At 60.2% G+C, this 48,310-nt stretch carries 37 protein-coding genes, 2 pseudogenes and 1 riboswitch; of the genes and pseudogenes, 27 read left to right on the forward strand and 12 right to left on the reverse strand.

Annotated elements, in window-relative coordinates:
- Positions 1 to 206: 206 nt before the first annotated feature.
- Both C6W55_RS12410 and C6W55_RS12415 read left to right on the forward strand, forming a co-directional pair.
- On the forward strand, positions 207 to 1,400 hold the full coding sequence (locus C6W55_RS12410; protein WP_286892852.1) for an NAD(P)/FAD-dependent oxidoreductase: 1,194 nt from the start codon (positions 207 to 209) through the stop codon (positions 1,398 to 1,400).
- On the forward strand, positions 1,400 to 1,693 hold the full coding sequence (locus C6W55_RS12415; RefSeq protein ID WP_286892854.1) for a hypothetical protein: 294 nt from the start codon (positions 1,400 to 1,402) through the stop codon (positions 1,691 to 1,693). Before C6W55_RS12410 ends, C6W55_RS12415 begins: the two co-directional genes overlap by 1 nt.
- Before the next feature lie 81 nt (positions 1,694 to 1,774).
- Here the strand turns inward: C6W55_RS12415 and hemQ are convergent, their stop codons facing one another.
- Positions 1,775 to 2,521 (reverse strand): hydrogen peroxide-dependent heme synthase, encoded by a 747-nt coding sequence (gene hemQ / locus C6W55_RS12420; RefSeq protein ID WP_286892856.1) that lies wholly within the window; start codon positions 2,519 to 2,521, stop codon positions 1,775 to 1,777.
- 187 nt (positions 2,522 to 2,708) lie between these two features.
- Here hemQ and C6W55_RS12425 point away from each other — a divergent pair, with 187 nt between their 5' ends.
- From C6W55_RS12425 to C6W55_RS12470, 10 genes are all read left to right on the forward strand, one after another.
- The gene (locus C6W55_RS12425; protein ID WP_015255570.1) at positions 2,709 to 2,996 is read left to right on the forward strand and encodes a YuiB family protein; all 288 of its coding nucleotides are present in this window, start codon (positions 2,709 to 2,711) and stop codon (positions 2,994 to 2,996) included.
- A 62-nt stretch (positions 2,997 to 3,058) separates the two neighbouring features.
- The gene (locus C6W55_RS12430; protein WP_286892859.1) at positions 3,059 to 3,925 is read left to right on the forward strand and encodes an alpha/beta fold hydrolase; all 867 of its coding nucleotides are present in this window, start codon (positions 3,059 to 3,061) and stop codon (positions 3,923 to 3,925) included.
- 224 nt (positions 3,926 to 4,149) lie between these two features.
- Entirely contained in the window at positions 4,150 to 5,700 is a 1,551-nt protein-coding gene (locus tag C6W55_RS12435) for a DnaD domain protein (protein ID WP_286892861.1), read from the forward strand.
- A gap of 18 nt (positions 5,701 to 5,718) precedes the next feature.
- Complete coding sequence (gene dnaI, locus C6W55_RS12440; RefSeq protein WP_286892863.1) at positions 5,719 to 6,675, forward strand: primosomal protein DnaI; 957 nt, start codon at positions 5,719 to 5,721, stop codon at positions 6,673 to 6,675.
- 120 nt (positions 6,676 to 6,795) lie between these two features.
- Entirely contained in the window at positions 6,796 to 7,821 is a 1,026-nt protein-coding gene (locus tag C6W55_RS12445; RefSeq protein WP_286892865.1) for a Gfo/Idh/MocA family protein, read from the forward strand.
- Between the two features lie 286 nt (positions 7,822 to 8,107).
- Positions 8,108 to 9,193, forward strand: coding sequence for a sulfate ABC transporter substrate-binding protein (locus C6W55_RS12450; RefSeq protein ID WP_286892866.1), 1,086 nt, complete (start codon positions 8,108 to 8,110; stop codon positions 9,191 to 9,193).
- A 40-nt stretch (positions 9,194 to 9,233) separates the two neighbouring features.
- Positions 9,234 to 10,067, forward strand: coding sequence for a sulfate ABC transporter permease subunit CysT (gene cysT, locus C6W55_RS12455; protein WP_286892868.1), 834 nt, complete (start codon positions 9,234 to 9,236; stop codon positions 10,065 to 10,067).
- A 12-nt stretch (positions 10,068 to 10,079) separates the two neighbouring features.
- Positions 10,080 to 10,970, forward strand: coding sequence for a sulfate ABC transporter permease subunit CysW (gene cysW / locus C6W55_RS12460; RefSeq protein ID WP_286892869.1), 891 nt, complete (start codon positions 10,080 to 10,082; stop codon positions 10,968 to 10,970).
- A gap of 1 nt (position 10,971) precedes the next feature.
- Entirely contained in the window at positions 10,972 to 12,036 is a 1,065-nt protein-coding gene (locus C6W55_RS12465; RefSeq protein WP_286892870.1) for an ABC transporter ATP-binding protein, read from the forward strand.
- A 29-nt stretch (positions 12,037 to 12,065) separates the two neighbouring features.
- Positions 12,066 to 12,284 (forward strand): YezD family protein, encoded by a 219-nt coding sequence (locus tag C6W55_RS12470; protein WP_015255561.1) that lies wholly within the window; start codon positions 12,066 to 12,068, stop codon positions 12,282 to 12,284.
- A gap of 98 nt (positions 12,285 to 12,382) precedes the next feature.
- Here the strand turns inward: C6W55_RS12470 and C6W55_RS12475 are convergent, their stop codons facing one another.
- A complete protein-coding gene (locus C6W55_RS12475; RefSeq protein ID WP_086010531.1) occupies positions 12,383 to 12,529 on the reverse strand; it encodes a YqzM family protein in 147 nt (48 codons plus the stop codon).
- A 206-nt stretch (positions 12,530 to 12,735) separates the two neighbouring features.
- Here C6W55_RS12475 and uvrC point away from each other — a divergent pair, with 206 nt between their 5' ends.
- Entirely contained in the window at positions 12,736 to 14,709 is a 1,974-nt protein-coding gene (gene uvrC / locus C6W55_RS12480) for an excinuclease ABC subunit UvrC (RefSeq protein WP_286892872.1), read from the forward strand.
- A gap of 107 nt (positions 14,710 to 14,816) precedes the next feature.
- Here the strand turns inward: uvrC and C6W55_RS12485 are convergent, their stop codons facing one another.
- Positions 14,817 to 16,484, reverse strand: a complete 1,668-nt coding sequence (locus C6W55_RS12485) for a CPBP family intramembrane glutamic endopeptidase (protein ID WP_286892874.1) — start codon at positions 16,482 to 16,484, stop codon at positions 14,817 to 14,819.
- Positions 16,485 to 16,668: 184 nt separating this feature from the next.
- Between C6W55_RS12485 and C6W55_RS12490 the strand changes: the two genes are divergently transcribed.
- Positions 16,669 to 18,003, forward strand: coding sequence for a TrkH family potassium uptake protein (locus C6W55_RS12490; protein WP_015255557.1), 1,335 nt, complete (start codon positions 16,669 to 16,671; stop codon positions 18,001 to 18,003).
- On the opposite strand, the gene C6W55_RS12495 is transcribed toward C6W55_RS12490, so the two are convergent.
- Complete coding sequence (locus C6W55_RS12495) at positions 17,993 to 18,904, reverse strand: LysR family transcriptional regulator (protein ID WP_015255556.1); 912 nt, start codon at positions 18,902 to 18,904, stop codon at positions 17,993 to 17,995. The two genes, C6W55_RS12490 and C6W55_RS12495, sit on opposite strands and share 11 nt — an antisense overlap.
- Before the next feature lie 326 nt (positions 18,905 to 19,230).
- Here C6W55_RS12495 and C6W55_RS12500 point away from each other — a divergent pair, with 326 nt between their 5' ends.
- The 3 genes from C6W55_RS12500 to sdhB are packed head-to-tail and all read left to right on the forward strand — an operon-like array spanning position 19,231 to position 22,452.
- Positions 19,231 to 19,899 (forward strand): succinate dehydrogenase cytochrome b558 subunit, encoded by a 669-nt coding sequence (locus C6W55_RS12500; protein WP_015255555.1) that lies wholly within the window; start codon positions 19,231 to 19,233, stop codon positions 19,897 to 19,899.
- Between the two features lie 24 nt (positions 19,900 to 19,923).
- Complete coding sequence (sdhA, locus tag C6W55_RS12505; protein WP_015255554.1) at positions 19,924 to 21,681, forward strand: succinate dehydrogenase flavoprotein subunit; 1,758 nt, start codon at positions 19,924 to 19,926, stop codon at positions 21,679 to 21,681.
- Between the two features lie 6 nt (positions 21,682 to 21,687).
- Entirely contained in the window at positions 21,688 to 22,452 is a 765-nt protein-coding gene (gene sdhB, locus C6W55_RS12510) for a succinate dehydrogenase iron-sulfur subunit (protein ID WP_286892879.1), read from the forward strand.
- 65 nt (positions 22,453 to 22,517) lie between these two features.
- On the opposite strand, the gene C6W55_RS12515 is transcribed toward sdhB, so the two are convergent.
- From C6W55_RS12515 to C6W55_RS12530, 4 genes are all read right to left on the reverse strand, one after another.
- Positions 22,518 to 22,826, reverse strand: coding sequence for a winged helix-turn-helix transcriptional regulator (locus tag C6W55_RS12515; protein WP_286892880.1), 309 nt, complete (start codon positions 22,824 to 22,826; stop codon positions 22,518 to 22,520).
- A gap of 76 nt (positions 22,827 to 22,902) precedes the next feature.
- On the reverse strand, positions 22,903 to 23,514 hold the full coding sequence (locus C6W55_RS12520) for a C40 family peptidase (protein WP_286892882.1): 612 nt from the start codon (positions 23,512 to 23,514) through the stop codon (positions 22,903 to 22,905).
- A gap of 281 nt (positions 23,515 to 23,795) precedes the next feature.
- Positions 23,796 to 24,605, reverse strand: coding sequence for a histidinol-phosphatase (locus C6W55_RS12525; RefSeq protein ID WP_286892884.1), 810 nt, complete (start codon positions 24,603 to 24,605; stop codon positions 23,796 to 23,798).
- Between the two features lie 33 nt (positions 24,606 to 24,638).
- Entirely contained in the window at positions 24,639 to 25,541 is a 903-nt protein-coding gene (locus C6W55_RS12530) for a LysR family transcriptional regulator (protein WP_286892886.1), read from the reverse strand.
- 209 nt (positions 25,542 to 25,750) lie between these two features.
- Here C6W55_RS12530 and C6W55_RS12535 point away from each other — a divergent pair, with 209 nt between their 5' ends.
- A complete protein-coding gene (locus C6W55_RS12535; RefSeq protein WP_286892887.1) occupies positions 25,751 to 27,049 on the forward strand; it encodes an MFS transporter in 1,299 nt (432 codons plus the stop codon).
- A gap of 106 nt (positions 27,050 to 27,155) precedes the next feature.
- Here C6W55_RS12535 and corA read toward each other — a convergent pair whose 3' ends face one another.
- Positions 27,156 to 28,091: a magnesium/cobalt transporter CorA gene (gene corA / locus C6W55_RS12540; protein WP_286892890.1), complete on the reverse strand. Its 936-nt coding sequence runs from the start codon at positions 28,089 to 28,091 to the stop codon at positions 27,156 to 27,158.
- A 440-nt stretch (positions 28,092 to 28,531) separates the two neighbouring features.
- A riboswitch (SAM riboswitch) is annotated at positions 28,532 to 28,638 on the forward strand.
- 111 nt (positions 28,639 to 28,749) lie between these two features.
- Here corA and metA point away from each other — a divergent pair.
- The 4 genes from metA (at position 28,750) to C6W55_RS12560 (ending at position 32,993) form a co-directional block, all read left to right on the forward strand.
- A complete protein-coding gene (gene metA, locus C6W55_RS12545) occupies positions 28,750 to 29,667 on the forward strand; it encodes a homoserine O-acetyltransferase MetA (protein ID WP_015255545.1) in 918 nt (305 codons plus the stop codon).
- A 99-nt stretch (positions 29,668 to 29,766) separates the two neighbouring features.
- Positions 29,767 to 30,927 (forward strand): PLP-dependent transferase, encoded by a 1,161-nt coding sequence (locus C6W55_RS12550; protein ID WP_286892891.1) that lies wholly within the window; start codon positions 29,767 to 29,769, stop codon positions 30,925 to 30,927.
- Positions 30,928 to 30,933: 6 nt separating this feature from the next.
- Positions 30,934 to 32,142 (forward strand): MalY/PatB family protein, encoded by a 1,209-nt coding sequence (locus C6W55_RS12555; RefSeq protein ID WP_286892893.1) that lies wholly within the window; start codon positions 30,934 to 30,936, stop codon positions 32,140 to 32,142.
- Between the two features lie 326 nt (positions 32,143 to 32,468).
- Positions 32,469 to 32,993, forward strand: a complete 525-nt coding sequence (locus tag C6W55_RS12560; protein ID WP_286892895.1) for a hypothetical protein — start codon at positions 32,469 to 32,471, stop codon at positions 32,991 to 32,993.
- 47 nt (positions 32,994 to 33,040) lie between these two features.
- Here C6W55_RS12560 and C6W55_RS12565 read toward each other — a convergent pair whose 3' ends face one another.
- Entirely contained in the window at positions 33,041 to 34,645 is a 1,605-nt protein-coding gene (locus C6W55_RS12565; protein WP_286892907.1) for a response regulator, read from the reverse strand.
- A gap of 2 nt (positions 34,646 to 34,647) precedes the next feature.
- The gene (locus C6W55_RS12570) at positions 34,648 to 36,444 is read right to left on the reverse strand and encodes a sensor histidine kinase (protein WP_286892896.1); all 1,797 of its coding nucleotides are present in this window, start codon (positions 36,442 to 36,444) and stop codon (positions 34,648 to 34,650) included.
- Between the two features lie 235 nt (positions 36,445 to 36,679).
- Between C6W55_RS12570 and C6W55_RS12575 the strand changes: the two genes are divergently transcribed.
- The 4 genes from C6W55_RS12575 (at position 36,680) to C6W55_RS12590 (ending at position 47,525) form a co-directional block, all read left to right on the forward strand.
- Entirely contained in the window at positions 36,680 to 38,044 is a 1,365-nt protein-coding gene (locus tag C6W55_RS12575) for an ABC transporter substrate-binding protein (RefSeq protein WP_286892898.1), read from the forward strand.
- Between the two features lie 71 nt (positions 38,045 to 38,115).
- Positions 38,116 to 38,997: a carbohydrate ABC transporter permease gene (locus C6W55_RS12580; protein WP_286892901.1), complete on the forward strand. Its 882-nt coding sequence runs from the start codon at positions 38,116 to 38,118 to the stop codon at positions 38,995 to 38,997.
- Positions 38,998 to 39,240: 243 nt separating this feature from the next.
- Positions 39,241 to 39,849, forward strand: coding sequence for a carbohydrate ABC transporter permease (locus tag C6W55_RS12585; protein WP_286892902.1), 609 nt, complete (start codon positions 39,241 to 39,243; stop codon positions 39,847 to 39,849).
- Positions 39,850 to 39,884: 35 nt separating this feature from the next.
- A complete protein-coding gene (locus tag C6W55_RS12590) occupies positions 39,885 to 47,525 on the forward strand; it encodes a carbohydrate-binding protein (protein WP_286892904.1) in 7,641 nt (2,546 codons plus the stop codon).
- Between the two features lie 171 nt (positions 47,526 to 47,696).
- Here the strand turns inward: C6W55_RS12590 and C6W55_RS12595 are convergent.
- Positions 47,697 to 47,966, reverse strand: a pseudogene (locus C6W55_RS12595) (rhodanese-like domain-containing protein); the annotation flags it as partial.
- 85 nt (positions 47,967 to 48,051) lie between these two features.
- On the opposite strand from C6W55_RS12595, the pseudogene C6W55_RS18150 reads away from it, so the two are divergent.
- Positions 48,052 to 48,186, forward strand: a pseudogene (locus C6W55_RS18150) (group II intron maturase-specific domain-containing protein); the annotation flags it as partial.
- Positions 48,187 to 48,310 lie beyond the last annotated feature (124 nt).

Genomic DNA, 48,310 nt, shown 5'->3' on the forward strand with positions numbered 1-48,310 from the left:
GTTTTGCTCTTGAACTTTTTCTGAAAACTGCTATCATTTTCAATGTATGTTACGGGTATTGTGTCCGATATCTGTTCGAGCGCATACATGAGGGCGTTTGAATTGACGCAAGCTAGGCATGAAACCCTTGATGGCCGGTCTTGTTTGTGTAATTTTTCACAATATCCCGGTAATGATCAACGACCAAGAATGGAAGGGAGCCCAACATGAGCAGCATTCCGAAGATCGTCATTCTCGGCGCCGGGTACGGGGGCGTCATGACGGCGCTTCGTCTGCAGAAGCAACTCAATTACAACGAAGCGGACGTGACGCTCGTCAACAAGCATGACTACCATTATATTACCACCCACCTGCACATGCCGGCCGCAGGAACGGACAGTCCGGAGAATGCACGCGTCAGCATTTCGAAACTGATCGACGAGTTCAAGATCGATTTCGTGAAGTCGACGGTCGTGCAGATCCGGCCGCAGGACCGCAAGGTCATCCTGGAGGACGGCACGTTGTCTTACGACTACCTCGTGATCGGCGTCGGCGGGGAGCCGGAGACGTTCGGCATTCCGGGTCTGAAGGAGTACGCGCTGAACATCCGGAGCATCAACTCCGTCCGCCTGATCCGCGAACATATCGAGTATCAGTTCGCGAAGTACAAACGCGAGCCGCACCGCACCGACTATCTGACGTTCATCGTCGGCGGCGCGGGCTTCACCGGCATCGAGTTCGTCGGCGAGCTGGCCGACCGCATCCCGCAGCTCTGCCGTGAATTCGACGTTGATCCGCAGCTCGTGAAGCTGATCAACATCGAAGCGGCGCCGACCGCGCTGCCGGGCTTCGATCCGGAACTTGTCGAATACGCGGTGGACGTGCTGCGGAAGAAAGGCGTCACGTTCCGCATCGGAACGCCGATCAAGGAATGCAAGCCGGACGGTGTCATCGTCGGCGAAGGCGAGGAGATCAAGGCGCAGACGGTCATCTGGACCGGCGGCATCCGCGGCAACCGGCTGATCGAGGAAGCCGGCTTCGAGACGATGCGAGGCCGCGTGAAGGTCGACGAATATCTGCGTGCGCCGGGGCATGACAATGTTTACGTCGTCGGCGACAACTCGCTGGTGTTCAACGAAGAAGGCCGCCCGTACCCGCCGACGGCGCAGATCGCCATGCAGCAAGGCGTGGCCGTGGCGCACAACCTGGTCGCTTCCATCCGCAACCAGGCGCTGAAGAAGTTCGAGTACAAGCACAAGGGCACGGTCGCTTCGCTGGGCAAAGGTGAAGCCATCGGCATCGCCTTCGGCAAGAAGTACAAAGGCTGGACGGCAGCCCAGCTCAAGAAGCTCATCGACCTGCGCTATCTGTTCATCATCGGCGGCATTCCGCTCGTGCTGCGCAAAGGGAAATTCTTCTGATGCGGCACTGCAGCGTACAAGTGCGGGGACTGCTGACGCGGGACGAGCTCGACCGCTACAACGCGCTCATGGAAGTCGGCTCTTACCTGGAATCGCAGGGACGATACGACCTGGCTTATACGGTGCAACGAGAAGTGGATCTGCTGATTCAGCCCGCGATCGAGCGGTTGAAGGCGAAAAGCCGCGAGCGCGACCGGATGACGGCAGAATATCTGGCGGCGAAAAAAGCCGAAGCGGAAGGCGCGGCAGCCAACGGGACGGCGGACGCCGGAACGAAAGAAGACGACGAGTGATGCTATCGGAATGCTGCGCCATCGGGAACGAAACAAGGCCGGTCAGGATGCGAATCCTGTCCGGCCTTTTGCTGCGTCCATTTACACGTTCAACAGTTCGCCGAGCTTGTCCGACGTCAACAGATTGCCGACGTAGAAGTCGCCGAATTCGCCGAACCGCGCGCTTACCTCGTCGAAACGCATTTCGTAGACCAGCTTCTTGAACTGGATCGGGTCGTCGGCGAACAGCGTGACGCCCCACTCCCACAAGTCGAAGCCGACCGAACCGGTGATGATCTGCCGGACCTTGCCGGCGTATTTGCGGCCGGTCATGCCATGGGAGCGCATCATTTCGCGCCGCTCGTCGATCGGGAGCATGTACCAGTTGTCGCTGCCCTGCCGGCGTTTGTTCATCGGGTAGAAGCAGATGTGCCGGGTTTTCGGCAGAATCGGTTTGAGCCGGGCGACGATCTCCGGGTTCTGCATCGGATCGGATCCCGGCTGCGCCATATAGTTGCTCAGCTCGACGACGCTGACATAGGAGTACGCGGGAAGCGTATAGTCGGCGAATGCCGATTTGTTGAACGCCGTCTCCAATTCCTGCAGTTCGTCCAGCGTCTCGCGCAGATGCATGAACAGAATGTCGGCTTTCTGGCCGACGATCGCGTAGACGGCCGTGCTGCCGGTTTTCGCGGCTTCGACCGATGCCCATTCTTCCATCATGCGGCGCAGTTCGCCTGCTGCCTGTTCCCGCTCGGCCGCGTCGGCCTGCTTCCATGCCGACCAGTCGATGGTGCGGAAATCGTGCAGCGCGAACCAGCCTTCAAGCGTTTGAGCCGCTTCGCTCATGGAAACCCTCCTTCAGGTTCTGTCGTTCGTGGAACCTGCACTTGTCGCCCTCATTGTACCCGAACGGCGGGACGCGGGGCAAATGACGGTCTTGTGACAAAGCCGCTCCGAAATTGACTCGTGCGGGCACTTCCACTAAACTACTCTAGAGAAACGGAATGCGCCAAGGAAGGAGCTTGCTTCCGACATGCTGCAAATGATCGTGCTGTTGCTTCTGTTCTTCGTGATGATCTTCGGCATCGGCTTCATCCTGAACATGCTGATCAAGACGACCTGGTTTCCGATCTGGCTGTTCCTGATCGTCGGCGTGCCGCTGGGCATGTACTTCACCTGGGATGAGTCGAAGTCGTTCACGGCCAATCTGACCGGGTATTCCTACGTTGACATCTCGGTGGCGCTCGCGGGTCTCGCCGGCGCGTATGTCAGCGGCTGGACGATCCGCAAGCTGCGCCAGGGCGGATACAAAATGTTCTAATCGGCACCGGAGACGGCAGAGCCATACTAAGACGGAATACCGATTCCGTCGAGGTGAGGGCGATGCCGTTTATTCATGTGAACGGGACGGACATCCATTGTCACGCGCTTGGCCGGGGGCCGGCCGTCGTCATGGTGCACCCGCCGTTTATTGCGAGTTCCATTTTCAATTATCTGAAGCATGATCTGTCCCGGGATCACCGCGTCGTCGTGTTCGACATCCGCGGGCATGGGCACAGCCCGGCGGGCGATGCTTCGCTCACGATCCCGCTCATCGCGGAGGACATCCGCCAGCTGCTGGACCGGCTGGACATCGAGTCCGCCTATGTCTGCGGCTATTCCTGCGGCGCGATGCCGGTGCTCGAAGCGCTGCTGAGCGCGCCCGGCCGGTTCCGGGGCGCCGTGCTGCTGTCCGGCATGAGCGAGCTGACCGACAGCCGCAGCCGGATGCAGATGCGGGCCGGCGCCATGCTTCGCGGCCTGACCCCGGAGGCGGTCGTCGTGCCGGTCGCGCTCGGCAACGCGGACAGCCGGACAACATTCGGCGTGCTCCATGCGGAGGGCAAGATCGGCGATGCGCGCCGCTGCCGGGAATATGCGGATAGCTGCCTGCGTTACAGCTGCACCGGGCGGCTGAACCGCATCGATCATCCCGTGCTGCTGCTCAGCGGCGCGGAGGACGGGGCGGGCTGCGCCTATGCACGCGACTTGCACGAGCGGCTTCGGGAGTCGGAGTGGTACAGGATCCGGAAAGCGGGCCATCACCTGCCGACGAAGGCGCCGGATCAGACGAGCGATGTCATCCGCGCCTGGATCGCGAAGCTGGAAGGCCGGGACGCGGCGCCCGAATTCGCCGGGCTGGAAGGTCTGGCGGAGGTGCTCATGGCGGACGAGGCGGATGCTGCGGCGCAGGAAGCGGAGCGGAGCTGACCGCGGGTCGGCGGCCGCTCTTTTTGTGCGTAAATGGGGTGAATGGCGCAAGCTGGTGCAGAAATGCACCAGAATGGCCCAATGGCCTTCGAGACCGATCCATCTGGTGCATTTTTGCACTACATCCCGCATCCCGCGGCCGTCCGAACGAGACCGCTGCCGACTTAAATCTGCGATCGGTGTCGTTTTGTGCTAGAATAGGATCACGAGATTTCCCATGACGGATGGAGCTGGATGACAGCATGCGGATCGAACACGGGCATCAATTCACCGAACATCATCGGTATATCGTCTATCGCGATTTCTCGATGAGCCCGCTGGACTTGAAGACGCTCAGCCTGATCTACCAGCCGATGATCGGCGCGCCGGCCGTCTCGTTGTATCTCTTGCTCTATCACCAGATCGACGAGACGCGAACCGGATACTCGCGGCCCGATGTGCAGCGCAGGCTGCTGCTCGGCCTCGGCGTCGGCCTCGGCGAGACCGGCCGGCGTCATCTGGTCGACCAGACCTCCCGGCTCGAAGCCGTCGGGCTGCTGCAGACGCACCGGATCGCGCTGCCGGGCGGGGACGACATCCTGTACGAATACACGCTCGTCAGGCCGCTCGAGCCGGCCGAATTTTTCACGAATCCCCATTTCACCCTGCTGCTGCGGGACAAGATCGGCAAATACGCCGTCATCGCGCTGCGCGAGCAGTTCGAGTCGCCGGCTCCGGAAGAGCTGGATCGCGCCGGGGTGGCACGGGAAGACCTGTCGGTCCCGTTCTTCGATATCTTCCGCGTGCAGCCGCACAGCGCGGACGCCGAGCTGGAGCAGGCGCTGGCGGAGCTGGCCACCACCCGCGAACCGGCGCCGGCTCTGCCGCCCGAGCCGTCCGCGGGCATCGCGTACGCCGAGCTGATTCTCGGGTTCCCGCGCAGTTCCGCGAACCGGCCGTTCGTCGAGCGGCTCAGAACGGACAAGGAAGGCATGGCGATCGTGAACTACGTCGCCTACAAATATGACCTTGACGCCGTGGACATGCGGCGGCTGCTCGATGAGCCCGGCGTCTTCTCGCCGGATGGCGCGCTCCTGTTCGACGAGCTGCAGCAGCGGGCGAGCCAATTCTACCGGCAGAACCGCAAGCTGGAAGAGGAGCGGAACCGGATCGCGGTGCGGAGCACGTCAAACGCCGGCGCTCCGGAAGACGCGGCCCCGGACGATCCGCCGGAAGTGCCGGTGTCGGAAGAAGATTATTTGCCGGTTCCCGAATCGATGGCGGGACGGTGCGACATTGCGCAATACAACTTCCTGATGCGGAACGAGCCGCACACCCGCTTCCTTAAACGTTTCTTCCCGGGAGCCGTGCCCGCCTGGCTGGACCGGGCCTTCGAGCGCATCGACCTCCATTACAAGATGCCGCGCGAAGTGATCAATGTTCTCATCCATTACATACTCGGCATGAGCGGAACGCAGCGGCTGTCGGGCGACTTCATCGACAAGGTAGCCTCGAACATGCTCGCCAGAGGGGTCGATACATACGAGAAGGCGATCCGGTACGTGCGCGAGCAGGAGAAGCTCGAGCAGCGGATGAAGGAAGCGGAGCGCCGGCCGCAAGGCGCGCAGGGGACGCAGGGCGGGGCGCAGGGCCGCGTCTGGCGCGGCGGCCGGAGCGGCGGAACGCGCAAGCCGGCGATTCCGATCGTCGAGCAGCGGACGGGCGGCCGGCAGCTGACGCCGGAGGAGCTGGCGGAGGCGCTCCGGCTGGCAAGCGAGCTGGAACGCGAGTCGTAACAAGGGAGGGGCAGACCGATGGAATCGCTTGGGGAACTCATCAAGCGGTGGCCGCTCGGCGCCGGGATGCAGGCCGAAGCGGAGCGGCATTTGGACGCGCTGCTGGAGGAACCGGCCGTCCGCGAGCTTCGGGCGCGCCATCCGGAACTGACGCGGCGCGACCTGCGCCTCAATCTGAACCGGATTTATCAATATGTGAAAGAGCAGCGCCATTGCGCCGCGTGTCCCGGTCTTGACCGGTGCCCGAACGACATCGAAGGGTACTACACGGTGCTGGAGTGCGAGGTACAAAGCGACAAGGCGCAGCTGTACGACCGGAAAGCTCCCTGCAGCCTGCTCAAGGCGCGTCAGGCCGAACAGCAGCTGCGCAGCCGGGTGCGGAGCTTCTACATCGACGAATCGGCGCTCGGCGGTTCGTTCTCGCCGACCGAGATGGTCACCCTCGAGCCCGAGCGTTCGGCTGCCGTCAACCATCTGTTCAAATACATCAAGACGACGCGGGAGAACGGCTTGCAGAAGCGCGGACTTTATCTCGTCGGCCCGTTCGGCACGGGCAAGACGTATCTCATGTGCTACATGCTGCACGAGCTGGCGAAGAGCGGGCTGTCCGGCGTCATCGTCTACGTGCCGGAGTTCGTCGAGGACGTGAAATCGATGCTGGATGAACCGGCCCGGCTACGCGAGACGATTGAACTGATGAAGCAGACCGATCTGCTCGTTTTTGACGACATCGGCGCCGAGAATCTCAGCCCCTGGGTGCGCGACCATGTGATGGGCACGATTCTGAACTACCGCATGAACCGGAAGCCGACGTTTTACACGTCCAATCATGACCTGGACGCGCTGGAGCGGCATTTCAGCTTCACGAACAAGGACGGCGAGGAAGCGCACAAGGGACAGCGGCTGATGGACCGGATCCGCCCGTTCGTCGACCGGCTCTGGATCGGCGGCGGGAACAAGCGCGGCCTCACGTGACCGCCATCTTAAGAATGTACGCTTGTTCCGGCTTCTCCGGAGATGGTAAGATGCGGGAAGATGACAAAAAAGGATGCGTGCGGATCCGCACCGTGTCCGGAGAGGAAGGAACTGGTCACCATGCGCAAACATCGTGTCGTTGCGGCCGGCTGCGGAGGCATGTCCCGGCTGTGGCTGGATTACGCGCAATCCCGTGAGAATGTCGAGATCGCCGCGCTCGTCGACCTGTACGAAGAGACGGCGCGCCGGAGGGCCGCCGAGCTCGGACTGGACGTCCCGATCTTCACCGATCTTGCGGAAGCGCTGTCGAAGGTGGAGGCGGACCTCGTGTTCGACGTGACGATACCGGCCAGCCACAAGACGATCGTGACGACGGCGCTCACCGTCGGCTGCCACGTGTTCGGCGAGAAGCCGATGGCCGAGTCGCTGGAGGATGCCAAGGAGATCGTGCGCGTCGCGGGACAGACGGGAAAGCGGTACGCGGTCATGCAGAACCGCCGGTACAACCGGCAGATCCGCGCGCTGCGGGATCTGATCGCTGGCGGGACGATCGGCAAGGTCGGATCGATTCACGCCGATTTCTTTCTCGGGCCGCATTTCGGCGGCTTCCGCGACGCGATGGAGAGTCCGCTCATCGTCGACATGGCGATCCACACGTTCGATCAGGCCCGCTTCATCAGCGGGGCGGATCCGGTCTCGGTGTATTGCCACGAGTACAATCCGCCGGGTTCGTGGTATCAGGGCAACGCTTCGGCGGTATGCATTTTCGAGATGAGCGACGGTTCGGTGTTCACGTACCGCGGGTCGTGGTGCGCGGAAGGGTTCCCGACGTCCTGGGAAGCGGACTGGCGCATCATCGGCAGCCGCGGCACGGCGCGCTGGGACGGCAGCGCGATGCCGGAGGCGGAGGTCGTGGACGAGTCGGCGGAACCCGGCTTCATCCGGACCGTCCGCCGGGTGGAAGCGAAGGCCGCCTGGAACGGGCGGGAAGGCCATGACGGCTGCCTCGACGAGATGTTCGCCGCGCTGGAGGAGGGGCGTCCGGCGGAGACGGACTGCACCGACAACATCAAAAGCATGGCCATGGTGTTCGGCGCGCTCGAGAGCGCGAAGACCGGCCGCAAAGTGATGCTCGACCATCTGTGATCCGACAGCCAGGGTCCGCCCGCAGGTTTCACCGCCTGCCGGGCGGGCCGTTTGTTTTATCAGCGCAGTTTATAAGATCAATAAAAACTAACAAAAAATAGGTTGACGCCCCGGCTGGCAACCTGATATGATGCTTCTATAACCCGACTAAACATGTAGGAATAATCATTTAGTGACCGGTCAACCGGAGCAAATGAAGCCTCATCCTCATCGCGCTGCGCCATCAGTCGGTACAGATTGAGAAGGGACGGCCGTCGGGCCGCCCGATTTTGGGGGAGTGTCGAGAATGAAATCCAAGATTTATCGGACGCTGATTTTGATTGCCATCATTGCCCTGTTGACCGCCTGCGGATCGGGCGGCGGCAACGGCTCGGGCAACGGACCGTCGACCGGTTCCGGGGGAGCGTCTTCCGATGCGAAACAAGAATCGCTGCCGCCGTTGGAACTGCTGAACGTTTCCTACGACCCGACCCGCGAGCTTTACGAAGCGTACAACGAGCTGTTCGCCGAGTATTGGCTGAACGAGAAGGGCCAGAAAGTGACGATCAAGCAGTCGCACGGCGGTTCCGGCAAGCAGGCCCGCTCCGTCATCGACGGGCTGGAAGCGGACGTCGTGACGCTGGCGCTCGGCTACGACATCGACGCCATCGCCGATGCGGGGCTGATCTCGCCGGACTGGCAGTCGCAGTTTGACCTGAACAGCTCGCCTTATACGTCGACGATCGTTTTCCTCGTCCGGGAAGGCAATCCGAAGGGGATCAAGGACTGGGACGACCTGATCAAGGAGGGCGTCGAAGTCATTACGCCGAACCCGAAGACGTCCGGCGGCGCGCGCTGGAACTACCTCGCCGCATGGGGCTACGCGCTGAAGAAAAGCGGCGGCGACGAAGCGTATGCGCAGGAGTTCGTGAAGAAACTGTTCAAGCACGTGCCGGTGCTCGACTCGGGCGCGCGCGGAGCGACGACGACGTTCGTGGAACGGAAGATCGGCGACGTGCTGCTCGCATGGGAGAACGAGGCGTTCCTGTCGCTCAAGGAATTCGGCGAAGACCAGTTTGATATCGTCACGCCTTCGCTCAGCATTCTGGCCGAACCGCCGGTCGCCATCGTCGACAAGGTGGTCGACAAGCGGGGAACGCGGGAAGTCGCCGAAGCGTACCTGAACTATCTGTACACCGAGGAAGCGCAGAAAGTGATCGGCGAGAATTTCTACCGGCCGACGCTGCCATCCGTGGCCGAGCAGTTCAAAGACGTGTTCGTCGACGTGGAGCTGCTGACGATCGACGACGATTTCGGCGGCTGGCGCGCGGCGCAGGAGAAGCATTTCGCCGACGGAGGCATTTTCGACCAAATCTATACGCCGGGTTCCTGACAATTTGAACAGCCGTTATTCGGACGGGAGCTGACTTCACATGAAAGGTTCCAGAAAGGCCAGCGTGCTGCCGGGATTCGGACTGTCGCTCGGATTCACCGTTCTGTATCTGAGTCTCATCGTGATCATTCCGCTGGCCAGCGTCCTGATCAAGACGGCCGGAATGAGCTTTTCGGAGTTCTGGGCGGCCGTGACGAACGCCCGCGTGCTCGCGGCGTACAAGTTGAGTTTCCTGACCGCGTTCTTCGCGGCCGCCGTCAATGCCGTGTTCGGCCTGCTTGTCGCCTGGGTGCTCGTCCGCTACCGGTTTCCGGGCAAGCGGCTCGTCGACAGCATCGTCGACCTGCCGTTCGCCCTGCCGACTGCGGTTGCGGGCATTGCGCTGACGTCCATCTACGCGCCGACCGGTTGGGTCGGATCGCTGCTTGAACCGCTCGGACTGAAAATCGCCTATACCCCGATCGGCATCACGATCGCACTGGTGTTCATCGGCCTGCCGTTCGTCGTGCGGACGGTGCAGCCGGTTCTGCAAGATCTCGACAAAGATGTGGAAGAAGCGGCCGTCATGCTCGGCGCGTATCGCTGGCGGACGTTCCGCCGCGTCATTCTGCCGGAGCTGATCCCGCCGCTGCTTACCGGCTTCGCCCTGGCGTTCGCCCGGGGCATCGGCGAGTATGGTTCGGTCGTGTTCATCTCCGGCAACATGCCGATGCGGACGGAGATCGCGCCGCTGCTCATTATGACGAAGCTCGAGCAGTTCGACTACGCCGGCGCGACGGCCATCGCGCTCGTCATGCTGGTGATCTCGTTCTCCCTGCTGCTGCTCATCAACTACATGCAGTGGCGGTACAGCCGCCGCGTGCAGGCGGGATAAGGAGGGATCGCCATGGCTGGAGCCATTCACGCACATCTGTCAGATGCGGCGTCCAACCGGCCCGCCCACGCGACGGAATCGAGGGGTGTCCGGATCGCGCTGATTACGGCCGCGCTGCTGTTCCTGGCGCTGATCATTCTGCTGCCGCTCATTTCCGTCATCGTCGAGGCGCTGTCGCAGGGCTGGCGCGTCTATGTCGAATCGATCACCGAGAAAGATGCGCTCTCGGCGCTGAGACTCACGCTGATCACCGCGGCCATCGCCGTCCCGCTGAACACGGTGTTCGGCATCGCGGCCGCCTGGGCGATCGCGAAGTTCAAGTTCCGGGGCAAGAACGTGCTCATCACGCTGATCGATCTTCCGTTCGCCGTCTCCCCGGTCATTTCGGGCCTGATCTTCGTCCTGCTGTTCGGCGCGCAGGGGCTGCTCGGTCCGTGGCTGGCGGCGCATGACATCAAGATCATCTTCGCGCTGCCCGGCATCGTGCTCGCCACCATATTCGTCACCTTCCCGTTCGTGGCGCGGGAACTGATTCCGCTCATGCAGACGCAGGGCGTGCAGGAGGAAGAGGCGGCGGCGACGCTGGGAGCGAAGGGCTGGCAGATTTTCTGGCGCGTGACGCTGCCGAACATCAAATGGGGGTTGCTCTACGGCATCATCCTGTGCAACGCGCGGGCGATGGGCGAATTCGGCGCCGTCTCCGTCGTCTCGGGGCATATCCGCGGACAGACGAACACGCTGCCGCTGCACGTTGAGATCCTGTACAACGAGTACCAGTTCACCGCATCGTTCGCCGTCGCTTCGCTGCTGGTGCTGCTTGCGCTCGTGACGCTGGTCGTCAAGGCGATCGTCGAGTGGAAATCCGAACAGCGATCGGCCGGATCGGAAGGAGGAACCGGGTAACATGCGTATCGAAGTGCGGAATGTGACGAAGCGTTTCGGCAGCCTGAAGGCGGTCGACAATATCAGCTTCACGATCGAAGAGGGTAAGCTGATCGGGCTGCTCGGCCCGAGCGGCGGCGGCAAGTCCACCCTGCTGCGGATGCTCGCGGGGCTGGAGACGCCGGACGAAGGCGATATCATCCTGGACGGCAAGCGCGTCAACGACGTGCCGCCGCAGAAGCGGGGCATCGGCTTCGTCTTCCAGAACTACGCGCTGTTCCGTCACATGACCGTGTTCGACAACATCGCGTTCGGACTGGAAGTGAAGAAGGCGAAGAAGAATGAAATCCGGGAGCGCGTGAACGAGCTGCTCAAGCTGGTGGGCCTTGAGGCGATCGGGAACCGTTATCCGCATCAGCTCTCGGGCGGCCAGCGGCAGCGCGTCGCGTTCGCCCGGGCGCTGGCGCCGCGGCCGAGCCTGCTCCTGCTCGACGAGCCGTTCGCCGCGATCGACGCGAAGGTGCGCAAGGAGCTCAGGACGTGGCTGAAAGAGATGATCGAGCAAATCGGCATCACATCGATCTTCGTGACGCACGACCAGGACGAGGCGGTCGAAGTGGCCGACGAGATGCTCATTTTCTCGAACGGCCGGCTGGAACAGCAGGGCTCGCCGCTTGAGATCTACCGCCATCCGCGGACGCCTTTCGTCGCATCGTTCATCGGCGAATCGCGGGTGCTCCAGCATCCCGAGCGGCTCATCGGATTCGAGGAAGCGGTCAGCCAGGGAGGCAAATCGGCCATCATCCGCCCGGAATTCGTGGAGGTCGGCTTGCAGCGGGAGCTTTCCTATCCGCTGTCCGCGCAGCGGGGGATCGTCAGGCAGTCGTTTTTCCGCGGTGCGCATCTGGAACTGGAAGTGGATGTCGAAGGCAATCGGCTGATCGCGTACCGGTCGCTTGACCGGGAACCGCTCGAGCCGGGTGCCGAAGTGCTTGTCTTTATTCATCGGTTGTACGTGCTTGACGGATCGTCTGCGGTATTGGTCGAAAATCCGCTCAAGACGGATCCGATGCCGGTCCATATTTAGTCCATACTGGAATGGATGGAGGGTTCACAATGGCGAAACCGGTAGAGGTGGATGCCGTATGGCTGGAACGGATTGCCGAAGTGGTGAACGGCCTGGAATACGGCTCGGTGGTCATTACGGTTCATGACGGCCGGATCGTGCAAATCGATCGCACGGAACGCAAGCGGTTCGACGCAGCGGCCGCGGCGCGTAGGGCTCAGCCTGTTGCCGGCAGGCCATTGCCGAAGACCGGCGAAGCGAAACATTGAAAACGAACAGCCCCGCCGCCGTCCGGAATGGACGGAAGCGGGGCTTCGGTTTACGGCAGGTCAAATGCGCATGAGGCGGCATTGCGCCGCCGGCCGGGTTACGAGATCAGAAACTTGATGATGACGGCTGCGGCGAAAACAACCACCATAAAGGCGAACATACCGGCGAAACCGACCGCCACATCGTTGAAATCGTTGCGCGGCTCTTCATTGATATGTTGACGCGGATCCTGCACGTTCTCCATCAGTCTGTCCTCCTGTCGGGCCGGCGGTAAACCGCAGCTTGTGCCCCGTAAGTCTTCCATCGCTCCCCCTAGTATACCCAACTTGCCGAATGCTTGTAAAGCGAACGAATGTGACAAAAATAAGGCGGCGTTTTGTCGGTACGGCATCGCTCCGCCGGGCGTTCCATGTGCTACAATACGTATAGCGACGAAGGGGGCGAAACCGCATGGCACAGAAGGAGTCGGCCGGCCGATCCGCGGCCGGGGAACTGAGGCGCGTTCCGGAGCCGATCCGCTCGAAGCTGGCGCTGCTTCCGGACAAGCCGGGCTGCTACCTGATGAAGAACGCCGACGGGCAGATCATCTACGTCGGCAAGGCGAAGGTGCTCAAGAACCGCGTCCGGTCCTATTTCACGGGCAGCCACAACATCAAGACGCAGCGGCTCGTGTCGGAGATCCGCGATTTTGAATACATCGTGACGTCCAACAACATGGAAGCGCTCATCCTCGAGTGCAACCTGATCAAACAGTATCATCCGCGCTACAACGTCTTGCTGAAGGACGACAAGACGTTTCCGTACATCAAGATTACGGGAGACGCGCATCCCCGCCTCGAGGTGACGCGGCGCGTCGTCAAAGACGGCGGAAAATATTTCGGCCCGTATCCGAACGCCTATGACGCGCGGGAGACGAAGCGGCTGCTGGACCGGCTGTATCCGCTGCGCAAATGCGCGACGATTCCCGACAAGGTGTGCCTGTATTACCATATCGGGCAATGTCTCGCGCCGTGCGAATTCCCGGTCGACCGGAGCCGGTACGAGGAGATGGTGCAGCAGATCACGCGTTTCCTGAACGGCGGCTACCAGGAAGTGAAGGCGCAGCTCCAGGAGAAAATGATGGCTGCGGCCGAGGCGCTCGAGTTCGAACGGGCCAAGGAGTACCGTGACCAGATCCAGAGCATCGAGACGGTCATGGAGCGGCAGAAAATCCAGGTTGCCGACGCGGTCGACCGCGACATTTTCGGTTTTGCCGTGGACAAAGGGTGGATGTGCGTGCAGATTTTGTACATGCGCCAGGGCAAAATGATCGAACGCCGCGCCACCACGTTTCCGTTCTACGGCGAGCCGTACGATGATTTCATGACGTTCGTGACCCAGTATTACAGCGAGAACCCGGCGCTGCCGAAGGAGATTCTGCTGCCGATGGCCGAGGATGCCGGCGGGACGGCGGACGGCGGGCAGCAAGGACAACCGGCCGGCGGCGCTTCCGGCGGCGAGCGGCCGGATGAAGGCGAGGCCCGCGCCGGCGCCTCCCAGGGCGAAGAGGATATGCGCGAATCGCTGCAGCGCTGGCTGAAGATCAAAGTGTTCGTCCCCCGACGGGGCAAGAAGCGGGACATCGTGAAGATGGCGATGCAGAACGCCCGGGTGACGCTGGACGAGAAATTCCGGTTGATCGAGCGCGACGAAGCCCGGAGCGTGAAAGCCTGCGAAGGACTGGCCCGCTGGCTCGGTCTGCCGCAGCTGCGCCGCATCGAGGCGTTCGACAACTCGAATATTCAGGGCACCGACGCCGTCTCGGCGATGGTCGTCTTCACGGACGGCAAGCCGGACAAGTCGGAATACCGGAAGTACAAGGTCAAGACGGTCGAAGGAGCCGACGACTACGCGACGATGCGCGAAGTGATCCGCCGGCGCTATGAACGGGTGCTGAAGGAGGGGCTTCCGCTGCCGGATCTGATCGTCGTCGACGGCGGGCGGGGGCAGATCAGCGCGGCGCTCGACGTGCTCGAGAACGAGCTGGGCCTGAACGTGCCGGTCTGCGGCCTCGTGAAGGATGCGAAGCACCGGACGGCGCAGCTGATGACCGGCGATCCGCCGGAGATCGTGCCGCTGCCGCGCGACAGCCAGGAGTTCTACCTGCTGCAGCGCATCCAGGACGAGGTGCACCGGTTCGCGATCTCGTTCCATCGCAACGTGCGCGCCAAATCGATGATCGCCTCGCAGCTCGACGCGATTCCCGGGATCGGCGAGAAGCGGCGCAAGGCGCTGCTCCGCCATTTCGGCTCGATCAAGAAGATCCGCGAAGCGTCGATCGAAGATTTCCGCCCGCTCGGCATCGGCGAGAAGCTCGCGGCGAAAATTTTGGAGGCGCTGCGGGAAGATGATGCGCGCCAGGCGGAGCCGGAGCCGGCGGAGTAGTGGAGCGGCCGGTGCTGCAGCGTGGATAGCACGCTATAGCGGGCTATGAGGCCCGGCCGGATAGAACGTTGAAAGCCGCGTGCGGCAACCGCACGCGGCTTTCGTGATTATGCCGGATCCGGATCCCCCGCGGCCGAAGCGGGCGCTGCCGGCACCGGAGCCTCGGGCGCCGGCGCGGGCGGCTTCGGCGGACGCCGCCGGTCCCACCAATGGATGAGCCAGGCGATGCCGACCGGATGCACGATGTAGAAGATGCCGGCCGCAATCGCATCGGCCCCGCCGAGGAACATCAGCGAGGTCGCCATCAGGACGAGGTCGAAGACGGCATGCGCGAACAGCGCGGCCGCGAAGCCGAACCGGACGAACAGCCAGCAGAACAGCAGGCCGAGAATCGTCAGTTCGATCAGCCGTGTGCTCCACGGGTAGAGCGGGTACGCGACATGGCCGAGCGCCCAGATGACGGTCGGGATGATGCATGCTGCCGCCGTATTCCGGAACCACCGCTTGAACAGGCCGACGCCGAACAGCCGGTACATCGCTTCCTCGGATATGGCCGCGCACCAGGCGAGCAGCGGGAACAGCCATGCCCAGCGGAAGTTGAGCGTCGACTGGGTGACGTCGGCGGAAGACCAGATACCGAATCCCCGCTCCATCACGAGGAAAATGACCGCCTGAAGCCCGAGCAGCGCGAATGCGGCGCAGTACCCGATCTTCATCGCCTGCCAGACATCGGCGCCGAAGCCCGGCTCCCCGCGCCTTCTCCACAGGTTGTACCCCATCGACCGCCACAGCCCGTCACCGCCGACGAAGGCGAACCAGACCGACACGGCGACGCCGAGCGTGTACAGCACCTGGAGGACGGTCATGAATATCGTGAACGGACCGGCCTGCGCCGATTCGCCGACGCTCGCCCGGATGCCGTCCAACATGTTGATGTTGTTGATCTGGTAGAACACCAGGAAGATGCCGCTCAGCAGCAAACCGCGCGCAAACGATGTCTGCCTGCGCAGCAGCGCGGCGTAGATGATCGCGATGACGAACAGCACGAACGAGAGGCCCATATAGCCGGCGAATGTCAGGATCGAGGCGATCTGATCCTGCCGCTCGACATAATCGGCATAATCGTCCGGCACTTCGAACACCGGCTTGAACGAGGTGACGCGGACGGTTCCGTCCTCCGCCTGCCTGACATTGATGCGGAGCGTCAGCTTCGCATCGCCGATCTGATCCGCGGCGTCGAACACGATCGTGCCGTCTTCCGGCAGGCCGCGCAAATGGAGCGCCTGCTCCGGATAGCCGCGCTCGATCGCGAAGGCGCGCGCCGCCAGCGACGCCGCGCCGAACTCCAGCTTGCGTCCGCCTTTGCCCGGCAGTTCGTTCCAGGCGACGACTTCGCCCGTATCCATATGGACGTGCACGAACAGGACTTCGCCGTCTTCGCCGTGCATTTCCACCTGCCAGGTTTCCACCGGATATTGCTGTCCGTAGCGCTCTTCATAATCTTCGCCGAGATCTTCCCTGGACAAATAGCCGTACAGCCGTTCCTGAATCTGATGCACGGTGCCCGCCGGCTCGAACGCGCCGCCGAAGTGCTCTTCCGCGAACCGGACGGCCGCAGCTTCGGCCTCCGCCTTCGCGATGTGCCGAGTGGCATCGGGATCGCGGATGATGCGGCTCACTTCCGGGGCGATCTGGAAAATGAGAAACAGCAGCAGCCCCGCGGCCCCGGCCCCGAGAAGCAGGCGCCAATTCGGCTGCGTAATCCCTCGCTGCATGCCAACACCTCGTTTGATGTGAACGTGACTGCAAAATCTAATCGTAGCGTAACATATCGCGTGAAAATCTTCCAATTGCGCGACAAATCGACATTTGGTAAACTCCGGCCGGCGGGCTATAATCGTAACAATCGGCCGGCCCGCACATCCAAAGCCGGCCCGTTTCGGGAGTGAACACATCCTAATGAAATTCAAGTTCACCGCCGCACTCTGGTCTCCGCCCCGCGTGCTCGCGATCGGATTCGCCTTGATCATTCTGCTCGGCGCCAGTCTGCTGTCACTGCCGGCCGTCTCGGCGGACGGCCAGCCGATGCGGTTCATCGACGCGCTGTTCACCGCAACTTCCGCGGTCTGCGTAACCGGACTGGTCGTGGCCGATACGGGCACCTTCTTCAACGCCGGCGGCCAGCTCATCATCCTGGCGCTGATCCAGGTCGGCGGGCTCGGCTTCATGACGATGGCGACGCTGTTCGCGCTCGTCTTCAAACGGCGCATCACGCTGCGTGAGCGGCTCATCCTGCAGGAAGCGATGAACCAGACGAGCATGGAAGGCATCGTCCGGCTCATCCGGCGCGTCATCATCTATTCCCTGACGATCGAGGCGGCGGGAACGGCCGTGCTGACGGCGCGGTTCGCCGCCGAGATGCCGCTTGGACGGGCCGCTTTCATGGGGCTGTTCCACGCCGTATCCCTGTTCAACAGCGCCGGATTCGACCTGTTCGGCAATTACCGGAGCTATACGCCGTACGTCTCGGACCCCGTCGTCAACATCACCGCCATCCTGCTGGTGACGCTCGGCGGGCTCGGCTTCATCGTCATATCGGATCTGCTCGAATACCGGAAGCGCAGGCGGCTGTCGCTGCACTCCAAGGTCGTGCTCGCGACGAGCGGCGCGCTGCTAAGCATCGGCGCGGTCGTCATTTTCGTCTTCGAATTCACGAACGCGCTCGCGCCGCTCGGCTGGGACGGCAAGATCTGGGCGTCGTTGTTCCAGTCGGCCGCGCCGCGCTCGATCGGTGTCAATACGCTTGATATCGGCTCGCTGCGGCAGGCGACGCAATTTTTCCTCATTCTGCTCATGTTCATCGGCGCCGCGCCGGGATCGACGGGCGGCGGCATCAAAGTGACGACGTTCACGACGCTGGTCGGCGCCGTCATTGCGATGATGCGGGGCAAGGACGAGGTCGTCCTGTTCCGGTACCGGCTTGCGCGCGAGCGGATCTTCAAGGCGCTCACGATCACGATGATTTCGCTGGCGGTCGTCGTCGCCGTCACGATGGTGCTCTGCACGACCGAGGACCGGGCTTTCTTACGCATCCTGTTCGAGACGGTGTCCGCCTTCGGCACATGCGGACTCTCGACCGGCATTACACCGCAGCTCACCGACTTCGGCAAGCTGCTGCTCAGCCTGACGATGTTCGCCGGCCGGCTCGGCCCGCTTACCTTCGCCTATGCGCTCCGGCCGAAGGATGAGAAGGAGTTGTACCGCTATCCCGAGGGCAGAATTATTATCGGTTGACCCGGCTGAAATAAGACGCAATTTCGTCAATCCACAGCCGGAGCGACGGGCTCATGGCGCCGGGATCGGGATGGATGAGCGAAGTCGTCCGCTTCGTCTCCTCCAGCTCGGGCACCGGCATCGCGATCAGATCGTTGTCCTTGAGCAGCTGATCGCGGAGATACGACCGGGGAAGCAATGCCCCGGCGCGGCACGGATGCATGAGCCTGAGAATCGCTTCGAACGAATCGATCTCCATCCGGACGTCGGGCCGCAGCCCGTATTTCTCGAACAGAAGGTCGATCATCGTCCGATACCACGTGCCCTTGGCGAACAGAATCATCGGCATGCCGTCCAGATCGGCGATGCGCAGACCGGCGCCCGGAGCGGCGCCTGCGACGTACAGGCCGCGCGGCAGCACCAGCTCCAGATGGTCGTCGAACAGCGGCACGCAGCGGACCTGTGCGTCCTCTTCGATCATCGAAGCGATGAGGCCGAAGTCCGCCTTGCGCTCGCGGACGAGCGAGACGATTTCATGCGTCTTGCCCGTCACCGCCTTGATGTCCGCCTCCGGATGCGCGCCGGTCATCATCCGGATCAGTTCCGGCAGCGTCGTCTGCAGCGTCGTCAGGCTGGCGCCGATGAGCACGGTCGTCCTGCCGCCTTCGCGCTGGCCGCTGATCGTCTGCAGATAGCGGAAATGGCGCTGCCGCACTTCGACCGCGTATTCGTAGGTCGTCTGCCCGATGCGCGTCAGCTCGAGCCGCTTGCCCGCCCGGCGGAATAGCTGCACGCCCAGCTCCGCTTCGAGCTTCGCGATCTTGCGCGAGAGGGCGGGCTGCGACAGATTGAGCGCGGACGAGGCCTTGTTCAGGCTGGAATGTTCGACGACGGCCGCGAAGACCAGCAGCTCGTCGAGCATGGCCGGCACCTCCTTTTCTCATTTCATTTAATAAAATGAAGCGGCGGGGAAGAAACACTGTGCAACAACCCCCATGAATCCCGTTATGCATATTGGTTATTATACCTTATAAATAAACGGCAATTCCATTATAAGCGGAATACGAGTAGGATAGATTGTGGCGAAACGGTGACGGTGACGCACGGAGGCGTGAAAGACGCGTGCAACCGGCATGCATGCGGATGCATGTGCCTTCATGCGCCGTCCGTTGACGCTCCCCGGCACCGGGGGTACAATGGGTATGGTTTGGGAAGCATGTCCAGTCCGGAAAGGAGAACGCTTACGTCATGAGAACCAACTCGTTCTACACGCGCAGGCTGCATTCGCTGTTGGGGGTGATCCCGCTCTGCCTGTTCTTCGTCACCCACATGCTGACGAACTTCCAGGCTGCCGAGGGCGGTCCCGAGCGTTTCCGCAGCGCGGTGGAATTCATCAACAATTTGCCGATACTGCCCGTGCTGGAGTTCGTCCTCATCTGGGCGCCGCTCGTATTCCACGGCGTGTACGGCCTGTACGTCGCGTACCAGTCGAATCTGAATACGGGGCGGTACGGCTACGGCCGCAACTGGGCGTTCGCCCTGCAGCGGATCACCGGCGTGATTACCCTGATCTTCGTTGCATGGCACGTCTATGAGACGCGGATTCAGGTGATGCTCGGCAACATCGGGCACGACGATTTCGGACAAGTCATGCACGACATTGCGACGAACGGTCTGTCGTTCACCTTCTACACGATCGGGGTGCTGGCCGCGGCGTTCCACTTCGCCAACGGGCTGTGGGCATTCTTCGTCAGCTGGGGGATTACGGTCGGTCCGCGCGCGCAGCGCATCTCGTCTTACTTCTGGATGGGCGTATTCGTCATCGTGGCCGGCATGTTCCTTGCCGCGCTGATCTCTTTCCGTTCGGAAGCTTTTGCGGAAACGGCATCTGTCCTCACGCAGACCGCTATCGGATAACGACAGACAAGGAGCGATCGAATTATGGCCAAGAACAAAATCATCGTCGTCGGCGGCGGGCTCGCCGGTCTGATGGCGACCATCAAGGCGGCCGAAGCGGGCGTGCACGTCGACCTCTTCTCGCTTGTACCGGTCAAGCGTTCCCACTCCGTGTGCGCGCAGGGCGGCATCAACGGCGCGGTCAACACGAAGGGTGAAGGCGACTCGCCCTGGGAACACTTCGACGATACGATCTACGGCGGCGACTTCCTGGCGAACCAGCCGCCGGTCAAGGCGATGTGCGAAGCGGCGCCGGGCATCATCCACCTGATGGACCGGATGGGCGTCATGTTCAACCGGACGCCGGAAGGGCTGCTGGACTTCCGCCGGTTCGGCGGCACGAAGCACCACCGGACGGCTTACGCGGGCGCGACGACCGGCCAGCAGCTGTTGTACGCGCTGGACGAACAGGTGCGCCGCTGGGAGGTTGCCGGCCTCGTGACGAAGCACGAGCACTGGGAGTTCCTCGGCGCGGTGCTGGATGACGAGAATATCTGCCGCGGCATCGCGGCGCAGGATCTGCGCTCGATGGAGATCCACATTTTCCGTTCGGACGCCGTCATCCTGGCGACGGGCGGCCCGGGGATCATCTTCGGCAAGTCGACGAACTCGGTCATCAACACCGGCACGGCGGCGAGCGCCGTCTATCAGCAAGGCGTCTACTACGCGAACGGCGAGTTCATCCAGATCCACCCGACGGCGATCCCGGGCGACGACAAGCTGCGGCTGATGTCCGAGTCGGCGCGCGGCGAAGGCGGACGGATCTGGACGTACAAGGACGGCAAGCCGTGGTATTTCCTCGAGGAGAAATATCCGGCTTACGGCAACCTCGTGCCGCGGGACATCGCGACGCGCGAGATTTTCCACGTGTGCGTCGACCTGAAGCTCGGCATCAACGGCGAGAACATGGTGTACCTCGACCTGTCGCACAAGGATCCGAAGGAGCTTGACGTCAAGCTCGGCGGCATCATCGAGATCTACGAGAAGTTCATGGGCGACGACCCGCGCAAGATTCCGATGAAGATTTTTCCGGCCGTCCACTACTCGATGGGCGGGCTGTGGATCGACTACAACCACATGACGAACATCCCCGGCCTGTTCGCGGCCGGCGAATGCGACTATCAATACCACGGCGCGAACCGGCTCGGCGCGAACTCGCTGCTGTCGGCGATCTTCGGCGGCATGGTGGCCGGTCCGAAGGCGGTCGAGTACATCCGCGGGCTGGAGAAGACGGCCGAGGATCTTCCGTCGACCCTCTTCGACCGCGAGCTGAAGAAGCATCAGGACAAGTACGAGTCGATCCTGAAGCTGGACGGCACCGAGAACGCCTACCAGCTGCACAAGGAACTCGGCGAGTGGATGACGAACAACATGACGGTCGTCCGCTACAACGACAAGCTGCGCGAGACGATAGCCAAGATCAAGGAACTGAAGGAGCGCTACAAGCGCATCAACATCAACGACACCTCGCGCTGGAACAACGCCGGCGTCGCCTTCACCCGCCAGCTGTGGAACATGTTCGAGCTGGCCGAGGCGATGACGGTCGGCGCGCTGCTCCGCGATGAAAGCCGCGGCGCGCACTACAAGCCGGAGTTCCCCGAACGGGATGACGAGAAGTTCATGAAGACGACCAAGGCGAAATGGACGCCGGACGGTCCGGAGATCACCTACGAGGACGTCGACGCGTCGCTCATTCCGCCTCGGAAACGCGACTACACCACCGACAAGAAGAAGGGGGCGTGACGGACGATGGCGGAAACGATGACGGCACAGAAGACGGTCAGATTCATCATCACACGGCAGGACAGCCCGGATTCGAAGCCGTACACGGAGACGTTCGACATTCCGTACCGGCCGAACATGAACGTGATCAGCGCGCTGATGGAGATCCAGCGCAATCCGGTCAACGCCGAAGGCAAGAAGACGACGCCGGTCGTCTGGGAGTCGAACTGCCTGGAGGAAGTGTGCGGCGCCTGCTCGATGGTGATCAACGGCAAGCCGCGCCAGGCGTGCACCGCGCTGGTCGACAAGCTGGAGCAGCCGATCCGGCTGGAGCCGATGCGCACCTTCCCGGTCGTGCGCGACCTCGTCATCAACCGCGAGCGGATGTTCCAGGCGCTGAAGCGCGTGAAGGCGTGGATCCCGATCGACGGCACGTACGACCTCGGTCCCGGTCCGCGCATGGCGGAGTCGAAGCGCCAATGGGCCTACGAGCTGTCGCGATGCATGACGTGCGGCGTCTGCCTCGAGGCGTGCCCGAACGTCAACGAACGTTCGAGCTTCATCGGACCGGCGCCGATCTCGCAGGTGCGCCTGTTCAACGCCCATCCGACGGGCGAGATGAACAAGGAAGAGCGGCTCGAAGCGCTCATGGAAGACGGCGGCATCGAAGGCTGCGGCAACTCGCAGAACTGCGTCCGCGTCTGCCCGAAGGGCATTCCGCTCACGACGTCGATCGCGGCGGTCAACCGCGACGTGACGAAGCACATGTTCAAGAAGTGGCTGAACGCCTGATCGAGGTATCCGAATACAACGAAGAACGCCCGGAATGTTCCGGGCGTTCCCTTTTTTACCGCATGTTACATCCATTCATCGCTCCAACGCCGGATCGACTGGATGACCGGTTCAAGAGCCTTGCCTTTGGGGGTCAGTTCGTATTCAATCCGCACGGGCATCTCGGGATAGACGCTGCGTTTCACAATGTCCTGCGCCTCGAGCTCCTTCATGCGGTCTGTCAGCATTTTATCGCTCATATCCGGTATGAGTTCCTTGATTTCCTTGAAACGTTTCGGTCCGCCGAGCAGCACGTAGATGATGAGGCCGGTCCACTTCTTGCCCAGAATCTCCGCTGCCGACTCGTATTTCGGACACATCCGTGAGTAATCCACCGGATTCACCCCGCTTTGCAATCTTATTGTACCACGACGGATTGCAAAAAGTAAGGGAATCCGGGCGCAATGGCGCTCAGGAGAGCTTCATGGCGCGGACCGCGAAGGGCAGGGACGCCGTGTGGACGGCGGAGCCTGAGGCGGCGATTCTGCTCCAATGCGTGCAATATTCGCGCAGATCGCCGCGATACACGAGCTCGAGCCGCGGCGACGATTCGAGATCGCACGGCTGCGTCAGCGCCGGCGGCTTGCGTGTAAGCGGCGCGCCCGCCGCGGCGAACAGATGCGCGACGAACTGCGAGCAGAAGAACTTGTCCGGCCGGCACCATTCGACGCCGGCGGCGACCGCAAACAATCCGGCCAGGTTGTAGCCGTAGCGCGAAGACTCGCGCCGGAACCGATCGAGCTCGGCCAGCAGCCTGGCATAGGCGGTGCGGCCAAGCCGGCAGCGGTAGATGGCGCAGGGCGTGTAACGGCTGCGGCTGCGGATCAGGCTGCCCCACACCTGCTCGCGGACGAATCCGGCCCGCAGCGGGTTGTTCGGATGCAGCCGCCCGAAGCTGTACACTTCGTCCAGATCCGGGTCGAGCGCCAGCGAAGCGTGATTGAGAGGTCTTCCGGTCCAGCATCGGATGGAGCGGGAAAAAAGCGTTCCGGTATCCGTGAAGAGGACGTAAACATCAGGCATGGTCTCATCACCGCGTCCGTTTTTTTCCCATTCTAGCCGGAAGTCGGCCGCCGGAGAACGCCCCAAGGTATGGAATCGGACTGGACCGCGGTATGAGCGAAAAACCGGACTTCAGTCGGAAGGAGCAGAAGCAAATCTTACGGATTTGTTACAAGAATGAAATGATCCTGTCACGGACCTTTTACATTCGGGGGTTATGATAATGGCAAGACCCCCTTTTCAATATACCCTGATTGGGACCGGCCGAACGCGGCAGGTCTCCTTTTTTTGTGCTTGCATGCTCAGAGCGGCACGGCGACGCGCTCTTTGCGGCGGAAGAAGACCCATTCCTTGAAGCCGATTTCCTTCAGCCGGCTGCGGACGCGGTCCCAGTCTTCGGCGATTCGCCCGGGGCGATGCGAGTCAGAGCCGAACGTCACGTCGACGCCGAAATGGCAGGCGCGCTCGAGGATGTCGTCCGACGGATACCAGCCGCCGCACAGTTTCGTGCCTCCCGAAGTGTTCACTTCGATGGCGACGCCGCATCTCGCGATCGTCTTCAGTGCGTTGTCAATTGCTTCGGCCGCCGGAATGTCGGAGAAGTCCGGATAGTTGCCCTTCATCGCGTCGATGTGGCCGAGGATCTGGAACATGCCGGATTCCGCGGACAGGGCGATCATTTCGTAATAATGGACCTTCTCCCCGATTCGCCGTTCCATGGGCAGCCCTTTCCACCGATTCTTGTTGAAAATGCTGACGCCGCGCGTAAAGTGGACGGATCCGATAATGTAGTCGAACGGATAAGGCTCATAGGCTTTGCGGTAGATGTCCGCGTATTCGGGGAAAAAATCGGATTCGACGCCGAGCAGCACTTCGATCCTGTCCCGGTATTTCTCCTTCAGGCGCAGCACTTCTTCGACGTATGCGGCAAATTCGCTGCGGGGCATGGCGACGCGGGGGTTCGGGTGGTCTTCCGCATGGGCGAAGTATGGCGAATGGTCGGAAATGCCGATGACGTCCATGCCGGCCTCGAGGGCCGCCCGGATGTAGTCTTCAATGTCCCCTTCCGCGTGGCCGCAGCGGCTGTGATGCGTGTGCAGGTCGAAACGCACGCTAATGTCTCCTCCTTCGCGAATCAGCGGCAATTATTCGCTGCTGATGAATTGGTCTTCCGGCATGCCCTTGAGGTCGCTCAGGAATTGCTTCATGGCCGAGCTCAAGTACCGTCCTGCCTTGTACACGACGCCCACCGGATGGGTCGTCTCGAGCTCGCTCACCTTGATCAGGCGGAGCGTGCCGCGCTTCAGCTCCTCCGTGACGGACAGCTTCGACACGATGGCTGCGCCCATGTTGATTTCGGCCATCCGCTTCACTTCCTCGCTGGAGGACAGCTCCATGACGATGCGCGGCTCGATGTTGTACTTGCGGAACATCTGGTCGACGAACCGGCGGATGAGGGTGTCCGGCGTCAGCATGACGAACGGCACGTCCTTCAGCTTGTCGACGGTCGTGTACTTTACGTCCGCAAGGGGATGGCCAGGCGAGACGACGAGTTCGAACGTGTCGTAATACAGCACCGAGGTCACCAGGTTCGGGTTCTGTTCGGCCAGATACGTGATGCCGATGTCGATGGTGCCGTTCTCGACGTTCGCCATCACTTGCGCAGACGGCATGGAGTAGATCGTGGTCTTGATGCGCGGGAACTGGTTCTGGAAATAGGACAGGACGCGGGGAAGAATCTGCATCGCGATGGACGAGGTGGTGCCGAGCACGATGTTGCCCTGCGGCGTCTCGCTTAAGTCGGCCAGCCGCTGCTTCAGCTCTTCGACGATCGCGAGTATCCGTTCAGCGTGCTCCAGGAACACCCGCCCCTGGTCGGTCAGCGTCACCGGCTGATTGCGATCGATCAGAACGGTCTTGAATTCATCTTCCAGGCTCTTGATCTGGGCCGATACGGCCGGTTGTGTCAGATTGAGCAGTTCACCCGCCTTGCGGAAACTCATCGTCTTGGAGATCGTCAGCAGCGTCTCCAACTGGCTGATGTTCATGTGCAGTTCCCCCCTTCGCGCAAAGTAAAATTGTAACGACACTCACCATTTTATTATAGGGGATCGTTTTCCCGGGGGCAATTTTTGCCGGAGGTTGATTTTGCCGGACGCAATCTGCGGCGTGAGGCAGGATTGAGGGCGGCGGCGTCGAACTGTAAACGGGAAGCAGCGGCCTGACGCGTGTCAACGGCCGCGGGAAAGGGGATGCCATGAATCAACGTCAAGTCCGGGCCTGGGTGACATACGACTGGGCCAATTCCGCATTCGCCACCACCATGATGGCTGCCGTCATGCCGGTCTTCTATGAAAGCGTTGCCGGCGCGGGTCTGGCGGAAGGGGTGGCTGCTTCCTATTGGGGATACACGCAGACGATCGCCATGCTGTGCGTCGCGCTGCTGTCGCCCGTCCTCGGCGCGATCGCGGACTACCGCGGATCGAAACTCCGCTTTCTGTCCGTCTTCGCCCTGGTCGGCGCGCTGTCCTGCCTGGCTTCCTTCTTCATCGGGGAAGGCGACTGGCTGACCGCTTCACTGCTCGTCATTCTCGGCACGATCGGTTTCTCGGGGGGCAACACGTTCTACGACGCGCTGCTTGCGGACCTCGTGCCGGAACGGGAACGGGATGTCGTCAGCGCAAGGGGATACGCGTTCGGCTATCTGGGCGGCGGCCTGCTGCTCGCGCTCAATATCGCCATGATCGAAGGCTGGTCATTTTTCGGTTTTCCGGACAAGACGACGGCCACCCAGACCGTATTCGTCACCGTCGGTGTCTGGTGGATCGTCTTCTCGCTGCCGCTGCTGCGCGCGGTGAAGGACCGGCCGGCGAACCGCTCGGTTCCGATTCTTGCCGTCATCCGCACCGGCTTTCAGCGCAATCTGGCGACGCTGCGCCGCGTCCGGCAATATCCGGAGCTTTCGAAGTATATGCTGTCCTACTGGTTCTTCAACGACGGGATCAATACGATCATCGTCATGGCGACGATTTACGGCGCATCGATCGGCATCGGCACGACCCATCTGATTATCGCGCTGCTCATAACGCAGTTCGTCGGCTATCCGTGCACGCTCCTGTTCGGCCGGCTGGCGGTGCGGCTCGGCTCCAAACAGGCGCTGTACCTGTCGCTATGCCTCTATGTGCTGATCGTCATGCTGGGCTATTTCATGACGACGGAGATCCATTTCTATGCGCTTGCGATCATGGTCGGGCTTGTACAGGGCGGCAGCCAGGCGGTCGCGCGCTCGATATACGCGAACCTGACGCCGCCGCCCAGGAGGGCCGAGTTCTTCGGCTTCCTGAGCCTGTCGAGCAAATTCTCAGCCAGCGCCGGCCCGTTCCTGTTCGGGCTTGTCGGCACGCTGACGGGCTCCGTCCGGCTCGGCATTCTGGCCGTGCTTGCATTTTTCGTCATCGGCATCCTGCTGCTGATGCAGGTCAATTTGAACAAGGGGCGGGAGGAAGCGCTCGCCGGAGAGAACGGGGACGCGGGCGGAGCCGCAATTTCGGCGTGAGAGCCTGTGTCAAGGCGGATTGAACATCTGCAGGAGGACCGGTTGCGCCTGATACGACAAGGGCTTGCACGGATGATGCGTTCATCCGCGCAAGCCCTTCGCTCATTTACAGCCAGTTCTTCTTCCGGAACAGGTAGAACATGCCGAAGCCGACGACGAGCATCAGGCCGAGCAGCCCGTAGGCCGCCCATCGGTAGTGCGCTCCCGGCAGGTTGTCGACGTTCATTCCGTAGATGCCCGTAATGAACGTCAGCGGCATGAAGATCGTCGTCAGCGCCGTGAAGACGCGCATGATCTCGTTCGCCCTTCCGGCCAGACTCGATTGGTACGCTTCGCGCAGGTTGCCGATCAGGTCGCGGTAGGTGTCGAACGCTTCCGCGATTTTGACGGCGTTCTCGTGAATGTCCCCGAAGTAGTGCTGCAGCTGATTGTCGATCAGTTTCAGATCCCGCTTGTTGAGCGCGTGCAGCAATTCCTTCTGCGGCCCGAGCGCCTTGCGCAGCCACAGTATTTCGCTTCGCAGGTTGATGATCTCCTCGAGATGGCTCTTCTTCGTATGCATCAGGATGTCTTCTTCCAACTGGTCGATCCGCGTCTCGATCCGGTCGCCGACGAGGAAGTAGTTGTCCACGACCCGGTCGATCAGATGATAGAGGAAGACGTCCGGCTGATCGACCTGCTCCTCCAGCAGAATCGGTTTCACCGACCGCAGCTCGTTGATCTTCTGCCGCGTGACGGTGATGATGTAGTGCCGGCCGAGAAAAATGTTCAGCGCCCGCAGGAAAATTTCCTCGTCGTCGAAACGGATGCTGTTGATGACGATAAAATAATGCCCTTCATGCACTTCCAGCTTCGGCCGCTGCTCCTCTTCGCTGAGGCAGTCCTCCACTTCGAGATCGTGCAGCCCGAACAGCGGCTGCAGCGATGCCAGTTCGTCGACGTGGGCGTCAATCCAGTAGAATCCTTCGCTCGGCGGCGACACCGCTTCGCGGACGTCTTCGATCAGCGTGAAGACGCCTTTGCGCACCAGTCTCGTTTTCATTCCGCTCGCTCCTTTTCCGCAGGTTGAGGCGTCCCGGGGGAACGCCGGTTGCCGCCGGAAGCGCGCGGATGAAACGTCAGTCCATGACCGATGCGTCCGGACGGACGTTCCGCGCCGCGGATTCGGATCCGGCGGCGTAACCGATATGCTTCATGTGACATATATCCGGTCCTTCACTGCCCATTCTGCCGATTCCGCCTCCTTTGCGCGATCTGCCGCCGGACAGCATTCGTCCGGGGTGTCAATCCTTGTCTAGTATACTCCCGGCCAAGCCTCCGATACAAGCGGAAATCTCGGACCCGGGCGGGTCAGAAGGGAAAATGGGCTTGTCCGCGTTTCGAAGCCCGGCGCGGCGGGCGCAGCGCCGGATTTCTTGACGCCGCAAGCGGAATACGCTAAAGTATAGATAATCAATTTCAGACACAACCGAATAGACCACTTTCTTATCAAGAGCAGGCGGAGGGACTGGCCCGATGAAGCCCGGCAACCGGCGTTCAGCACGGTGCTAATTCTTGCGGAAAATGTGATGTTTTCCGAGAGATGAGGAAGGCGGGTGACTTTAGACATTCGGCCCTTTCTCGATCGGGAAAGGGCCTTAAACATGCCGCCAAGATGCGCTCCGCGACAGTGGTCGAACCGATTGAAGGAGTGATCTGCAATGCCGATCAAGGTGCCTGACAATCTCCCGGCCAAGGAGATTCTGGCTGAAGAGAATATCTTTTTCATGGACGAGACTGTCGCGTTCCACCAGGACATTCGTCCGCTCCGCATCGCCATCCTGAACCTGATGCCGACGAAGGAGACGACGGAGACGCAGCTGCTTCGCCTGATCGGCAACACGCCGCTGCAGGTCGAGGTGGTGCTGCTTCATCCGAAGACGCACGTGTCCAAAAATACGTCGGCCGAGCATCTGGCGACATTCTACAAGACGTTCGACGAGATTTCGGCCCAGTATTACGACGGCATGATCATCACCGGCGCGCCGGTCGAGCATCTGCCGTTCGAGGAAGTCGATTATTGGGAAGAATTGAAGGCGATCATGACCTGGTCGCGCCGCCACGTCACCTCGACGTTCCACATCTGCTGGGGCGCCCAGGCGGGGCTGTACCACCATTACGGCATTCCGAAGTACCTGCTGCCCGAGAAAGTGTTCGGCGTCTTCCCGCACACGGTGACGAAGCGGAACGTCCCGCTGCTGCGCGGGTTCGACGAATTGTTCTACGTTCCGCAGTCCCGCCATACGGAGGTGAGGCAGGAGGACATCGAGAAGGTCGGCGATCTCGAGATTCTGTCGAGCTCGGAGGAATCCGGCGTCTACATCGTCGCATCCAAGGACGGCCGGCAGATCTTCGTGACCGGGCATTCGGAATACGATCCGCTGACGCTCAAATTCGAGTACGAACGCGACAAGGCGAAGGGGCTCCGGATCAACGTGCCGAAGAACTATTTCCCGAACGACGACCCGACGCGCATGCCGCTCTCTTCGTGGCGTGCGCATGCCAACCTGCTGTTCTCGAACTGGCTGAACTACTACGTTTACCAGCAGACCCCGTACGAGCTGGGAGCAGGCATATAGTCATCCGTGTCGATCGCAGAACGCCGTCTCGGGCTCCGGCACGGCCTGGAGTCGTGCGGCGACTTTTTCAATCAAAACATGATTAAGGAGCTCTGAATGATGAGAATTGAAAGCCGTTTGGCGCAAATCGGCTCGGCCAAGGAGCCCGTCACCGGGGCGGTCAGCTATCCGATCTATCAGGCCACCGTATTCCGTCATCCCAAACTCGGCCAAAGCACAGGTTTCGATTACGCCCGGACGAAAAGCCCGACCCGCAAGGTGCTGGAGGAAGCGGCGGCCGAGCTGGAATCCGGCGACGCCGGGTTCGCCTGCAGCTCGGGCATGGCGGCGCTGCAGACGATCTTCGCGCTGTTCTCGCAGGGCGACCACCTGCTCGTGTCGCTCGACCTGTACGGCGGCACGTACCGGCTCATCGAGCAGGTCATGTCCCGCTTCGGCGTGACGGCGTCGTACCTTGATACGAACAACATCGAAGCGCTCGAGGCGAACCTGAGACCGGGCAGCACGAAGGCGGTGCTGGTCGAGACGCCGACGAATCCGCTCATGATGATCACCGATCTGGCGCGGGTCAGCGAGTGGGCGAAATCCCGCGGGCTGCTCGTCATCGTCGACAACACGCTGCTGACGCCGTTCTTCCAGCGGCCGCTGGAGCTCGGCGCGGATATCGTCATCCACAGCGCGACGAAATATTTGGCCGGCCACAACGATGTGCTCGCCGGACTGATCGTGACGAAGGGCAAGGAGCTGTCCGAGCGGATGGCCTTCCTGCACAACTCGATCGGCGCGGTGCTCGGCCCGCAGGACTCCTGGCTGCTCATGCGCGGCATGAAGACGCTCGCGCTCCGGATGGAGCGCCATCAGGCGAATGCGAGCCGCATCGCCGAATTTCTGCTGGAGCATCCGCTTGTCACGGATGTGTATTATCCGGCGCTGCCGCACCATCCGGGACATGAGATCCAGAAGCGGCAATCGTCGGGGAATACGGGCATTTTCTCGTTCAGGTTGAAGGATCCGCGCCTCGTCGAGCCGGTGCTGCGCCACGTGAAGCTGATCGCGTTCGCGGAGAGCCTCGGCGGCGTCGAATCGCTCATGACGTATCCGGCCGTCCAGACGCACGCGGACATTCCGGAGGAAATCCGGCGCGCGGTCGGCGTGGACGACCGGCTGCTCAGGCTGTCGGTCGGCATTGAACATTGCGATGATCTGATCGAAGATCTCGGACAAGCATTGGAGCAGGCAGCAAGAGAGACGGAGGTATAAAAACGCATGACGGACGGACTCAGGTACGATTTTGATCGGATCATCGACCGGCGCGGCACATCGTCGCTGAAATGGGATCAGCTCGGAACGCTGTTCGGCGGCGAAGATGTGCTGCCGCTGTTCGTCGCGGACATGGATTTCGAGGCGCCGCGGGAAGTCGTCGGGGCGATCGTGGAACGGGCGAAGCGCGGCATCTACGGCTATACGATCCGGACCGACGGGTACTACGAAGCGGTTACCGGCTGGCTGAAGCGCCGGCACGGCTGGGCGATCGCGCGCGAATGGCTCGTGTCCTCGCCCGGCGTCGTGCCGGCGCTCGCCGCTGCGATCCACGCCTTCTCGGAGCCGGGCGACGGCGTCATCCTGCAGTCGCCGGTCTATTATCCGTTCTACGATGTCATCCGCGCCAACGGCCGGACCATCGTGGACAATCCGCTGCGCATCGAGGACGGCGTCTACCGGATCGACTTCGATTTGCTCGAGGAGCAGGCGAAGCGCGCGAAGCTGATGCTGCTCTGCAGTCCGCACAATCCCGGCGGCCGGGTCTGGACGGCGGACGAGCTGAAGCGAATCGGCGACATCTGTCTGAAGCACGGCGTTATCGTCGTGTCCGACGAGATCCACCACGATCTCGTCTTCGCGCCGCACAAGCATGTGCCGTTCGCCAGCCTCGGTCCGGAATACGCGGAGCGCTCCATCACGTGCATCGCGCCGAGCAAGACGTTCAACCTCGCCGGGCTGCAGGCCGCGGCGGCGATCGTGCCGGGCGCCGAGCTGCGAAAGGCGTATCTGCGAACCGCCCGCCTCGGATTGTCGATCCATATGGACAGCTATTTCGGCGTGACCGGCATGGAGGCGAGCTACCGGTACGGCGAGCCATGGCTGAAGCAGCTGCTCGTCTATCTGCGGGAGAACCGGGACGCGCTCATCGCGTTCATGGAAGAGCGCCTGCCGGAGCTGCGGGTCATGAAGCCGGAGGCGACCTACCTCGCGTGGGTCGACTGCCGCGCGATCTCGGACGATCCCGCCGAACTGAAGAAACTGATGTACAGAGAAGCGCGTGTCGCGTTCAGCGAAGGATCGGTGTTCGGCAAGCAGGGAGCGGGCTGGCTGCGGATCAACTTCGGCTGTCCGCGCGCGGTGCTGCTCGAGGCGCTCGAGCGGTTCGCCGAAGCGGCGCGCCGGCGCCGGTTGGACGCGCGCCGGTCCACGTAGTGCATTTCTGCACCATATTCGGACGGTTTTGCGAGATGGCGGCGAATAGAGTGCAAATCTGCACCAGATCAAGCCGTTTCGGGGTTTGGTGAGCAAATATGGGGCATATATGCACTACATTGCAACGGGTGTTAGAGTAAAATTAGCGTTGGGGTAAAGATTGGAAAAAGCGGACATAGAAAGAGAGCCTCTCCTTTGGTAGAGTGGAATTTGGCAAAAAAAAACACCCTCAAAGGAGGAGGCTCATTCAATGCGAACAAATGTACGATTGTGTTGCGTAATTTTCTCGATTCCATGTGTCCAATCTATTGACAGAGGTCCAGTATGTGAACCACAACCAATGGGTGGACACGTTCGGCGTTTTTCATATGGATCGCGCCCGCGAGAAGCGGGTGGCCGGCCGCATCCGGCGGGACTACCGCTATATTCTGGGGGAGCGTTCGGGATTGGCGTCGCCCGAACCAAGCGTTCCCCGGTTCCGGACGCTGTGGGAAAGCGGAGACCTTCCCGCCGCGTTGGACGGTCAAGGATGCTGGCGACTCGCCTGGGATTCTCCGGTGGACGCCTCGTTGTACCCGTTTGTGCAAATCGACGTGGAGGTTCACGGGGACGGCGCGGCATTCCGCGTGGCGCTGCAGGATGCCGGACAGCGCGCATGGTCGGCGGAAACCGGGAAGCTGCCCGCCGGTACCCGATATCCCGTGTATGTGCCGCTTTGGGAGGCGGAAGGGCTTGATGTCCGGCAGTTGACCTCGCTCGCCGTGCAAGGGGATGCGGGCCGGAAGCTGTTCATCCGCTCCGTGAGGTTGACCCTGTCGGGCGCGGACCGGTGGACGCCGCTGGCGGAGTGAATCTCCGGCACGTTCGCCGATTCCGTCTTCGCCGTTTTCGTCCGAATTTAATGCGCAGCGCCAAGACGTTCGGCGTTTTTCCTGTACTGCATCGGCGTCAGTCCCGTCCATTTTTTGAACGTGGCGCTGAAGTGTTTCTCATCCTGGTATCCGACCAGTTTGGCGACCGCAAACACTTTCAGGTTTTGCGCCAGCAACGGTTTGGCCCGTTCGATCCGGTACTGGTGCAAATAGTCGAGAAAATTGACGCCAAGCTCCTGTTTGAACAGCGTGCTCAAGTAGCTGGCGGATACAAACGTTTCCCGCGCGACCGACTCCAGGGTCAGATTGGTGGCATATCTGGCGTGAATGATGTCCAGCGCCGCCTGCACGGTTCGGTGCAGCGCGGTTTCTTTTTTCAAGGACTCCACGATGTTTTGCACGATTTTTTTCAGAATCATGGACAATTCGTCAAACGTTTGAACTTGCGGCAGCTGTTCCGTCCAGTTCACCATCGTGTCTTTCCACGGGAATGTACGGACCGGCAATTGTTGTGTAATCGATTTCAATTCGACGATAAAAGCAGTCGCTTTTAGGTGGATTTTGTCCCGGTGGGAAGGAGCGACCGAGCGAACGCATTCGAGCCATTGCTCGACGCCGTCCAACAAGCGGGCATATTCGCCGTTTTGCAAGCAGGCCTTGATATTCGCTTCCAGTTTCGCCAGGGTGTCATCATCCCACAGCGTCTCCTGATCGCCGGATGACCGGGTTCCCCGATAATGGTAGATGCCGCCAATCCCTTGGTAAAAGCGGGATTTGAGCGCTTTTTCTGCCTGTTCATAAGACCGTTGCAACGTTTCGATCGTAGGTTGCCGTTCGCCGATGCCGAAACTCGTTTCCAGTTTGAGAAACGCGCGAAGTTGGCGCTGCGCTTTCCGCAGCGTCTCCTCAAGGCGCTGCTGCTGCAAGCCGTCACAGTTGCCGACCCATACGACCGCATGCTCCGTGCGGAACGTTTCCAGCCCGGCGACATACACTTCCGACAGAATTTCGGCGATAATGTTTTCCGCCGCGTATCCGATCAGTTCCCAGTCGCCAGAGGTGTAGCGATTCTCCATCGCGCGGCGTTCAAAACGGGCGATGCCCGCCTGGATGGATGTATAGGCCAACCGCATCTTCAGATCGGCCATGATCTTTTTCCGGTCTTCCAGCGGTTTGCCGGAATAGCGGCACCAAGCGGAAAGCGCGCGTTGTTTGGCGTAAGGCAAATTGGGGTCCGTACCGTTTTGCGACTGCCGTTTTTTCAACCGATCGATCACTCTGGCGACGGATGCCTCCAATTCCTGGGGACGGCACGGTTTCAGCAAGTAATCCTTGATTCCAAGCGCCAACCCTTGCCTGGCGTACTCAAAGTCTCCGTATCCGGACAAAAGGATGGTATCAAAATCAAGCTCCTGTTCCCGGGCGCGCCGGATCATTTCCAGTCCGTCCATGTGCGGCATCCGAATATCGGTGATCACCAAACCGGGCGATTCCCGCCGAATCATGTCCAGCCCTTCCACCCCGTTGGCGGCCGTTCCGCAAAGCACGAGGCCGTACCGTTCCCAGTCCAGCAGATGTTGCAACCCCTCGCGAATCGTGTCCTCGTCTTCCACGATCAGAAATTTGATCATGATCAGCCTAACTCCTTTGGCAGAGGAAGATGTATGATGACCCGCGTTCCGTGCCGCGGGACGCTTTGCACTTCTATACACCCTTTTTCCCCGTATTTCAAAGACAACCGTTCCTGAATGTTCAGGAGCGCCCAACCGATCCGTTGCCCTTCCGGCGCGGGACCCCGCCCTTTTGGCCCGGAACTTTGCAATGCGTTCAACAGCGCCGCGAGTTTATCGGCCGGAATTCCCGCCCCGTTGTCCTGCACTTCAAGATGCACGCCCGATCTGTCGCTGTACGCACGAACCTGCACAAACCCGTTTCCGCCCAAGGGCTCGATGCCGTGGATGACCGCGTTTTCGACCAACGGCTGAATCGACAGTTTCGGAACCGGCACTTCGAAAAGCGATGGCGGAACATCCAGTTCGAACGCAAAGCGCGGCTGAAAACGGGCCTGCTGGATCGATAAGTAATTTCTGACCAATTCCAGCTCGTCGCGGAGCGGGATCAGATCCCGGCCGTCGCTCAAACTGAGCCGGAACACCTGGGAGAGCGAATAGACCATGTCAGCCAAATCGTGCTGCCCCCTCTTTTGCGCGGTCCAGCAAATTGTATTCAGTGTATTGTAGAGAAAATGAGGGTTCACCTGCGCTTGTAGCGTTTTCAATTCCGCTTCCCTGAGCCGAATTTTGGATTGGTAAACATCGTCGATCAGTTCTTTGATCCGCTGCACCATAATGTTGTAACCCCGCCCGAGCTGCGCCAGTTCATCCTTTCCGCGGACGGGCACCTGCTGGGTGAAGTCCCCTTTCTGCAGCGCCTTCATGGAAATCAGCAGTTTGCCGATCGGTTTCACCACGGTTGAGGACAACCAGCCGGCCATGATGACGCCGAACAGGAAGCAGACCAGGGTGGTGGCAATGGTGAGCAGGCGGATTCTTTTGATATCCTCCAGCAACAATTCCTTGCGCTGAATGACAACCGTCGTCCAACCGTTGTCCTCCGACCGGCTTTCCGATACGATCCATTGTCCGGTTTCCCGGCGGGCGGATTCCAGCAAAGGCCAGGTCTCCGCCATCTGTCCCGCCGCGCCGTTGTCCGTCGATGTCAGGATTTCCCCCTGCTTGCTCACTAAAAACACTTCCGCGCCGTTGGAGAACGCGGGGTCGATCGTTTCGCGGAATTTTTGTTCGTCGATGCCCAGGATCAAGATGCCGATGTCCCGAAAGGTGGAGCTGTTTTTAATGATTTTCGCAAAAATGATTTTATTGTGGCTGTCCCCGACAAACAGTTTGTCATTCCGGTTGAGATACATCCATACGCCTTGTTTGTGCCGTAACACCTCCGCGTAAAACGGGGTTTGGCGGAACAGACGATACGGCATGGCGCTCGTGATGCCGGTCTGATTGATCGCAAACGGCTCAAACTCGTCCTCCATGTCATCCAATTTATATAAAATCATTGATTGAAACGAATGGTGAGTCACCATGATCGACGAGAACTGACGGAAGGCGGTTTGGCGATAATCGATAGAGAAACCGCTTTCATCAGCGAGCAGATGATCCGCAATGTTGGACAGCAATAAATAATCGGTGAAGTCTTTCGCGGATTGCGCCATGTAGTCGAACTGGACGATGGCTTTCCTGGCGAGGTTGTGCTGTTCCAGGGAAACTTTGCCGATCAACTCGCGGGAAGCGATTTCAAATGAAAAGAAACCGAAAGCGACGATAATCCCCAACAATACGGGAGTGAAGGCGACGATGAGTTTATGGCGCAAAGAATAAATCGGCAAATTTCGCCTGAACCGTCGGCCTGTCACCTGTTTTCGCCTCCAGGATCGCGCGGCGATCGCGCGGCGATTATATGTTGTATTGTAAACGGCGCTCGCGTTACACGCAATTCGATTATATTTCAATTCAGCGGAGCATGGGATGGTTTGGCGCAAACATTGAAAAAATGACGACGTTTTTGAAAATTTAACGCCTTAAATTGGGAATGCATCGTCCACTAAGATCAAATTGCAGCACTTCATTCCCATTGCAGAGGTGATCAACATGAAAAAAGGGCCGGTCGCATTTATGGCATGCATCTGTTTGCTGCTCGTACTGGCCGGATGCGGTTCCAATTCCCAAAGCGCCGACAACGGCAACACCGGAGCAACGGAAACCGCACAGCCCGACAACAGCGCCGCGAACGGAGGGGCGACGGAGGCGGACACCATTACCCTCAAGCTGTTCACCGCCCTGGCCGACCGTTCGAACGGGGCCGGCAAGGTGGAGCAGCAAATCATCGACAATTTCATGAAAGAACACCCGAACGTGAAAATTGAAGTGGAAGCGCTTCAGGATGAACCTTACAAGAACAAAATCAAGGTGTACGCCGCCTCGGATTCTATGCCGGATATCATGCAGGTGTGGGGTCAACCGGTGTTCATGAACCCGCTGATCGACGCCGACCTGCTTTTGGAACTGGATCCGAACGATTTTGGCGACAAAAAATTTGTTCCGGGGGCGATGGACGGATTTTCGAAAAATGGAAAGCTATACGGCCTGCCGCGGAACACCGACTTTTTCGTCCTGTTCTATAACAAGAAAATATTTGCGGACAACGGCGTGAAAACGCCGGCCACGCTGGAAGAACTGAAAGAAGTGTCGCAGCAGCTTCGCGCCAAGGGGATCAACCCGATCGCGGTGAACGGGATGGACGGGTGGCCGCTGCCGATCTGGTTTGAATACGCGCTTCAGCGGGAAACCGGAGACTTTGATTTCATGGACAGAGCCATGAGCGGAGAAGCTTCATTCAACGATCCCGCCGTCGTCAACGCGGCGAAATACATGCAGGAACTCGCGCAGGAAAAAGCACTCGCCGATGGCTTTTTGACCGCGGATTACGGCGCCGCGCGCAATTTGTTCGGGCAGGAGAAAGCGGCCATGTATTTGATGGGAGCGTGGGAAGCGGGCCTCGCGACGGACGAGAACTTCTCCGAAAGTTTCCGCCAAAACGTCGGCGCCCTTCCTTACCCGGCCTCGGACAAAGGAAAACTTACCGATGTCGCGGCCTGGTTCGGGGGCGGCTACGCGGTCAGCAAAACGACCAAACATCCCGAAGAAGCGGTCGCTTTCCTGAAATATTTCTTTGACCCGCAAAACTGGGCGAAGCTGATGTGGCAGAGCGGCGCCGGATTCCCGGCGCAGCAGTTCGACGAATTCCTGACCGGTGAAGAAACGAACCTGCAAAAAGATCTAATCGGCATTTTCGGCTCGATGACATCGTCCAGCAATACGCCGGTGCTGGATACGTCCACGGACAAGTTCAAACAGGATATCATGAGCCTGCACCAAAAATTGCTGTCTGGCAACATCAGCCCGGAAGAATTCGCCAAGCAGCTCGACCACGCGGCGGCGGAAGCCCGGAAGTAGACCGAAAAAACATAACGATGGAGGGGGTGGATATACGCCGCTCCTTCCATCGTTGGGAGTGGGAGAACTTCATGCACAAGCTGATGAGCAGCAAACGTACCGTATTTTGGCTCGTCGCTCCGGGAGTCGCGTTGTTTTTGACGATGGTGTTTGTCCCGGTGGTCATGAGCGCTTACTACGGTATGACAGATTGGAACGGAATCGGCGATTATCGGATGGTCGGGCTGGAGAACTACGTACGGGCGCTGCTTGATCCGATTTTTTGGGATTCGTTATGGCATGCGATCCTGCTCGCCTTGGCCACCGTGTTGTTGCAGCATCCGGTTGCCATTCTGCTGGCGATTCTGATCACGCATTGCGGAAGATGGGAACGTGTTTTTCGAACGATTTACTTTATCCCTGCCGTCATTTCCGTGGTGGTCGTGGCTAAACTTTGGCAAGCGATCTTCCACCCCAATTTCGGACTGCTGAACAAAGGGTTGGAACTGGCCGGTCTGGGCGCATGGAAACATGACTGGCTCGGCGATCCGGACACCGCGATCTGGGCCATTATCGTCACGGTCATGTGGCAGGGGTTCGGTTACGCGCTGCTGCTGTACTACGCCGGGTTGCAAGGGATTCCCAAAGAATTGTATGAAGCGGGAAAGATCGACGGCGCGGGCACGGTCAAACTGTACACCAAAGTCATCATCCCGCTGCTCTCCCCCATGATGCGGGTGGCGATCACGATCGCGGTGATCACTTGCCTCAAGCAAATGGAAACCGTGTTCCTGATGACGAACGGCGGGCCGTTCGACAGCACGCAATTTCTGGGCAACTATTTGTACAAAACGGCTTTCTCCTCGTCCCTGTACGGTTACGGGAACGCCCTCTCGGTGCTGTTTGTCGTGTTCTGCCTGATCCTCACGGTGCTGTTGAACAAGGCGCTGAAACGAGACGTGGGGGAGTTTTGAGGGATGAACGCGAATCAGAGAAGACGGTTGGCGGGATTGGCAAGAGGAACGCTGTTTCTGTTCACCGGAGCGATCGCGCTCGCGCAGCTTTTTCCTCTCATTTGGCTGATCGACTACTCTTTCATGAAAAGCGGGGAGTTTTTCGGTCCGTCATTTCTGAAATGGCCTGCCGAACCGCAATGGAAGAACTATGTTGATGCGTTTACGTACGGCAGAGTGCCGCGGTTTTTTTTGAACAGTTTGATGGTGACGACGGCGTCTGTCCTGCTGGCCGCGGTGTTATCTCTGACCATGAGTTACGCGTTCACCAGAATGGAGTGGAAATTACGCGGGGCGACGATGAATATGATTCTGATTGGCATGATCATTCCGATTCACGCCACGTTGCTTCCGACTTTCATTCTGTTCAAGAACGCGCACATGCTCGATCATCCGCTGTCGTTGATCATTCCTTACACCGCGTTTTCCATTCCGATCAGCATGTTCATTATCAGCGGGTTTTTGGAAACGACGCCGAGAGCGATCGAGGAATCGGCGGTCATCGACGGCTGCGGGGTGTACGGCATGATTTTCCGTATTGTGCTCCCGATCGCCAGACCGGCCATCGCAACGGTGTGCGTCATGAACTTTATCAGCTGGTGGAACGAGTTTATCATGGCCAACACGTATTTGACTTCCGAGCATTTGAAAACGTTGCCGTTTTCCATCATGAAATTCACCGGCGAGTATTCTTCCAACTACGGCGCCCAGTTTGCGGTGATGACGATCATCGCCGTTCCGTCGGTGTTGATGTATCTGTTGTTTACGGAGCAGATCACCAAAGGCATCACGGCTGGTGCCGTAAAGGGATAACAACGTCAAGGTTTCAAACTGGAGGAGGTAAAGCGATGAGAATCAGGCGCAAACTTTCCGTGCTGCTCGCCGTTCTGATGGTCTGGTCTTCATTCTTCGGCATCTTGCCCGCGTTTGGCGCCGCCCCGGCCGGACTGCCGGCTTACCTGGATACGTCCCGGCCGGTGGAGGAACGGGTGGCGGACCTGCTGGGCCGCATGACGCTGGACGAGAAAGTCGGACAGATGGTCCAGGCGGAACGGGCCAGCGCGACGCCCGAGGATGTGCGAAACTATTATCTCGGTTCCGTCTTGAGCGGCGGCGGTTCGTTCCCGAACGGGAAGCAGAGCGACAGCACGCGGGACAACTGGATCCGCATGTTCAACAGCTATCAGGACGGCGCCTTGTCCACCCGTCTGGGGATTCCGCTGCTGTACGGGGTGGACGCGGTGCACGGCCACAACAATGTGATCGGCGCTACCATTTTTCCGCACAATATCGGGTTGGGCGCGACCCGCAACCCGGAGCTTGTGAAGCAGATCGGTTCGGCCGTGGCTAGGGAGGTGCGGGCGACGGGCGTAAACTGGACGTTCGCGCCGACGATTGCCGATCCGCAAAATATCAAATGGGGCCGAACCTATGAAGGATTCGGCGATGACCAGACCCTTGTGGGGGATATGGGAGCGGCGTTCATCCGGGGATTGCAGGGGGACACGCCCGGGGAACGGAAGCGCACCGACAAAGTGGTGGCAACCGCCAAACATTTCATCGGCGAGGGATTGACGGACAACGGCGTCAATCAGGGCGACATCACCTCGCTTACGGAAGATGAAGTGCTCGCGCTGAACCTGCCGATGTACAAGAAGGCGGTGGATGCCGGCGCGAGAGTCATCATGGCTTCCTACAACAGCATTCAGGGACTGAAAATGCACGCCAACAAACGGCTGCTGACGGACGTGCTGAAAGGAAACGGTCCCGGCGGGCTTGGCTTCACCGGGTTTGTCGTCTCCGACTATGACGCCGTCAAGCAAATTACCCGCGACTGGGAAGGAAACCCGGTCAGCGGATTGAAAGACCAGATCCGCGTCGCGGTCAACGCCGGCGTGGATATGCTGATGATTCCGCACGACTGGAAATTGGCGATCCGGTATCTGAAAGAGTTGGCATCGGAAAATAAAATTCCGATGGAGCGTATTGATGACGCGGTTTCCCGCATCTTGCGCGTCAAATTCGAATTCGGTTTGTTCGAGCATCCGAAGGCGGATCCGAAACTTGCCGGCTATCTGGGGGCACAAAGCCATCGCGAACTGGCCCGCCAGGCGGTGCGGGAGTCGCTCGTGTTGCTGAAAAACGACAAGGTGGACGGCGAGCCGATCCTGTCCCGCCTGCCGAAGATGAAACGAATCTTTGTCGCGGGGAAAAGTGCGGACGACCTGGGCATGCAATTGGGCGGCTGGTCCATTACCTGGCAAGGCCAATCCGGAAAAACGACGGAAGGCACCACCATTCTCGAGGGCATCCGCCAGGCGGTCGGTTCTTCCAAGACGGTCACGTTCAACGAACATGGCCGGGGCGCCGCCGGGCATGACGTGGCAATTGTCGTCATCGGCGAACCTCCGTATGCCGAGGGCAACGGCGACAATCTCAATTCGCTGAAGCTGGACGACGAGGATGTGGCCACGCTCCGCAATGTCGAGGAAGCGAATATTCCGACCATCGTCATTCTGATTTCCGGACGCCCGATGATTATTAACGATTACTTGGACGATTGGGAAGGCCTGATCGCCGCGTGGCTTCCCGGAACGGAAGGGCAAGGCGTGGCCGACGTGCTGTTCGGTCCCTACGATTTCAAAGGCAAGCTGCCGATTCGCTGGCCGTTCTGGACCGAGGCTTACAAGCCGCTGGTCGCGGGAGAGAAAAACCTGGACGAACCGTACATCCTGTTCGACTACGGATACGGGTTGACGAAAAACGAGGAAACGCCCGCGTTAAAACCGGTTCCGGCCAATCCCGGCGCTCCTCGTTACGAGCGGGTGGAGGCGGAATATTTCATCGCCAGCAGCGATGTAGGCCTGGAAGACACCTCGGACGAGGGCGGCGGACAGAACGTCGGATGGATTGACGAAAACGATTGGCTCGAGTATCTCATTGAAGTTCCCGAGGACGGAACCTTTGACGTCGATTTCCGCTATGCGGCCAATCTGAGCGGCACGACGGGCTTCAAACTGCTCGATTCCGACGGGAAAGAACTCGGATCGCTCACTGTTCAGTCCACTGGCGGCTGGCAAAACTGGAGAACCGTCACCATGCCCAACGTGACCTTGAAGGCGGGGATCCAGAAAGTCAAGATCCTGTTCACCGGAGGCAGCATCAACCTCAACTGGTTCGGCTCTCCCGGATTCAGGCCGTATAAAGAACGCGTCGATCACGGAGCCGGGTATCAACCCGAACTTCCGGTGCTGAAAGAGGGCGCCGTGGAGGTGTGGGTGACGAACGAGCGGAAGCCGAAGAGCAGGGACTGGTACTTTGCTCCCCAATATGAACCGGGCGACAAGAAGCTGGAGAAGGAACCGAACCTCAATCTGACGATTGAGGACCGGAACGCGGGGGACGACATTCCGACCATCCGGATCGATCCGCAAAAGACCTATCAGTCTGTCCTCGGCATCGGATCGTCGATGGATGAGTCGACCGTGTTCAATCTGCGGAAAATGTCGGAAGCCAAACGAAATGAAGTGTTGGCCAAGCTGTACAGCGAAACGGACGGCATCGGCATGAGCCTGGTCCGCGTCACGATCGGAACGGCGGACTTCACGGCGCAACCGTTCTATACCTATGACGACATGCCGCCGGGGCAAACGGATGAAGACTTGAGCGAGTTTTCCATCCAGAAGGACATTGATCTCGGCATCATCGACGCTTTGAAAAAAGCGAAAGAACTGAACCCGAATCTCAAGTTTTTCGCGTCCCCGTGGAGTCCCCCGGGTTGGATGAAAACGAGCGGCAGCATGATCGGGGGACAAGTGAAAGACGAATATCTGCCCGTGCTCGCCAAGTACTATGTGAAGTTCATCCAGGAATACAAAAAGCAGGGCATTGACATTGAAGCGATGACGCTGCAAAACGAGCCGTTGCTGGAAATCGATTATCCGAGCACGAAAATGCCCTGGCAACAACAGAAAGAATTGGCCAAACTGCTGAAAAAGGAATTGGAAGCGGCCGGTCTCGGCCATGTGAAGCTGTGGATTTTCGACCATAATCCGAGCGATACGATGACGTATCCGGTCCCCTTGCTGGATGCGCTTCGGAGGGAAGGTCCGGAAGCTTACGCGGTTGTGGACGGCACCGCGTTCCACGATTACGGCGGCGAATTGTCCATGATGTCGAAACTGAAGGAACTGCACCCCGAGAAGCACGTCTATCTGACGGAGCGGGCCGTCTGGGGAACGGAAGGGGCCGACCGGATCGCCCAGTATTTCCGCAATTGGGCGAGGAGCTACAATTCCTGGGTCGTCATGCTGGACAGCGACATCAAGACGCACCAATGGGTGGGCACGCCGGATCCGACGCTGCTCATTCAGGATTCGGCCGACCGCGACAATTATTGGATGACGCCGGAATATTACATCCTGGGCCATTACACGAAATTCGTGAAACCGGGATACGTGCGGGTGGACAGCAACTATTCGCCGAGTCCGGACGTGACCAACGTCACCTTCATGAGCCCGGACGAAAGCACCCTGGTGACGGTCGTGATCAACCGTTCCGACTCGCCGCAAACGTTCCGGATCGTCAGCGAGGGAACCCAGTTTGTAGCGACCCTGGATGCGAAATCCGTGGCGACTTACCGCTGGAACCGGATCCGGGCGCAAGAGGTTCCGGGATCCGTACGCGCCGTGGATTTCACGGAAGCGGAAGGATCGTACAAGATCAATCGGGACAATCCCGACTCGCCCTATATCGACTACATCAATCAGGACGATGCGGTTTCCGAGCCGGCGACGTTCCATTATGCGATTGACGTCAAGAAAGACGGAGCATACTATTTCGATTTTGAGTATGCGACGGAAAATCCGGGGGATCGCAAATTCACGGTGAAAGTGGACGATCAGGAAGTCCTGTCCGGGGTGAATCTGCCCCAGCCCACATACGGGTGGGACAATTTCAGCGCGCATCGCGTGCGCGTGAACCTCACGTCCGGACTGCACAAGCTGACCGTGGTCGTGGAAGGGAAGGACATCAACTTTGCCGGCTTTACGCTGACGCCCGTTCAGGATGAAACCGCGGTGCCAGGCCTGCTGGAGGCGGAGCAGTTCACGTCCGCATCCGGCGTGCTGGTACAGCAGGAAGGCCGCACCATTGGCTATCTGGACGCCGGCGACGAAATGCGTTATGCGGTGAACGTGCCGGTTTCCCGGGCGTATCCCGTGACCCTCCGTTACGCTTCGGCAAATGACGAGTCCAGGATCGAATTCGCCTCGGGCGACCAAACAAGCGAAGTGGTCTTGCAGGGCACGGGAGACTGGGACAAATGGCAAACGGTGACCGGCAGCGTGTATCTGGACGCCGGCGCAAGCGAACTGACCGTTCGCGTCCTGGAAGGCGGCGCGAATCTGGACTGGTTCGCCTTCGGACCGGTGCTGCAGGTTTCCGGCAACGGCCTTCAGGAAGGGGCGGTGGACGGCGGCCAGCTGGAGGTTCAACTGCTGAACGGAACGTTTGCCGATCCGCTGAACGCTTCCAACTGGAGCGTGGAAGGGCTTGACGGAGTGAGCGTCGCATCGGTGAATCGCGCCGGCGATCAATCCGCTGTGCTGCAATTGTCGGGCACCGAAATGGCGGATACCGACTCCGACCTGGAGTTTACCGTGACGGCCAGCGTTTATGAAATGGCATCGGGATCCGACTACGGCGATTTCGGGATCATCCGATCCAACAGGGTGGTATTGATCGCCGAGGACGATGAGGAAACGCTGTCGGCGGTTCCGGAACGCATCCCGTATGATGAGGTGGAGGGTGCCGTCATCCGGTTGCAACTGGAGGGAGGCACATTCGTTCCGGACCATGTGCAGGACATCACGCTGTCGGGGGATGCGGCGACGAAAGGTTACGTTTCCATCAGTAATATCGCCTACGTCAGCCCGACCGAAGTGGACATCGCCCTGACGTGGAACGGAACGCCCTATTACGGCGATCTGCCGCTCATCATCCGGGTTCCGGCGGCGGCTTACCGCGATTCCGCCGGAGGAGGGACGCTGGAAACGACGGTCACGCTGGAAGGAACGGCGAAACATGCCGATCCGATCGACCTTTCGGCAACCGGAACTCTTCCGCTGGATCAATACTTCAGACTGCATGGCGTGGAGGAAGACAACGGCGTCCTGCGCACGTTTGAAGCGGGCGACTGGGTCGAGTACAGGCTGAACGTACCCGAGTCCGGAGACTATACGGTAAATCTGAAGGTCCAGTACACGTCCGGCGGTTTTGAAGGAATTGTGCTGGAAAGCGACGACCGGACATTGGCGAAAATCAGCGTGCAAAGCAACAGCGCAGCGTGGATGGGAACGCGGGCGACGGTTTACCTGGATCAGGGCGTCCGTACGTTCCGCATCAAGGTAAACGCCGGTTCGCTCACGCTTGGCGGAGTGGAAATTGTGCCCCGCGCGGCGATCGCCATCGGCGAAGATCCGGTTGTCCTGGAAGCGGAGAACTATCATCAAGGAACGAAGTTTGTGATTGAATATCAGCAGGGTCAACCCAGTCACATCGGCTACACCAATCCGGACGACTGGCTGGAGTATCTCGTCGATGTGGATCGGGCCGGAGTCTACAAGGTGACGTACCGGTACGCCACGACACAAAGCGGCGTATCCGTCCGGCTGACGGCAGGCGGTCAATCGGTGGTAACGCCGCTGCCTGCCACGGGAGGATGGGGCAATTATACCGAACAGACCGCCCTGGTTCGTCTGTCCGCCGGTGTGCAAACGATCCGGTTCACGATCCTGGGCGACGGCGCGAATTTCGACTGGTTCGGCATCGAGCCGTATGACGGCGAGTTGCTGGAAGGCCAGGTGGCCACGCCGACGGCATATCGCATTGGAAACAAGGTGTATCTGGTTACGGCTACGGCAGGGGCAAAAATCTACTATACGACAGACGGTTCGTTGCCGACTGCCGACAGTAACGAATATACCGGACCGATTACCGTCGGGGATTCCTTCCTGATTCGCGCCATTGCCGTGAAACCCGGCATGTACGACAGCTTCGCGGGCTGGTTCAATGCGGTTGTCACACCGGAAGGTGAGCCGCAGCCGAAGCCGCAGCCGAAGCCGCAGCCTGAGCCGAAGCCGCAGCCGAAGCCGCAGCCTGAGCCGAAGCCGCAGCCGAAGCCGCAGCCTGAGCCGAAGCCGCAGCCTGAGCCGAAGCCGCAGCCGAAGCCGCAGCCTGAGCCGAAGCCGCAACCGCAACCGCAAACGCCTGGAACGGCAGCGCCGGAGCCGGAAAGCGACGACCGGGAAGCGGAGGCCGATCCGGAACTCTTGCTTCCGGAACCCGTCCTGGATCCCGGGACCGGACTCGCCTCCATTGCCGTGGATCCCGCCGCGCTGCAAAAAGCGCTGGATCAGGCGGATGAGCGCAACGGCGTGAAAACGGTGATTTTAAAGATCCCGGAAACGGAACCGGAGGCTGTGGGTGCAGACGGGTGGCTGATCAACCTTCCGGCCGAATATGTGTCCGGCAAGTCCGGAATTCGCATCCAGCTGGCTGCATCCCGGTTTACCGTCACGGTTCCGGGGAACATGATACCCGAAGCCAGCCTGAATGGCGCGAAACTGGCGGGCATCTCCATCGTTGCTGCCGGTGCGGAAGCGGTGCCGGATGAAGTCAAATCGTCGGTGGGCAACCGTCCCGTCTGCAAGTTCGGACTCTATCTGGACGGCCAGCCGGTGATCTGGTTCAATCCGGATGCCGCGGTGACGGTCCGGTTGGCTTATCAACCGGACGCGCTTGAGGATCCGGAGCATCTGGTCATCCTGCAGATTGACGATCATGGCCATGTCACGCCGGTACCGAACGGTTATTACGATCCGGATTCCGGCCATGCCGTATTCCGCACCAACGGTTTCGCAACGTTCGCGGTCGCCTATGTGCACAAAACGTTCAAGGATCTGGGGAAACACGCCTGGGCGCAGCGGGCGATCGAAGTGCTCGCTTCCCGGGGCGTGATCAAGGGTGTGTCGGATACGGCGTTCCAGCCGCAATCCAACATCAAGAGAGCCGATTTCATCCTGCTTCTGGTCAGGGCGCTGGGACTCTCGGCGACAGTGACGGATTCGTTTGACGACGTGAAATCGGACGCTTACTACCATGAGGCGGTCGGAATCGCCAAACGTCTGGGCATCGCGCGCGGGGTCGGCGAGAACCGGTTCCGGCCGGATCAGGCCATCACCCGGCAGGAAATGATGGTGCTGGTTGCGCGAGCGCTGCAAGCGGCAGGTCGACCGCTGGCCGACGGGAATCCGCAGGCGCTGGGCGCGTTCGCGGACCGCGCGCAAGTGGCGGATTACGCGGCAAGCAGCGTGGCGTCCTTTGTGCAGGAAGGGTGGATCACGGGTTCGGCGGGCAAGCTTCGTCCGCTGGATCCTGCTACCCGCGCCGAAGTCGCCGTCTTGCTGTACCGGATCCTGAAACCGTAGGGCAAACCGAATGCAGACTGCCTTCGCTTGCGTGAAAAGGCGCCGGCCTTCAAGGCCGGCGCCTTCATCGTGGTACGCCCGGCAAGGGCGCCTGCGACGCGATCCATTTTTCTCGATTACCTTTCCTGCGACAAACTGGTGCCCGTGCAAGCGCAAATCGAGGCGATGTGCTTAACCGCCGCTCCGGGTGCCGGCGGGGACGCGCCTGGCGATCACGTAAGAGCGGTAGCCGCCGGACAGGTTTTTCACGCGGAAACCTTTCTGGGCCAGGATGCGCGAAGCGTAATAGCCGCGCTGGCCGACCTGGCAGTACACCCAGATTTCCTTGTCGCGCGGCAGCTCGCCGAGGCGGTCGCGCAATTCGTCCACCGGGATGTGGACGCTCCCCGGAATGTGGCCTGCGGCGTATTCCTCGGCCGTCCGCACGTCGACCAGGACGGAGAGAGAGATTCGCTGAAGGTGGGTCATTTTCATTCCGGCGCCGGTGGGTCAATTATAACCCGGCTGTGACAGTGTACCTGAATGAGCGGCTCGGATGATGGCGTACTCAAGGCGTGGTCCTTGGGAAATGTCCCGCAACACAAACAATGCCCTCCCGACTTCCTATTGGGAAGCGAGAGGGCTGAAAAGTATGCTTTCTCGTTACCTTGAGCTTTGTTAACCTTCGGAACCGCCGTATGCGGACCCGCATGTACGGTGGTGTGAGAGGCCGGGGGCTAGCCGCCCCCTCCTACTCGTTGTACGCCCGGCATGGGCGTCATCTCTACGGTGAAAGTCCGGAATGG

Origin of the sequence: Thermobacillus sp. (assembly GCF_003390775.1) — a bacterium.
GTDB lineage: Bacteria > Bacillota > Bacilli > Paenibacillales > Paenibacillaceae > Thermobacillus > Thermobacillus xylanilyticus.

Coding starts and splice junctions, on each gene's coding strand:
- C6W55_RS12550 (WP_286892891.1), top strand. CDS start 29,767: ATGAGAATTGAAAGCCGTTTGGCGCAAATCGGCTCGGCCAAGGAGCCC.
- C6W55_RS12565 (WP_286892907.1), bottom strand. CDS start 34,645: ATGATCAAATTTCTGATCGTGGAAGACGAGGACACGATTCGCGAGGGG.
- C6W55_RS12520 (WP_286892882.1), bottom strand. CDS start 23,514: ATGCCTGATGTTTACGTCCTCTTCACGGATACCGGAACGCTTTTTTCC.
- cysW (WP_286892869.1), top strand. CDS start 10,080: ATGGCTGGAGCCATTCACGCACATCTGTCAGATGCGGCGTCCAACCGG.
- C6W55_RS12450 (WP_286892866.1), top strand. CDS start 8,108: ATGAAATCCAAGATTTATCGGACGCTGATTTTGATTGCCATCATTGCC.
- C6W55_RS12425 (WP_015255570.1), top strand. CDS start 2,709: ATGCTGCAAATGATCGTGCTGTTGCTTCTGTTCTTCGTGATGATCTTC.
- uvrC (WP_286892872.1), top strand. CDS start 12,736: ATGGCACAGAAGGAGTCGGCCGGCCGATCCGCGGCCGGGGAACTGAGG.
- C6W55_RS12435 (WP_286892861.1), top strand. CDS start 4,150: ATGGAGCTGGATGACAGCATGCGGATCGAACACGGGCATCAATTCACC.
- C6W55_RS12580 (WP_286892901.1), top strand. CDS start 38,116: ATGCACAAGCTGATGAGCAGCAAACGTACCGTATTTTGGCTCGTCGCT.
- C6W55_RS12410 (WP_286892852.1), top strand. CDS start 207: ATGAGCAGCATTCCGAAGATCGTCATTCTCGGCGCCGGGTACGGGGGC.
- C6W55_RS12490 (WP_015255557.1), top strand. CDS start 16,669: ATGAAATTCAAGTTCACCGCCGCACTCTGGTCTCCGCCCCGCGTGCTC.
- cysT (WP_286892868.1), top strand. CDS start 9,234: ATGAAAGGTTCCAGAAAGGCCAGCGTGCTGCCGGGATTCGGACTGTCG.
- C6W55_RS12445 (WP_286892865.1), top strand. CDS start 6,796: ATGCGCAAACATCGTGTCGTTGCGGCCGGCTGCGGAGGCATGTCCCGG.
- sdhA (WP_015255554.1), top strand. CDS start 19,924: ATGGCCAAGAACAAAATCATCGTCGTCGGCGGCGGGCTCGCCGGTCTG.
- C6W55_RS12470 (WP_015255561.1), top strand. CDS start 12,066: ATGGCGAAACCGGTAGAGGTGGATGCCGTATGGCTGGAACGGATTGCC.
- C6W55_RS12465 (WP_286892870.1), top strand. CDS start 10,972: ATGCGTATCGAAGTGCGGAATGTGACGAAGCGTTTCGGCAGCCTGAAG.
- hemQ (WP_286892856.1), bottom strand. CDS start 2,521: ATGAGCGAAGCGGCTCAAACGCTTGAAGGCTGGTTCGCGCTGCACGAT.
- sdhB (WP_286892879.1), top strand. CDS start 21,688: ATGGCGGAAACGATGACGGCACAGAAGACGGTCAGATTCATCATCACA.
- corA (WP_286892890.1), bottom strand. CDS start 28,091: ATGAAAACGAGACTGGTGCGCAAAGGCGTCTTCACGCTGATCGAAGAC.
- metA (WP_015255545.1), top strand. CDS start 28,750: ATGCCGATCAAGGTGCCTGACAATCTCCCGGCCAAGGAGATTCTGGCT.
- C6W55_RS12495 (WP_015255556.1), bottom strand. CDS start 18,904: ATGCTCGACGAGCTGCTGGTCTTCGCGGCCGTCGTCGAACATTCCAGC.
- C6W55_RS12535 (WP_286892887.1), top strand. CDS start 25,751: ATGAATCAACGTCAAGTCCGGGCCTGGGTGACATACGACTGGGCCAAT.
- C6W55_RS12575 (WP_286892898.1), top strand. CDS start 36,680: ATGAAAAAAGGGCCGGTCGCATTTATGGCATGCATCTGTTTGCTGCTC.
- dnaI (WP_286892863.1), top strand. CDS start 5,719: ATGGAATCGCTTGGGGAACTCATCAAGCGGTGGCCGCTCGGCGCCGGG.
- C6W55_RS12500 (WP_015255555.1), top strand. CDS start 19,231: ATGAGAACCAACTCGTTCTACACGCGCAGGCTGCATTCGCTGTTGGGG.
- C6W55_RS12430 (WP_286892859.1), top strand. CDS start 3,059: ATGCCGTTTATTCATGTGAACGGGACGGACATCCATTGTCACGCGCTT.
- C6W55_RS12530 (WP_286892886.1), bottom strand. CDS start 25,541: ATGAACATCAGCCAGTTGGAGACGCTGCTGACGATCTCCAAGACGATG.
- C6W55_RS12415 (WP_286892854.1), top strand. CDS start 1,400: ATGCGGCACTGCAGCGTACAAGTGCGGGGACTGCTGACGCGGGACGAG.
- C6W55_RS12590 (WP_286892904.1), top strand. CDS start 39,885: ATGAGAATCAGGCGCAAACTTTCCGTGCTGCTCGCCGTTCTGATGGTC.
- C6W55_RS12555 (WP_286892893.1), top strand. CDS start 30,934: ATGACGGACGGACTCAGGTACGATTTTGATCGGATCATCGACCGGCGC.
- C6W55_RS12585 (WP_286892902.1), top strand. CDS start 39,241: ATGGTGACGACGGCGTCTGTCCTGCTGGCCGCGGTGTTATCTCTGACC.
- C6W55_RS12475 (WP_086010531.1), bottom strand. CDS start 12,529: ATGGAGAACGTGCAGGATCCGCGTCAACATATCAATGAAGAGCCGCGC.
- C6W55_RS12485 (WP_286892874.1), bottom strand. CDS start 16,484: ATGCAGCGAGGGATTACGCAGCCGAATTGGCGCCTGCTTCTCGGGGCC.